Raw genomic sequence first — 57671 nt, forward strand, 5'->3', positions numbered from 1 at the left:
TCTATAGTACCTTGCACCAGGGTTAGCTCCCGTGCTACCAGCTGTGGACTCTGCACAAAACCGATGCGGATACGAGTACGTTCGGGCAAGTGTAGCCCTACAAATGCCTCCACATACCCCCGATCGTGTGCCAAGGAAGCATCTGCTATACTGACCTTAGCTGGGGCAAAAAAATCCTCCTCCTCAGCAACCCCTTCCCACAGCAACTGCTCATGCAAAAGTGCGTACTTTTCCATAGGAAAACGATGGTTCTCAGGCACAGGATGCGTGTATATAGGATCAAATGCTATTTTCAGAATTATAGAATTTAAGGGTTATAGGGTTATAGAATTTTTAGAATTATAAGACACAATAAATAACATCTCTACGCGAGTATTGACTGCTCACCGCTCACTCTTCATTCTTCACTCTTCATTCTTCACTCTTCATTCTTCACTCTTCATTCTTCACTCTTCACTCTTCACTCTCAAAGCTGCCATATAGAATCCATCATACCCTTGGGTAGCGGATATCTTGTGTTGTTCCACCAGTGTAAAGCGCTTACCTGCCTCACTGGCGAGGAAGTGCTGCACTTGTTGTTCGTTCTCAGAGGGGAGTATGGAGCAGGTGGCATAGACCAAGCTACCTCCTTCCTTGACAAGCAGACTGTATTGAGCAAGCAGCTGTGCCTGCGTCTGTCGTATCTCCTCCAAGAACTCAGGGGTGAGCTTCCACTTGGTATCTGGGTTGCGGCGCAGTACACCCAAGCCCGAACAAGGAGCATCGATAAGCACCCTATCGAAGGTGCCTCGCTGGCGCTTAAGGTACTTAGTCTCTATCAGGCGTGTTTCTATATTGTAGGCGCCATTGCGCTTTGCCCTGCGAGAGAGTTCGTCGAGCTTCTGTGGGTATATGTCCATAGCCACGATCTTACCCTTGCCCCCCATCAGCGCCGCCAAGTGAAGGGTTTTTCCCCCTGCCCCTGCACAGCAATCGGCTACTTTCAAGCTGCCTTGTGAGGGATTCCACGCACCTAAGAGCAAAGGAGCCACTCGCTGTGACGAGGCATCTTGTAGCTCAAAAAGCCCCTGCTTGAAAGCCTCCGAGAGGAATACATTGGCACGCTTTTTCAGCTGAAGTGCATCGGGGTAGCCCTCCAAGGGTTCTGTCTCATAGCCTTCTTTAGCCAGCTGTGCACGTAGGGCTTCCCTATCTATCTTGAGGGTATTGACTCTAAGTACCACGGCCGCCTGTTGGTTCAGGGCGTGAAGCTCCTCACCCCATGCCTCCTCTCCAAGCTCTGCCACCCCAAGAGCGTCTAACCAATCAGGAACAGACTCCCGAAGGGCACGCACGCGGGAGAGCTCATCAAAGCGCCCCTTGATACGGCGCTCTGGCGTACCCTCAAAATACCACTCAGGCAAGGTAATGCCACGAAGCACTGCCCATACGGCAAAAACCCGACGGCTGCTCTGCACTGTAAAAGGCGCTTTCTCCTGTGCTATCTCTGTATAAAGTCGCTTATAGCGCACCAGCTCATAGAGCGTCTCGGCGATAAAAGCCCTATCCTTGCTCCCCCAGCGCTTATCACGCTTGAGCAACCGCTCAATGACCTTGTCGGCATACAAGCCGTCATTATTAATTTGCATAAAGCCGTCCACTACGGCATCTACTAAGTTTCGGTGTAGTCGCATGTTTCTTTTTCTTCTGTGGCAAAAGTACGTTTTTTTTTCTATTAACAATTAACAATTAACAATTGACAATTGATAATTAATATCGTATCTTTGCCCCCTATTTCAGTCAGTTGTGACTGAACTGTCACCTAATTTAAATAAAATGTTTCAACAAATCCTTTCTTTTTGCCTTCCTGCGGTAATTGTTGCCGTCTTGGCTTATTTTTTCTTTCAATTGTACTTCAAGAACGAAGACAAAAAGCGCAATTACCAACTCCTCAAGGACTTACAGCGAGAAGCACTTCCATTGCGCTTGCAGGCGTATGAGCGCTTAGTGCTCCTTTTAGACCGCACCAGCCCTCAGAAGCTCGCCCTAAGAGTAGCCCCTGCTACTGCGGACAAGCAAGCGTATGAGTTGCTCCTTATAGAGCATATCAATGCTGAGTTCGAACACAACATTACCCAGCAGATTTTCGTCAGCGAGAACCTCTGGAATGTCATCCTCATTAGCAAAAATGCTACCTTGCAGATTATCCACCGCATCGCCACCGATACCAATATCCCAGATGCACAAAAACTCCGCGAGGCGATCATCACGGAGTTCACTAACAAACCTGCTCCTTCAACCAATGCTATCTCCCACTTAGTCAACGAGATAAACACTTTCATAGGAAAATAACACTATACATTGTCCACCGCTTCTACGGTGAGCTTGTCATCCTTGAGCTGCTCCCTCAGTAGGCCTTCTATCCCCTGCTTGAGGGTAATGCGCGAGGAAGGACAACCATTGCATGCCCCTTGGAGAACGACCTTCACTTTGTGGGTCTCTTTGTCATAGCTAACAAACTCTATATTTCCTCCATCGCTGGAGACAGCAGGACGGATATATTGGTCTAAGAGGGCTACTATTTTCTTACTATAAATATCTCCTAAGCGAGGCAATCCCTTCGGGCGATCTTCCTCACTGACAGCCACTTTCACCACTGTTTTACCTTCCATAAGGTACTGACGGAGGAACTCTCGTGTCTCCATCATCACCTCCTCCCAAGGAGTGCTGCGGGGTAGGCGCGTGATGGATACATAGTTGGCATCAAAGAATACAGATTTGACAAAGTCAAAGCCAAACAAAGCCTGCGCCAAGGGAGAATTCTCCGCCTCTTCTATCGTTTTGAACTCATACGGACGACTTACCAGCTTCTTATTGGCGACAAACTTCATCGCCATAGGGTTCGGCGTACTCTCCACATAGATAGTCACCGGAATACGCTTAGGCGCCGTTTCCTGGGTTTCCTCTCCAGGGAGATACACCAAGGCTTCCCCTTGGCTAAGGGCTGTCTCTATCTGTCCTACAAGCTCTGGAGCGACTTCCTCCCAGCGGATATTACCGGTGGATTGCAGCGCAATAAAGTTGGCCGAAAAGTATACTGTCTTGATAAAGGGCAAGCGCAATAGCTCGCCTGCCAAGGGAGAATCCTGCGTATTATCCCCCTTGCTATATTGGTAGTTCCCTTTGACCAACACCACTGGTGCTTCTAACTGAACAATGGTAGGGTCTGCTGTGTATTTTATTTGTAATTTCATAAGTGTCTGTTGATTGTATATTATACTTCGTTAGGTTCTACTATGACTACGGCTTTTTGCAAAAGGACGTTGTTAGGTAGGGAAATGTGCTCGCCAGAGGCGGTTATCAGCAGTGTATAGAAGGAGTTGATATCCTTGATCTCGGCTTCGATAGGGCATTCCTTGTCCAAGATACGTATTTTGTCACCTATCTTGAAGGGGAAGGAGAAAAAGATGATAATCCCCGCGGTGACATTGCTCAGTATAGACCATTGGGCGAAGAAAGCTACCCCTATCACCGTAAGAATGGAGGAGATAAAGAGGAATATCTGGTCAGGCTTCACCCCCCAGATGGAGACTATCACCACTGAGACTAAGGTCGCTAAAAGGAAATCAATGTACTTCTTCACTAACTGCACACGTGCCTTGGGGAAATGCGCCCTTTGCCCAAAACGATTTACCAAGGAATCAGCAAAGCGCTTAAGGATAAAAAATAGGATCAAAGTAACTACCGTAGCAATGATCTGCGGGTATCTCTCTAATACAAAATCAAATATCATAAGCTATATAAAAGAGTTCAGGCTGCAAAGATACAACTTTTTTAATGATTAATGTTCAATGATTAATTCTCTGTTCACAGCTCACTGATCTATGACCTATGCTCACTGACTATCAATGTATTAAAAAATATTTTCTTTCGATTGAAAAAAATATTTTGATTATTTAAAAAAAAGAAGTAATTTTGTCAGACATACTACGCAAAAAAAGAACTGTTATTTTACAATACTTTTTAGATTATGAAGACCGAATTTATTTCCGCTAAGAGAGTTATTATCCTACTCTTAGCTACACTTTTCTCTGGCTCTATGCTCTTGTGGCTTCCCTATGAAGCTCAGACAAATAGAGGGATAGCTCTCCTGATATTAGTGGCTATTCTTTGGCTTACCGAGGTGATTCCTATCACCATCACGGCGCTGGCAGTGCCTATCCTTTCTATTTTCTTAGGACTGGTAGAAACCAAGCCTGCTTTGCAACACTTTGCCAACCCGACCATCTTTCTCTTCTTTGGAGGATTTGCCTTGGCGACCTCACTGAGTGTCAATGGATTGGATAGGTATATAGCTCACAAAGTGTTATCCTTAGCACGGGGCAACCTTTTAGTAGCCATATTGCTACTTTTCCTTGTTACAGCCTTGCTCTCTATGGGGATTAGCAATACAGCCACTGCCGCGATGATGATTCCCTTGGGTGTGGGCTTGCTTAAGGGATTGCCTTATGAGGAAAACAAAAAAGCGTACTGGTTTGTTATTCTGGGGATTACCTATTCTTCCAGTATAGGGGGGATGGGTACCTTGGTAGGTAGTCCACCGAATGCCATCGTCTCCTCAAACCTTCATATCACTTTCCAAGAGTGGCTATGGTATGGAATGCCTGTTGTAGCGGGACTTCTGCCACTGACTATTATCTTTCTTTACTTCTTCTTCCGCCCCAACCTCAAGGATGCTATCATCTCTCCCAAAGGAGAACAGACACATCAGGTAGCAACAACCTTAGGAAAAAAACAGTGGGCAGCGATTGTTATATTCGTCCTTACAGCACTCTTCTGGGTGTTCTCCACTCAGATCAACCCAGTTCTCTCAGGCTTGTTTGGCTTGGAGAAAATAGCCGACTTCGATAGTGTAATCGCCATGACTGCAGCTATCTTGGTCTGCGTGTTCAACGTGGTAAGCTGGAAACAAATCCAAGAGAATACCGACTGGGGGGTACTGATGCTCTTCGGGGGCGGACTTACCCTAAGCGCGGTGCTCACCTCCTCCGGAGCCAGCAAGGCGATGGTGGATTCCATCGTGGAGGTGATACGTTCGCAAAACTATTTCATAATAGGATTGTTAGTATCAACTTTCATCGTATTTCTCACCGAGTTCACCTCCAACACTGCCTCTGCAGCGCTTCTGGTACCTATCTTTATTTCCATCGCCGAGCAGTTAGGGGTAAATCCTACGGGCTTGGCCATGATCATCGGGATAGGGGCTTCCTGTGCCTTTATGCTCCCTGTGGCTACTCCACCTAATGCCATTGCCTTTGGTACGGGATTGCTCCCACAGCGCGTCATGCTCAAGACTGGTTTCTGGCTTAATATTATTAGCATCCTCTTTATCTCCATAGTAGGATACTATTTTTGGAATAAGTAAGCGGAGATCAGAAGGGGAATATCTGCAGGTAAAACCCTGAAATCCTTAAAGGGCTATACCCTCGTTATATTCTGATAAAAAATTAATCACTAATCATTGAAAATTGACAATTATTTTTGTATCTTTGCGCACGCAAAAAATGAATTAAAAGAAAGCTATGGCTAACCTTAAAGAGATCCGAAACAGAATATCTTCGATCAACTCCACTATGCAGATTACCAGCGCCATGAAGATGGTATCTGCTGCTAAGAGCAAGAAAGCACAAGAGGTCATCACCGCGATGAAGCCCTATGCCAATACTTTGGGCACCTTGCTTCAATCACTCAAAGATGCTTTGGGCAATGAGAATCCATTCCTCGAAAGAGCCGAAGAAAAGCGTATTCTTATAGTGGCTATTACCTCTGACAGAGGTCTCTGTGGAGCGTTCAACTCTGCTGTGGTTAAGCATACTCTTTCTCTCCTACAAAAATACCCAGGAAAAGAAGTAGAAGTGCTCACTATCGGAAAAAAAGGAAACGACATCCTCAAGAAAACAGATAAGGTAAGCCGCTATTGCGAAGGATTCTATGACCACATGGATTTCCAAAAAACAGCCTCTTTGGCTCAGGAACTTATTGATGCCTACCTATCAGGTAAGTATGATCGTATCCTATTGGTATATAATAGCTTCAAGAATGTAGCTACCCAGATCCTTACCGAGGAAGTGTTCCTTCCTTTGCAAATCTCAGAACAAGAAGAGGCGGCTCAAAGTGAATATCTCTATGAGCCTTCTGCCCAAGAGATTGTCCAAGGGCTGATTCCTAAGAGTCTCAAGTTGCAGATTTACAAAGTATTGCGTGATTCCTTAGCCGCTGAGCATGGTGCTCGTATGACGGCTATGCACAAGGCTACGGACAACGCTACCACACTACGCGATGAGCTCACCCTCACTTACAACAAAGCCCGACAAACAGCCATCACCAACGAAATCCTCGAAATCGTTTCTGGTGCCAACGCACTTAACGGGTAAGCAGAGGTCAGTGAACAGTGAACAGAAGTCAGTAACCAGAAGAATAATCTTTAATCATTGATCATTATTCATTAATCATTGAACATTAATCATTATTAAAAATTGTACACTTGTAAAATATACCAAGGAGCCATTATTGTGAATGGTTCCTTTGCTTTTGAGATGTTGGGAGGTGATTTTGCCACCTTTGCCAAGGGCGCCTATAAGCACTTAGGGATTGACTATCCCAAGTTCTTCAAGATGGACGCCCTAAGCAAGCTCGCTTTCTTGGGAATGGAGTACCTCCTCCCTACCCTACCCTCTCAGGATAAAGAGGATATGGCGCTGCTCTTTGCCAACCACTCCGCCAGCTTGGACACCGATCTGAGACACCAAGCCTCTATAGAAGACCCTAAAAACTACTATCCCTCTCCTGCAATATTTGTATATACCCTACCCAATATCTGCTTGGGAGAAGTCGCTATTCGCCACAACCTAAAGACGGAAAACTCTTTCTTCGTATTTGACCAATATCCCGAAGATTTTTTTGATTCCTATAGTCAGTACCTCCTCCAAGAGGGCATCGCAAAAAAAGTCCTCTGCGCATGGGTGGAACTCATGGCAGAGGACTATAAGTTATTAATTAACGTATTAGGATAAAAGTATTCTTTTAGTAGGTATAAGTGGTAACCTCAGAAGTATTTCCTTCCTTTGTTGTTCTCTTAGTAGGATACCCTTTGTCATTTTTCTCGTAGGTATATGTAGCAGATATTCTTTTAGGAAGTTCATGCTGACCATCAGTTCCTGATTTAGTGATTTCAGTAACTACATTTTTGCTTCTTTCTGGAGAATAGCGATCTTCCTCAAGAAAATAATTAAGGTCTACTAATTTGAACTCTAAAGAGGCATCAGGATTTTTTATAGTAGTGTCATATTTGTATTCCTCTATGGCACTACCTACGACATTCCCTTGGTAGAATCTTTCTAGAACCTTTTTAGTAAGATTTCCATTTTCAAAAGTATAGGTCAAGGATTCATTCGTATTTGTACTATTTTTTTCCACTACAGTGTTTGCCGTAGGATATTCGTAAGTAATCGTATAAGGCTGTTCATTTGTAGCAGAGAAAGTCATTTTAGAGAGTCTTCCCTGAGCGTCGTACTCATGTACATATCTTGCTGTTGTATTATTATGAGTAGCTTTGATCTCTTCGATCTGATTTTTCGCATTGTAGATGTACTCTATTGTACGAGTAAGGCCATCTTCCGTTTGTTCCAATTTGGTGGGAAGCCCTTTGTCATTGTAGGTAACATTGGTAGTAATGGTCTTTTTATTTACCTTTTGACCATTTTGGTAATGATCTATAACCACACTCTTTACTTTGTTGTTTTCTAGGGTATAAGTAGTGATGTCGTATTCTTGGTCAGTTCCTTCTTTCTGAGTTGGGAATACTGCAGGTTCTTCTGTAATGAAAGGGTCTCCACTTATGGTGCTGCTGCTTATTGCTTTATTTCCTCCTCCGTTATTTCCTCCTCCATTGTAGACAGCCACGTTGTCATCATTTTTACTACAAGCCACTCCTATAAGAGCTAAACTGGCTAGGACAAACATTTTTTTCATGGTATTTATTTTTATTATTTATGGCGGCAAAGGTAGTTATTTATTTGGTAACTATACTTTCCATGCAAGAGAATTTGCATGAAATGTATAAAATTGTACATGAACGGTAAAAAACACTCCTTTCTTAACAAAAAAGAGGCTACCCTTTTCGGATAGCCTCCATATCAGTAATAAAACCAAATAAATTTCTATATACTAATAGTGAAAATGTTCACTCTCATGCATAAGAGGGTGATTTTTCTCCACTAAAGGAGCCTTGGTAAGGGTGCGGAAGGTAACAAAGGTAAAGAGTCCAAAAAAGAACAATACACTACCTATTTCACCTGCGCCTATGCACCACTGATCCCCTACTGTAGCAGGCATGATCATATTGAAGAAATCCAAATAGTGTCCTACTAGGATAACCACTGCCATGGTACCTACTACCCAAGGTTTGCGCTTGATATCGGAATCCACCAAGATAAGCAGTGGCAAAAGGAAGTTGATAGCAAGCATACTCAGTACGATAGGTTCATAGTGCTCTAAGCGAGTTACAAAGTAGGTTACTTCCTCTGGGATATTGGAGTACCAATACAAGAGGTATTGGGAGAACCAAAGATAAGTCCAGAAGATAGAGAACCCGAAGAGGTATTTGGCCAAATCGTGCAAGTGACTGTCATTGACATGCTCTAAGTAGCCTTGGCTTTTGAGAGTTACAGTAACTAAGATAATAGCTGCAATAGCTGAAGCAATCAAGCTACCAAATACATACCAACCGAATAGGGTACTGAACCAGTGAGGATCCACGCTCATCACCCAGTCCCAAGACATCATGGACTCACTCACGAGGAAGAATACCAAGAAGCCTGCTGACCATTTGAAAGCCTTGACGAATGGACGATTGTCATGTGCCTGATCCTGTGCTTTGGAGAGCTTGCGAGTAATCTGGCGATAAGCAATCCAGCCAAGCATATATACGGCAGCACGCACCAAGAAGAAAGGCACATTCAGGTAGCCTGTCTTTCCCTGAATTACCTTATCATGCGCCACTACCGCAGGATCCATCCAGATAAAAAGGTGATTGAAGTGTAGGCCTGAGAATACCAATAGGAGGAAGAAAATAAGTGCCCCTATAGGCAAATAGCCTGTGATACCCTCCATCACTCTAAAGAGAATTGGAGCCCAACCTGCCTGAGCAGCTCGGTTAATGGCGTAAAATGCCAATACCCCTAAGGAGATAAGCATAAAGAACAGGGCCGCTACATAGAGGGCTGCCCAAGGCTTATTCTGTAATAAGTGTAGCACATGCTCAGCGTGAGCGGGATCATGGCTGGCATGAGCGCCCAAAGCCTCCACTGTACTGGGGGTAGCGATAAAGCTATACCCTATGCCTAAAAGCCCCACTACCATACTGATGATGGCTACTAATTTGATTTTTCCTGAAAACGAATACATAATTCTTCTTATCTTAAGTGGGTTATTTGTTTAAGAGTTTGTTACGGAGTTGCTCCACATAGAGGGCTACCTGCCAGCGCTCTTTCTCAGTAATCTGAGAAGCGTATGAGCCCATGGCATTGCGTCCGTGATAGATAACGTAATAGATACTTCCTTGGGTAATCTCCCTATCCTTATAGTTAGGCACCCCTAAGTATTTGTCACGCTGTACCAAGATTCCCTGTCCGTCCCCTTCAGCACCATGACACACCATACAATAGATGTTGTAAAGAGCAGCCCCTTCCTTGAGGTGATCCTTTAGGGCTAAGCTATCGGCGAGCAAAGGGTTTTTTAGGTTGGCCTTAGCCTGCTCATACCCTTCGTTTGTATTAGGGTATAGGAAAGGCATCCACCCACGCTTAATAGTGTGCTCAGGTGGGAGCTGTGCCTCCATGCCATTCTTGAGGGCTTGATTCCCTTGGGGAGCTTCCTGATAGGTCTCGTAGCCCACAGGGAAATACATGTCCGTATCGGCCATGTACTGATAGTTAGGCTTGTCCTTATGGAAGCAAGAGGTAAGGGCACAACTTGCTATCAATAAAGAGAGTATATATCTTTTTTTCATATCTGAATTGCTTTTTTGTCTGCTAATTTTACCTCTACTGCTCCGGTGGATTCTAAGAATTTCACCACTTCTTCCTCGTTGCCATCACTGGCTACTTCCATAAGAAAATGGTCATCGGTGGTACGAGGATCTGGATTCTCAGCCTTCTTATAGGGATATAGCTTACTACGCATGTAGAAAGAGATTACCATAAGGTGGGCAGCGAAGAATACTGTCATTTCGAACATGATAGGCACGAAAGCAGGTAAGTTCGTGATATACGTAAAGTTAGGTTTTCCCCCAATGTTACGTGGCCAGTCATCGATCATGATATATTTCATCATCAGGGTAGCCACAGTGAGCCCTATACACCCATAGATGAAAGAAGCGATGGCAAGGCGTGTGTGCTTGAGTCCCAAAACCTTGTCAAGCCCATGTACAGGGAAAGGCGTATATACCTCCTCGATCTTGAGGTTGGCTGCGCGCACTTTCTTGACGGCGTCCATCAGCACGTCGTCGTCGTTATAGATTGCATGTACTACTTTCTTACTCATAACTAATGGGAATTATTAGGGTTAGCGTCTCTTAATTTTTTGTATTTCTCTCCGGAGGATTTGAGGATGGATTTCACTTCAGCTTGTGCTATCACAGGGAAAGTACGTGCGTACAAGAGGAAGAGCACAAAGAAGAATCCGATAGTTCCTGTATAGATCCCTATATCGATAAGGGTAGGAGAAAACATCGTCCAAGAGGAAGGTAGGTAATCGCGGTGCAAAGAGGTTACGATGATCACAAAGCGCTCGAACCACATCCCTATATTTACTACAATAGAGATACAGAAGGAGAAGAGGATACTACGGCGTAGCTTCTTAATCCACATGAACTGAGGTGAGAATACGTTGCAGGTCATCATCATCCAGTAAGCCCACCAGTAAGGTCCTGTAGCACGGTTAAGGAAGGCATATTGTTCATACTCTACTCCAGAGTACCAAGCCACGAAGAGCTCAGTGATATAGGCACAACCTACGATGGATCCGGTGATCATTACCACAAGGTTCATCAGCTCGATGTGTTGTAGGGTGATATAGCTCTCAAGATTGCAGACCTTACGCATGATGATAAGCAAGGTATTTACCATGGAGAATCCCGAGAAGATCGCCCCTGCCACGAAGTAAGGTGGGAAGATGGTGGTATGCCAACCAGGGATTACAGAGGTAGCAAAGTCAAAAGATACGATGGTGTGTACAGAAAGTACCAAAGGGGTAGCTAATCCTGCCAATACCAAGGATACTTCCTCAAAGCGTTGCCAGTCCTTAGCACGACCACTCCATCCGAAGCTCACCAAGCTGTATATTTTCTTTTGGAACGGTTTTACGGCTCTATCGCGTAGCATGGCGAAGTCAGGCAAAAGCCCTGTCCACCAGAACACTAAGGATACAGAGAGGTAAGTGGAAATCGCGAACACATCCCATAGTAGAGGGGAGTTAAAGTTCACCCACAAGGAACCAAATTGGTTAGGTATAGGAACTGTCCAATAGGCCAACCAAGGACGCCCCATGTGAATAATAGGAAAGAGACCCGCCTGTACTACCGAGAAGATAGTCATCGCTTCGGCAGAGCGGTTGATGGCCATTCTCCATTTCTGACGGAAGAGTAACAATACGGCGGAAATTAGGGTACCAGCGTGACCGATACCTACCCACCATACAAAGTTGGTGATGTCCCAAGCCCAACCTACGGTCTTATTCAATCCCCATACGCCTATCCCCGTAGATACGGTATAGACGATACAGCCCAATCCCCACAAGAAGGCAGTAAGGGCTATTGAGAATACTATCCACCAAAGGCGATTGGCTTTCCCTTCGACAGGGCGCGCTACATCCACAGTAACATCGTGGTAGGTCTTGTCTCCTACTATTAGTGGATTGCGTATAGGTGCTTCGTAATGCGATGCCATATTTTTTAGTTTTGAGTTTCGGGTTTTGAGTTTTGAGCTACTAACTAAGCACTCAAAACTCAAAATTATTAACTATATTAATCGTTGTTTCTTACTTTTACTTGATAGAATACGTTAGGACGTGTACCGATATGTTCGAGTAGGTGATACATACGCTCGTCCTTGCTTAGGGTTACGATAGGATCCTCTGGGTTGTTCATATCTCCGAAGGTCATCGCTCCAGTACCACAGGCTGATGCACAAGCACAAGCGTCGTTGAACTCTCCTACCTTCACCTGGCGGTTTTCACGCTTAGCACGTAGGATTACCGCTTGGGTCTCTTGGATACAGAAAGAACATTTTTCCATCACCCCACGAGAGCGTACCACTACATCTGGGTTGAGTACCATCTTACCATAATCATCGTTCATATGGTAGTCGAACTCATTGTTATTGCTGTATAAGAACCAGTTGAATCGACGTACCTTGTAAGGACAGTTATTAGCACAATAGCGAGTACCTACGCAACGGTTGTAAGCCATGTGGTTTTGCCCTTGCAATCCGTGAGAGGTAGCTCCTACTGGACAAACAGTCTCACAAGGAGCATTGTTACACTGCTGGCACATTACTGGCTGGAAGACCACTTGTGGATTATCAGAAGGGGTTTCCATTTCTCCGAAGGTAGAGAGTGAAGCACTTAGCCCTTCTATACCTTCTACTTTCTGCATATCACCCTCGAAGGACTCTTCTGAGGAGTAGTAGCGGTCGATACGCAACCAGTGCATATCGCGTGAACGCCTTACCTCACTCTTACCTACTACAGGTACGTTGTTTTCGGCATGACAAGCGATCACACAAGCCCCACAACCGGTACAAGCATTTAGGTCGATAGAAAGGTTGAAGAAATGCCCTGTAGAGTTGTCAAACTCTTTCCATAGGGTCACAGAAGTAGCTTTTACCTCCTTGTGATCAAGGGATACTTCTGGTTTTTTGTTCCACTGGTGGGCATCCTTGGTAAGGAATTCTTCTAAAGTGGTTTCCTTGACGATGTCTCCACGTCCCATAAGAGTATTGTGGAGCTGTACGCAAGCATATTCGTGAGTACCCTCTGTTTTTTTAATAGAGGCTACGGGTTGTACTGGGTTAAGGTTGTTGTAGAGTGCATATGCATTGACCCCTACTTGCATTTCTTTCTTCATGCCGGCCTTTCTTCCGTAACCGAAAGCAAGTCCTACCGAACCTTTTGCCTGTCCTGGTTGGATAAGTACTGGTACTTTGAGCTTCACATCGCCTACTTGGATTTCGGCATAGTCTCCATCGAGACCGCCATTGGCTACGTGCCAGTTCTTGATACCGAGCTCTTTAGCATCGGCTGCGGACATGGTTAGGTAATTATCCCAGCTCACACGGGTGATTGGGTCAGGGAGTTCTTGTAGCCAAGGGTTGTTGGCTTGTTGTCCATCCCCGAGACCGGTTTTGGTATATAGGGTAAGCTCGAATCCTTGGGCTGGAGCAGCTGTAAGTGCAGTGAGCATAGGGGCTACATCTTGCACAAAGGATTTTTCTGCTAATACACGCTCTTTGGGAGAGTAATAGAATCCATCATGTTGTGCTTTTTCCCAAGCATATCCCTCGGCGAGGATATTGGCTTTCCAGAAAGCTTTGATATATTCGTAGTAATTGGCATCCTTACCAGCCCATTTGAGAAGCGCCTCTTGCAATTGGCGGGTATCGAAGAGTGGACGGATCGTAGGTTGCATAAGGGAGTAATAGTCTGCACGCATGCGTACATCTCCCCAAGACTCCAAATAGTGAGGAGCCGCAGCGAGGTAAGTAGTTTTCAGCGCTGTCTCATCTGCACGGAGTGTGAAAGCCACAGAAGTACCTACCTTGGATAGGCCAGACTCGAAAGCCATGGCATCGGCAGCAGGAAGGGTGTAGAGAGGATTCACATTCGAAGTGATCAGTACCCCTACCTTTCCGGCATTCATATCGGTCAAGAGCTGCTTTAGGGCAGTGGTATTTCCTTGGCGGATATATACAGGGTTATCATAGTTAAGCGCTTGGCTATGAAGTACTTCCTCATTGATTTCCAGTGCAAGGCTTTGTGCATTGACATCCTGAATACCTGTAACTACTATCGCTTGTCCGCCTGCTTTCATAGCTTGCTCAGCGGCTTTCTTGAGGGCTGCTTCTGCACGCTCAGGAAGGCTTCCTCCTACGCTTTTACCACAGAGGTATCCGTAGAATTTGGCCAAGGCAATCTTAAGTTCAGAAGGTTTTAGCGCTACACGTACATCGGCATTGGCACCAGAGAGAGACATGTTGCTTTCGAATTGGTAATGCTTGGACATCTTACCAGTTTTGGTAGGGATACGTCCTTTGGCATATTCCTCTTCGTAGCCTCCTTGCCAGTCAGCGATGAAGTCTGCTCCGAAGGAAACAATTACTTTCGCTTTGGAGAAATCATAGTCTGGTAAGGCACGCTCGCCATATTTCTTTTCGAAAGCAAGTACGGCAGCTTCTTCTGAAACAGCATCGTAGATTACGTGCTTAGTATTAGGGTATTTTTCAGTAAATTCTTTGATAAGGTTCTCTGTAGAAGGGCTGGCGAGAGTACCTGTAAGGATAACAATCTGTTTTCCTTGTGCTTGCGCGTCATTGAGCGCCTTCACCATGGCTGTATCGAGTGTATCCCAAGTAATATTTTCAGACCCTTTTTGAGGATTTTTGGCACGTAGGCTATCGTACATAGAGAGTACAGAAGCCTGTACACGGGCATTACCACAGCCACGGTAAGCGGCTTCGCGATTGTTCTCCACACGGATAGGGCGTCCTTCACGAGTTTTGACAAGGACAGAAGCAAAGTCAAACCCATCGGCCATAGTAGTGGCATAGTAGTCAGGGATACCTGGGCGTATCTGCTCGGGGAGTACTACGTAAGGGATCGCCTTGTGTACAGGTCCTTCGCACGCCGCTAAGGCAGCCGCAGCAGTAGTGAAACCTACATACTTAAGGAAGTCACGGCGTGTGGTGGAGCTCTCCTCCATCGCTTCTTGGTTTCCCAAGAATTCATGTTCGCCTGAATATAAGGTAGGGAGCTTATCGACAAACTCATTTTGATGAATCTGCTCTATCACGGGGTTGTTTGTATCCAACTCCTCTACACTTCTCCAATATTTTTTTTCTGATGACATGTTCTTAATTGTTAATTGTTAATTGTTAATTGTCAATGACTTTATGACTCTTTCTTTATCACTGGTTACTTTTCATTAATCATTAATCATTGAACATTAATCATTATTAGTAGTGGCACTTACCACACTCTAAACCACCGAGCTCGGCGATAGTAAGTTTTCCTTTACCTTTTTTCGCAGCCAATTGTTCATGTATTTTTTCATAATACGGATTGGCATCATTCACTTCGGTAGTACGGTGGCAGTTGATACACCATCCCATGGTAAGGGGCGCATGTTGCTCAACCACTTCCATAGTTTGTACGTCGCCATGGCACTGTTGGCAAGCCACTCCTGCTACAGTAACGTGCTGAGAGTGATTGAAGTACACATGGTCAGGAAGGTTGTGGATACGTGTCCATTTCACAGGTTTTTGTACTCCTGTATAGGCCATATTTTCAGGATCCCAGCCTACTGCTTGGTATAGCTTTTGGATTTCCCCATCGTAGAACTCTTTGGTATACTGAGCGGTTACAGGTCCGGTATACTCATCGATAGTCTTATGACAGTTCATACATACGTTCAGGGAAGGAATACCTGCAGTCTTGGAAGTACGCGCTGCTGAGTGACAGAACTTACAGTCTATCTGGTTGTCCCCAGCATGGATTTTGTGAGAGTAGTGAATCTCCTGTATAGGCTGATATCCTTGGTCTACACCCACTTGCATAAGATAGCCATAGGCAAAGTAAGTAGAGGTAAAGAACAAGAGAAGTCCTACCACAACGGTAATAATTTTATTCTTTACAAAGACATTCCACAAAGGATAGTATTTACTTTGTTTGAGGTATTCTTCTTGGTTGTTTTCTTTGGCTAACTTCTTGATTTCGCGATTGGTCTTGAAGACAATAGCCAAGAAGATAAGTAGAAGTGCTGCAGAGGCGATTCCCAATACCAAAGCAAGAGATCCTTTGCCTTTGGGCGCTGTAGGAGCTGCAGCAGGAGTGTCAGCAGATGCAGTAGCTGTATCTGGAGTAGCAGTAGCTGGAGTATCTGTAGCAGCAGGGGTAGCAGCTTCTGCTTTAGAAGGATCAGCGATATAGGCCAATACATTGTCAATATCCCCATCGGAGAGGATACCGTCATAGGCAAGCATAGGTACTTTGTTGTACTCTTCGAAGATAGCTATAGCGTCCTTATCACCTGCATCGATAAGGGCTTTGCTATTTTTGATCCACTTGTGTAGCCACTCTGCGGACTTCTTTTCAGTAATACCTCCCAGTGGAGGCCCTACGAGCTTGCCATCTAACTTATGACAAGCCGCACAGTTGGCTTTGAACAAGTCCTTCCCCTTAGCTGCATCCCCCGAGGCGTCTTGTCCAAATAAGTAAATAGGGAGAAATGCTGCTAAAAGCCAGAGCTTCTGCAACTTACTTCCCTTATGGTTCTTACTCTTTTTCATATAAAAAAGCTATTAAAAAAACAAAAACTATCGATTTTTTATGTATGATAACTAAGGGAAATCCCCCTATATATATCACGGTGCAAAAATATAAATTCTTAATGAAATTTAAAAGAGGGTAATGCCTTTTTCTTGTAATTTGTAAAAAGTCTAAATAAGATGAAAGTGAAGAGGTAAAAAGTGGCTATTCATTTTCACTTTTTCAGTTCTTCTGAGGTGAAGTGGAAGTATTTGTTTTCCTTTTGAGTAGCTTCCTCCTGAGCAGCATTGTCCTTGACTACATAGAAATAAGTGCCTGTCTCCAAATCCTTAACTAAGGCTACATCTCCTGTATATCTTCCTACAGAAAACTTCAAAGAGACTCTATAATGCGGCAACTTGAGTACTTGTGCTACGTAAGTGGCTACTTCTTCTTTAAAAGAAGGATTATAAGAGATATTTTCTCCATTACGCTTGAAAACATACTTTGCAATAGAATTAATATCGTTAATCTGCTCTGCATCCTGAGCTAATTGCTTATCGTAATCGAGATCTCCTGTACTTTTGATTAGGTAAAGTACCCCTTTGGATGGAAAATGAATATAGAACTTACCCAAATCGGCATCTATTTTTTCATCTTCTCCCCCACATCCTATTCCATAAACAGAGAAAAAATCTACATGAAAAGATACATAATGTCTATTTATTTTTTCATAGACCCCATGAGTAGAAGGAGAACAATCGTCCTTAGATGAGGTAAAAGAAGAAGCAATAAAAATCTTATTCTTAATAAAGTTTACTTTGTACCCTCTTTTTTCTTTAGTTTGCCTTTCTAAACGATACATATCCATAGAGGTTTTTTTTCCAAAGAGTTCATAGAGATACCACTCACCTTTTATCTTATTTTGAGTGAATGCTAAAGTATAACTTCCTAAAAGAAGTGTGAGAATAATTAGTCTCATATTGTTTGATTTTATACAGAGTACAAAGTTAGTGAACTTTTTTCTAATAGCCACCAGAACGAAATTCTTTTTTTGGGGTTAGGAGTATTAAGTATGAGTGGTTTGGCATTGTTTTTGTACTTCATCTCCTGAAAAGAAAATCATGAAAAAAATCTTAGTAACATTTGCGTTATTTTATACGATCTTAAGCTCTGGACAAGAACTTATAGGAAAAGTATGGAATAGCAATCATATATTTGGGAAAAATCCGAAAGAAAATAATTTGTATATCTTGACTAAACCCTACGATCCTGAAGGGGATTGGGGGGATCATATAGAACTTTCCCCTGATGGGAGGTTTCATTCATGGTATTCTGCTAAGTGTGGGAATGATTGTTTTAGAGACTCTTATGGTACTTATGAAAAAATCAATGCGTTTTATATTCGCTTTCATCTTAGCAAAATAACCAATAGTTGTGATGTAAGAACTCAAAAAAAGAAGGAAACTAGCCTTTATTATATACATAAAGTATCTGAGAGAAAAATATACCTTATCAAAAGTACAGGCGACCTGATAAAAGACCAACAAAAAGCAATGAACAGTGAGCAGTGAACAGGGCTAAGTCAGCGAATTGTTCTTATACTCCGCTCACAAGAGCGTCTTAGGCACTCTTTTCTATTCCTTTATCTATCATAGTTTAGTTCTATGTACCAATTGTCACCTAATTCTTTAACTAAGTAACAGTTTTTCATTGAATCATAGCGCTTTTCGGACATATCTACCTCTGGCGGACAGATTTCTACATCACTCATTTGGCTGAAATTCTTTTTTGTATAAAGAAAATTTTTATCAACACCCCAACCTATTCCTCCATAGGAATAATAATTGAAACTGATCTCATTATCAGAAAGGACTGTTATTCCACTACATTGTATATTTTGTAGCAAGGAATCCAATTTTCTCTTTTTGCTTATACTCAATTGATTGAAATAAATAGAATCCTTTACATTTTTATATTTTCCTTCCACTAAAATAGGGGGATAATCAAATGCAGAAATTGTATCCTCTGCGATGACTTGCCGAATCATTTCAAAATCAGTTTTATGCTTGTTAAAATGATGCATCATTTCCTCATCAGTAGGGTCTTTCACAGCTGGTTTGCAGCTTTTTATAGCAAAAAGTATTAACAATAGGATTTGTATTCGCATGGTTCTATACTTAAAAGGCTTTTTTATTTCTACATTCCCCTATAATGGTATCAGGTTCATAGAAATTACCATATTTTTCGTAATATCTTATGATACCAACTTGTTCTGAGGTATCTTCCTTACATTTCCCTATATAAAAAACACCTATACCGTTTTGCTCTTGATAATGATGTATATATTCTCTAAGATATCCACCTACTCTTTTGCTTTCTATAAAAACTTTGGTACTTGAGGAATATTCATAGAACTCCATAAAATCTTTTCCTTTTTGATTTTTGATGTATTCTATAATTGCCTTTTTTACCTTATCCGGAGATTGGGACAGATTTTTTACTAAAACTACCCCCTTTATGGCCTTAGATTCTACAAATTGCACTTTTCCTCCCTCACAAGAGAGAAAAACTACCAAAAATAGTAATAATATCCTCATAGCAAACCTTGTTGTGTATTTATTCTGGCTTTATAAGCCAACAAAACGCACTTCTCTCCGTTACGAACTTTTTAATAGTTAATGTAAGTTCAATATAACGAAAACTCCCACAAATTCAGCAAGTAGCCTCAATTGGCATGAGGGGAAACCTAATTGGCATAGTAGAGACGCCATAAATTGCGTCTTACCCTATTAGCCCCTCACTGGCAGGGAATTACCCTACCCTATTCAAGGGCAAATGGCTCGAGCTATTCAAGGGCGAATTGCAATTCGCCCCTACTACGGCTCACTCTTCACTTCATCGTAGATCACCTCTTGGTCTTGGCAAAGAGGTTTGAGTTCTCTTTCTATAAAAGGAATAATGTCCGCCTTGTACGCTTTGGGGTAGAGTAGGTGTATATTAGCCCCAGCATCGAGGGTAAAGCAAAGAGGCTTTTGAGTGCTCGCGCGTAGATACCAAATCTTCTCGATGGCAGCAATGGTATTAGGACGCATAAGCAGGTAGTAAGGGTCTGAGGTCATCATCATAGCGTGTAGGGCGAGGGCTTCGCTCTCTACTAAGTCCATAAAGCCCTCGAGGTCTCCCTTTTTGAGAATACTCTTAAGGGCTGCGATATGTTCACGAGCCTGTAGAAAACGTGCCTCAGCATACGGGTGTCCTATCATGAGCTGATGCCCCTTGGTGCTACTTACAGGCTTTTGCCCCTTGTCAATAAGTAGAATGGTATCCTGATAGGTATTGAAAACTTCATGTACATCCTCCATAGGGATTCCGTAGAGATCGGAGCTACCCATCACAGCCGAATGTTCCCCCCAGAGCACTACCCCTGAGTAGGTACTACGGCAGGCACTACCGGAGCCCAAACGGGCTAAGAAAGAGGCTTTTTCATGAAAAAATTGCTCTGTCATCTCAGGGTCAAAGAGGTTTTCTATTTTCATCAAGCATACCGCCAAAGCAGCCATAGCACTGGCAGAAGAGGCTATACCGGCACTGTGAGGGAAAGAATTGCTCGAACGGATCACAAAATAATAATCCCTGAGAAAAGGTATATAGTTGCGGATACGGGTGAAGAAGGTTTCTATCTTGGGCAAGAAATTATCCTTAGGCTCCTCATCGAAGAAGAAATCAATCTGGAAGCTACTGGTAAAGTCCGTTCTGGGCGCCATCTCTATGACAGTCTCTGTATAAGAATGAGACAGCGTGAAGCTAATAGAGGGGTTCATAGGGATTTGTTCGTCTCTTTTTCCCCAATATTTCACTAAAGCAATATTGCTATAGGCACGATGACGCACCTTCGCGGCCTCTACCCTCTCACTATAGGCCTTAGGGATGAATTTTTCTACAAGCATTTATTTAATATGATTGAATGATCAATAATTATATAGTTATTTGCGTGTGCAAAGATACAAAAAAGAACCATGTCAAGATAAAATGAAAAACGAAGTGTGAAAGAGGTTGTCCGAAAAGTCTTATTCATGAAAGGTGATTTGCAAATCGCCCCTACAAGAGGATTTAAAACAAGTGATTTTCAATAGAATAAAATTCGAAAATATTCGATTAAACTTTGAAAAATAATGTTTTGGACAACCTCGCTCACTGTTCACTGCTCACTGTTTTACCATATTTTGATTCTTTCCTCAGGTTTTCTATAGAGTTTGTCACCTTCTTTTACTTGGAAAGTCTGGTACCAAGCCTCCACGTTGGTCAGTGGGGCGAAGGCACGGAGGTAGTCAGGAGCGTGTGGGTCTGTCTTGATCTGGTTGGCAAGGTTCTGATCAGTAGTCAGGGAGCGCCATACGGTAGCCCACGCGATGAAGAAGCGTTCGTTTTGGGTGAATCCACTTATTTTTCCTACATCACCATGGTCTTTTAGGTACATTTGTAAAGCATCGAAGGCGATATTGGCACCGCCAAGGTCTGCAATATTCTCTCCATTGGTGAAGATTCCATTGACAAAGATTCCCTTGACAGGTTCATATTGGTCATATTGCTTGGCGAGGGCTTGTGTTGCTTTTTCGAAATTTGCCTTATCGGCGGGACTCCACCAGTTTTGTAGATTCCCATCAGCATCGAACTCGGCACCACTATCGTCAAATCCATGGGTTATCTCATGCCCGATGATCCCCCCGATAGCCCCAAAGTTCACGGCAGGATCTGCCTCGAAGTTGAACATAGGCGCTTGTAGGATGGCCGCAGGGAAGACAATCTCGTTGTAGAGCGGATTGTAGTAGGCATTGACTGTTTGTGGGGTCATGCTCCATTTGGACTTATCCACGGGCTTGCCAACCTCGTCAAGGCTCTTTTGGTAATACCACTGGGAGATGTGTTGTAGGTTTTCGGCAAGGGAAGCCTTAGGATCTATGATGAGCTTGGAATAATCCTCCCACTTGTCAGGATATCCCACCTTCACTCCCAGTTTGTCGAGCTTGACAAGGGCTTTTTTCTTAGTTTCCTCACTCATCCAAGAGAGGTTTTTGATATGCTCCACAAAGCTCTTTCTTAGGTAGCTAATCAGGGTAAGCATCTGTTCTTTGGATTCTTTAGGGAAATATTTCTCTACATAGAGTTTGCCAAAAGCTTCTCCCAAAGATCCATCGATGACACCAAAGGCGCGCTTGGTGATGGAGCGTTGCTCTTGTTGGCCACGGAGGTACTTGTTATAAAACTCAAAGGAGAGGTTGTCGAGCTGTTCATTGAGGTTGGTGATATTGCTCAGTACCAACATATACTTGAGATAGTCCTTAAGCAAGGGCAAGTTGGCAGCATTGATGAGCTTGTCATAGTCTTTGTACAAGCGCATTTGGGAAAGGATCACCTTGTCCTCTGTCATTCCTACGTTTTTGAGCAAAGCAGGCAGGTCGAGGTTCTTGACCAAGGCTTTGAGCTCGGTCATGGTCTGAGGGTTATAGCTTAGGTTAGGATCACGGCTTTCCTCATTGGTGAGCATGAGCTTGGCGATACTTTTCTCAAAGGCCACCTGTTTGCTTGCTTTTTCCTTAGGGTTCTTTTCACCAATGGCTTCGAATACCTGAGCTACAAAGCCTTCATACTTTTGCAAAGCCTCGGTATTGCTGGGGCTTTCCTTTTGGTAGTAGTCGCTGCCCATCCCTATGGAGAACTCACTCAGATAGGCAACATTGGTATTGGAGTCCTTCATATCGGCATAAGCACCCCAGCTACAGATAGGGTTATTGCCTGTGAGCGTTGCCTCCTCTAAGTATTTCTGTAGATCGGCGAGGGAGGTGATAGCGTCAATCTTCTTGAGCTGTCCCTCGATAGGGGCAAGACCTTGTGCATTGCGCGTAGACCAATCGGTGTATTGGCGGAAGAGGGTTTGTATCTTTTGACCTTCAGAGCCTTCAGGATATTCTTTTTTGTTCAGGTCATCAAGAATCGAAAGACAGTTGTTTTCAGTGATTTCATCCAGCATGTAGTAGGTACCCCATGAGGTCTTATCGGCTGGAATTTTTGCTGTTTTCATCCACCCTCCATTTACATAGTTATAGAAGTCGTCTTGTGGGCGGACAAGGGTATCCATCGCCGATAGGTCAAGTCCTTTTTCTTCGACCTTGTTCTGTGCTTCCTTAGCTGGGTTGCCACAGGCAGCCACTAAGGAAAGAGAGAGAAGTAAAGAAATTTTATTCATTGTGTTTCTAATTTAGATTATAGACTTTGTTAGATAATTAGGTAATTGGGCTTCCATTTTCAATCTTCCTTAAGTTCTCCACGCTACCGCAAGCATTTCGCTCATGCCTATCACAAGGGAGCTATTAGCCCCCTTAAGAGAGTTCACTCTGGGTGCTGGCATTCACCGCTCACTGCTCACTCTAATTAGAGTATCCAAATCGGCGGAGCTGTCCTAAGTCGGAGCGCCAGTTTTTATTGACCTTCACATAGAGTTCCAGGTGGATCTGCTTGCCAAAGAATTTCTCCAAGTCATAGCGGGCTTGCGTGCCTACTCTCTTGAGGGCTTCACCGCGATGACCTATGATAATACCCTTCTGACTGTCGCGCTCTACCATGATGATACTACGGATACGAATAATCTCGTCCGTCTCGCTAAAAGTCTCTGTCTCCACCTCCACTGCATAGGGGACTTCCTTCTTGTAGTTCAGAAGGATCTTCTCACGTATAGTCTCATTGACAAAAAAGCGTTCGGGCTTATCGGTAAGCTGGTCTTTGGGATAGAAGGCAGGGGATACAGGCAGTAGCTCCAAGATACGATGAAAGAGTGGCGCTACGTTGAAGTTCTCCAAAGCTGAGATGGCATAGATCTCCCCCTTAGGAACTTGCTGTTGCCAATAGGCAACGGCTTGCTTGACAGTCTCCTCATCGGAGCGGTCTATCTTATTGATTAGCACCAAGACAGGCACTTTTGCTTGGTTGATCTTACGGAAGAAGTCGGCATCCTTGAGTTCCTTCTCCCCTATCTCGACCATGTAGATCAGGATATCGGCATCCTCGAAGGCATCCTTGACAAAGTCCATCATAGAGTTTTGCAACTGGTATGCTGGCTTGATGATCCCAGGAGTATCGGAGAAGACCACTTGAAAGTCGTCCCCACTGACAATCCCAAAGATACGGTGCCGCGTGGTCTGTGCCTTGGAGGTGATGATCGAAAGTCGCTCGCCTACAAGAGCATTGAGCAAGGTAGATTTCCCCACATTGGGATTCCCTATAATATTGACAAATCCTGCTTTATGTTCCATTTTCTTTTAGGAGTTAGGAGGGTTAGAATAGGTAATAGTATCATTTATCATTAATCATTGAACATTGTTCATTGATTATCGTTTTCTATTGACAATCTTAACAACGGCCATGATGAGGGCACCCATCGCGACAAAGCTCAGGAGGGTAGCCCACCAGTAACTAAGGAATAAGCCCCTGAGTACCACAGCAAAGACAATAGCAAAGAGCAGCAAGGTAGCCACCTCATTGGCCATGCGTAGCTTCACTGAGCTATAGCGGGTGTGCCCCTGTTGTAGTTCCCTGAGGGTACGCCAACTCCAATAGTGGTATACTAACAAGAACACCACTCCTAAGAGCTTGATATGCATCCACCCCTGAAGGAGATATGCCCACTGTGTCGCCCACAGCATATAAGCTCCAGTGAGCACCACAATCACCAATGCTGGCACCGTGATGATATTCCACAAGCGCTCTTCCATAAAGCTATACTGCCTATGGAGGATACCTCGTTCTGGCTCACTCTTGCCCTGTAGCGCTTCTGTATGATAAATCAACAAGCGCACTATATAGAATATCCCTGCAAAATAACTAACAACAAAGATAATATGTAATGACTTGATTATTAAATACACTTTTTAAAATGTTCGATGATTTCTTACTTTCACTTTGCAAAGTTACGAAATTATTTTAGAATATAAGCCATTAATCATCATTGATTGTTCACTAATCGTGATTCTCAGTTCTCCTCTCACTTCTCTACGTTTCTTTGCTTGACTTCACCCTGTGTGATATCGTACTTTTGCAACATAAGCAGTGTTAGCCAAATTATTATTTATCATGTTTGATTCTCAATTTTCTTCTCTTCCTCCTTTGCAGGCGATACAGTTTCTTCAATCAGGGAGAGACACCACAGCACCAGATCCCGCTGCGGCACGTCAGGCTCTTGATCCACGACAACACCCTGTGAATAATCCCCTCTTGCGTCGTGATAAGCGTGTCTCTACCTCCGAGGGGCTCTATACGGAGCCTGTTGCCCGTATTGCCCTGCCTTTGCAACAACTCATCATCAAGCGCTCAGTGGCTTTCCTCTTTGGCAAGCCAGTACGTTATGAGTACACCAAGGATACCCAGGAGCACGAGCAGGCTTTTGCTATACTGGAGAATATACTCGCCCAAGCCAAGGAGAACAGTCTGAACCGCCGCTTGGCACGTGCCGTGTTTTCCTATGGAGAATGTGCAGAGCTATGGCATGCCCTACCACTGGCTACCCCCTCTCTCGCCTATGGTATCCCCTGTGCTTTCAAGCTCCGCTGTTCGCTCCTCTCCCCTGCCTTTGGCGATAGTCTATACCCCTTCTTCGATGCCGTGGGAGATATGGTCGCCTTCTCCCGCGCCTATACGGCCGACGATCCCTCTTCTTCCCTACATGGCAAGGCCGCTTACTTCGAGACCTACACTGCCGATTTTCACTATCTGTGGAAGAATACCTTAGGCGACTGGACTCTCGAAGAGGGATACCCCGTGGCCAATCCTATCGGGAAAATCCCCGTGGTATATGCCCACCAGCCTCAGCGCGAGACACAGATAGTGGATCCTCTTATCGAACGATTGGAACACCTCTTGTCCAACTTCGCCGAAACCAACGACTACCATGCCTCGCCCAAGATTTTCGTCACCGGACACATTCAGGGATGGAGCAAAAAGGGCGAAGCAGGTTCCATCATAGAAGGCGACAAGGATGCTTCTATGCAGTACATCTCGTGGAACAGCGCTCCCGAGTCTGTCAAGCTCGAGATGGATACCCTGCTAAGAATGATCTACACCCTCACCCAGACCCCAGACATCTCTTTCCAAAACCTCCACTCCATGGGTACCCCTTCAGGTGCTGCCCTTAAGCTCCTTTTCTTGGACGCCTCGCTCAAGGTTCAGGACAAGCGCGAAATCTTTGATGCCTATCTGGCACGCCGCCTGAGTATCCTCAAGGAATACCTCGCCCTGCTCCACATCCCACTGAGAGAGGCCGCCGCCTCCTTACAAGTAAAAGCAATGATACAACCCTTAATTAATGATTAATGATCAATGAATAATTAATCATTGAACATTAACCATTGAACATTAATCATTGAACATTAATCATTGAACATTAATCATTAAAAATGAAACGTATCGCTATTTTTCTTACTCCTTTAGTACTTTTGTATGCCTATGATAAGCAGATAGCCCTACGGGATAGGCTGTACTATCTATGGCATACCCTTTCGACTTGCGCCCCCATAGTGGTGCTCACTAACTATTTTTATGCATGGCAACAGACCCATCAGGCTTTTATCATCGCCTTAGTGGTAGCCCTCTCGGTCAATCTCGTCATTGGGGCACTCTACCATATACGTAACCACTCTTTCTCTTGGAGAGCACTCTTGATCAAAAACGCTCAGATGCTTGGAGTTGTCGCCGCTGTATATCTCCTCTTAGACCTCTTGAAAGTCCCCTTGAGAGAAACCTCCACCGGCGAAGTCTTCGAAAGCACCCTACAGATGATGACCTTGCTATACCCAGTGAGCAAGGCCATCAAGAACATCTTTGTACTCACTCATGGCAAGTATCCTCCCTCTTGGGTGATCAAAGCATTGTATAACTACGAAAAAGAAGGAAAACTCAAGGAGTTCTTTGTCAATGAATAGTGTCAATGATTTATATCCTCTACAGAAAAAAATAGGAATAAAAACTCAAAAAAATTTTCTTATCTTAGAAAAAAAGTTATACCTTTGTGAGGAAAAACAACTCTTAAAATAAAATGCTATGATAAAAAAGCTACTACTCCTTAGTCTCTTTTGCCCTACCCTGATGTGGGGACAGGAATATCTGCGTAAGAACCTCAACGAGGAAGGCTCCACCTATATCAAGGCCAGTCTCTCGGCCACCTTCTGGGCAAGATACTACGAAGCAAACCCTCACACACAGATCAATGGTACTGAGGTGAGCCGTGTCACTGACTTCTCGGTACGCCGCTTACGTATCAATGTACAAGGACAACTCACCCCTAAGCTCTATGTATATGGGCTCTTCGGGGGGAACAACTACAACTTCACCAGCAAGAATGAGGATCGTATAGGTATCCTTGACCTCTATGCGGACTATCAGCTGCTCCCTGAGCTAACTCTTGGATTGGGAAAATTCGGATGGAATGGTAGCCGCAACGCTATGAAAGCCAGTGGTAGTATGATGGGATTGGATGCTCCTAGCTTCCCGCTCTTCACCGTGAACAAAAACGATGATGCCGTCCGTAGCCTCGGTGCTTTCGCTAAGGGACAGATACAACAACTCAGCTATGTCTTTACCATCAAAAGCCCATACACCGTAACTACTGAACCTAAGGAAGGGGTAGTGGATTATGCCAAAAATGCTCCTCATAAACAATATTCTGCCCACCTAAAGTATGATTTTTGGGAATTGGAAAGCAACAAAACTCCTTATACAGCAGGTACTTATGTAGGAAAGAAAAAGGTACTAAACCTCGCCCTAGGGGGTGTATACCAAAAGGATATGATGAGTGAACTCCAAAATAGTGTAGTTAAGTACTACGATTATAAGAATTTCTCCGCCGAACTCTTCCTCGATACCCCTCTTTCCGAATGCAACGATGCTATTACCATCAATGCAGGCTACTATTATACTGATTTCGGCCGTGACCATATCCGATACATAGGCAATAACAACGGAAGCCCCTCGATCATGAAAGTCTCTTCCAACGAATACCTCAATGGTGCAGGAGCCGCCTATCCTATGATGGGATCAGGTAGCACCTATACCCTCTTAGCAGGCTACCTTTTTGGCAAAAGTGAAAAATTCGATGCCCGTATACAGCCCAATATCAGTGTACAATACTCCAAATTCCATGGGCTTAACGACGCTATGGTAGCCTATGACCTCGGTGCCAATATCTTCTTCAAAGGTCATAGCAACAAGCTCAGCTTCTGCTACCAAAACCGCCCTATCTATAACCAACAGAAAGAAGTGGCCATGCGCAAGGGAGCCTTTATTGTTCAATATCATATTGTCTTGAACTAATACAGCTAAAAGACAACTAAAGTAGAGAAAATAGGCTATCCGAAACGGATAGCCTATTTGTTATTAAGGATGCATTTTTAAGAAAGACTTTTTTACAAATCAATTATAAAATACCTACTGCCAAGTACAAAAGTAGCTTTGCCATCATTCACCATAAGTTCTTGTACTTCATACACCTCTCCACATTCGTTTTCTTGAGAAGCGCCTTTTATTAGTATTGTATAGGTTTTTGTCCTATTTTTCAACAGAAGGGTTTCACCGCTATTATCTTTAAAAAAATCCCTTGGAAGAGTACCACCATCCAACATAATGTCGTTTGCATTATAACCTTCTATCCAAGACAACCCTTTTTTTATGGAAGATATATGCTGCTCTCTTTTGTCCCTTATCTTTAGGAAAATAGCATTGTCATCTATCTCCCCTTGTTTGAAAAAAGAGGAATATTCTGGAGAATTCTCCTTGACCCTGATATATAGTTTATAAGGCCCCATGTCACATGGATCTGAATCCTTTTTGTAACTACAATTACAAAAGGAAATCACTAAAAGAAATAATATAAAAAACTTTTTCATAACTAATAGATATTATTGATTATTCTAAGTATATAGGTATTTTCTCTCTTTGTATGTCCTTACTGAAAAGTACATTCTTCCCATAGATATAGAATTAGGGAAGAACCCTAATTAGAAAAGTATATACTCCTTTTTGTAGTTCTGTAGCTGTTAGTAGAGTTTCCTTTTTCTTAAAGAAAATCAATCTTCACTATTTGGCTACAAAGGTAGTCCTTTTTTAGAAATATTCAAAATAATTTATGTTAAAAATATTATCTTCCTGAGCGAAAAAATGATTCTTTTCTTTTTGGTAGAAAAAAAGGAATTTTGTACCTTTGCCTTTAATTATGCCCTAAATAACATAGGGGCGAAAAATTCTCTGAGAGTTCGCTCTTTTGGACTTTGCCCCCAAAAAAAGATTGTATGAAAGCCGTATTTTTAGACAGAAACACCCTATCCTCCCATATGGAACTCTCCGTACCTCAGGGAGTTACCCAGTGGTTAGTGTATGAGAGTACCTCCCCAGAACAGCTGCTCACCCACTTAGCAGGAGCGGATATCGCCATTACTAACAAGGTGAAGATCCGAAGAGAGCACCTCGAGCAGCTCCCCCAGCTCAAGTTCATACAACTCACTGCCACGGGAATGGACAATATAGATACTGAGGCCGCCAAGGAATTGGGCGTAACAGTCAGGAATGTTGTAGGCTACTCCACTGAGAGTGTCGCCGAACATTTCTTTATGCTCATGCTCGCTTCGCTCCGAGGGCTCAAGCCCTACCATACCGCTGTGGAGACAGGAGTATGGCAAGCCGATGGGCGTTTCTGCCTTACCGAGCCTACCCTCTTGGACTTGCATACCCGCACCCTGGGCATCATAGGAGTGGGAAATATAGGCAAGGCTATCACCGAGCGCGCCAAAGCCTTTGGCATGCGCGTACTTTGGGCAGAACGCGAAGGAAAAGCCCCTCGTAATAGCGACTATACCCTCTTCGACGAGGTACTTGCCCAGAGCGATATCCTCTCCCTGAACTGCCCCCTCACCCCCGAAACCCACCACCTGATCTGTGAGCGCACCTTAGCGAAGATGCAGCAAAAACCCTTACTTATCAATGTGGCTCGTGGTGCTGTAGTAGATCCACAAGCAGTATACGATGCCCTACAACAAGACAAGATCTTAGGCTTTGCCACCGATGTATTCGAACAAGAACCCCCACGAAAGGATGACCCGCTCATGCAACTGGCTCAGCACCCCAGAGTACTGCTCACACCTCACGTAGCTTGGGCTAGCCAGTATGCTCTTGACAAACTCTGGAAAAAAGTAAAAGAACAGATAGAACAGTTTATCCAATGAAAAACAAAGAACAAAATTTAACTTTTCGCTCTTCTCTCTTTTTTCTGTGTTTACTCCTCTGTGCATGCAAGCAGTCTAAAGAAAATACCCCTGAGGATAGTACTCCTGCCCCTACTCCTACTGAGGAGGGAAAGATCACCTTCCTTAGTGAAAACCCATCGCCTGTAGTGGCGTATGACTCTATCCCCAAGCCCATCTATACGGATGATATTGACTTGTATGAGCCTAATCGGAGCTTTGACTTCAAGAGTATATACTTCTCCCTCTCCACTATATATAACAACGATTCCTTAGATATTCCTCCCCAATATATCAAGGAGCAGAAGAAGATGAGCCGAGAGGCATTGAGCTACTTTCCCTTGGAGGGCAAGTACCGCCAGAATATTTTCGAGCGAATGAAACTGACGCCTAAGGATACTATTTTTCTCTACAGTTATCAGGAAAATCAACTTAGAAAATACCCTCTAGCGGATACTCGCTCAGTAGCGGCGGTGAATGTATATGCCGATATAGAGAATATCAGCGCTTGGGATTATGAGGTAGGCTTTGAACTAAAGCGCGCCAAGGATTCTATTGTGTCCCCCTTGTCGGATGTATTTTTCAATTCCTTTGTCTATATAGGAAAGGAAAGCCCTTTTTCGTTGGAATCAGGAATAAGACAGATGCAATGGAAAAAAGTCAGTCCTAAGGAGTTTCCAGCTTCTTATAAGCTCTTGGATGACAATTACTTAGTAGGTAATACCTACAAGTATGTATCGGCTGAGGTGATTTGTTATGTACAAGATTTTGATTTTGATAGTAGTAAGAGTGAGGACACCTACTATGGTAGCAAGCGCTATTTTGTGGCGGTAGATGCCAAAAGTAAGAAGATACTCAAGCGGGCTTTCTTTGAAGAAGGCGAATCCACCTCTTTTGCTCCCTTAGACAACGGTCAGATGTCCCCCTTTATCGGACGATTTCTCAAGGGTAAACCCTTAGCTATCTACGGATTGGTGTATGAGAGCTTTGGTTGTAATCCGATTATCTTCTTGGACGATGCCTATGAGAATATCTACCCAAGATGTGATAACAGACACTGATATAATGATAATGTCCATCTTTTTTCGTACCTTTGCCGCTAATCCCCTAACACCTAAAACCTAACACCTGAGAATGAAGAATCGAGTAGTGATCACCGGAATGGGTATCTATTCCTGTATAGGCACCTCCTTGCAGGAGGTACAAGCGTCCTTGTACGAGGGGCGTTCAGGCATCATCTATGATGCCGAACGTAAGAAATATGGCTATCGCTCCGCCCTTACAGGGGCTGTGCCTGCTCCACAGCTCAAGGAGCTCTTGGGGCGTAGGGAGCGTATCTCCATGGGGGAAGAAAGCGAATACGCCTATATGGCTACTCTTGAGGCAATGGCTACCGCTCGGATAGATGCCGACTACCTCAAAACACACGAAGTGGGAATCCTCTATGGCAACGACAGTGTCGCCGAATCGGTGATTCTGACCAACGACCGCATCCGTGAGAAACAAGATACAACCCTAGTAGGTTCAGGCGCGGTATTCCGTACGATGAATTCGACCGTAACGATGAATCTCTCCACACTCTTTGCCCTCCGAGGGGTCAATATGACCATCAGTGCCGCCTGCGCCAGTGGCTCCCATGCCGTGGGCTTGGGTTACCTACTCTTACAAAGCGGCATGCAGGAGATGATACTCTGCGGTGGAGCTCAAGAGACAAACAAATACAGCATGGGTAGCTTCGATGGCTTAGGTGTATTCTCCATGCGCGAGGATACCCCTGAGCAGGCCTCTCGCCCCTTCGATGCTTCTCGCGATGGCTTGGTGCCCAGTGGGGGAGCGGCAACACTGGTACTGGAAACCTACGAGAGCGCGCAGCGCCGTGGAGCACCCATCCTTGCCGAAGTGGTAGGTTATGGCTTCTCCTCCAATGGCGGACACATATCCACCCCCAATGTGGAAGGCCCTGCTCAAGCGATGGCACGCGCACTGGCCAATGCCTCCATGCAAGCCTCCCAGATAGACTATATCAATGCACATGCCACCTCCACCCCCATAGGGGATGCCAATGAGGCTAAAGCCATTCATCAGATATTTGGCAGCCAAACTCCTGTAAGCTCCACTAAGTCCATGACCGGACATGAGTGCTGGATGGCGGGCGCTAGTGAGATTATCTACTCCATACTGATGATGCAACACGACTTTATCGCCCCTAATATCAATATAGAACGCTTGGACGAGGATTCCCAAAAACTCAATATCATCACCCATACCCAAGAGCGCCCTATCAAGGCCTTTCTCTCCAATTCATTTGGATTTGGAGGCACCAACTCGGCTTTGGTAGTGAAGAGTGAAAAATGAAGAGTGTTTTGTTAGAAAAATGAAAAGTGAAGAATGTAGCCAGCGAGAACCCACAGCTGAGTATGTGGTGAAGAGTGAGTAACTGATCACTGATCACTGACTACTGACTACTGATCACTGACCACTAACGACTAAAAGAATGAGTATCCGACAATTATTCAAACATACCGCCATTTATGGCTTGGCTACGGTAATGCCTCGTTTGCTGAACTTGGTACTGACCCCCTTGCACACCAGTGCTCGTACGCTTTCGCAGGCGCAATATGGGCTCTATCAGGGACTTTTTGCCTATATGATATTGGGCAATGTACTGCTAACCTATGGTATGGAAACTGCCTTCTTCCGCTTTATGAACCGTGAGGAAGACCCCAAGCGTGTCGCAGCTACCTGCCTGACGTCCTTAGTCGTTACCACCCTTGTCTTTTTAGGGGTAGGCTTACTCCTATCTCAGTCTATAGCTGTATGGTTAAGCTACCCTGCTATCTATATCCGTTATGCTATATGGATACTCGCTTTGGATACCTTGGTAGCGATTCCCTTTGCTTGGTACCGGTATTCAGGACAATCACTACATTATGCTTTTATCAAAATCGGCAATGTAACGGTGAACTTAGGGCTGAACCTTCTTTTCCTCCTCTATTTTCCTTTTCTGGAGAGCAAAGGCTACCGACTCCCCTTGATGGAGCTTGTCAGTGACAAAACTCAATACATTTTCTTGGCAAATCTCATTGCCAGCCTACTAACCTTTATCTACATGTTACCCCTATATAAGCGTATCGGATTCTTGTGGGATGTAGCTCTATGGAAGCGACTTTTCCAATATGCTTTCCCTGTACTGATAGCAGGAATAGCCTTTTCTATCAATGAGGCTTTTGACCGTGTCTTTATACGTATGCTCTACCCTGCCTCCCAAGCCGATGCCGTGGTGGGGCTCTATGCAGGTTGTTACAAGATGGGCGTATTTATGACCCTTTTCATCACTGCGTATAAGCTAGGAGTGGAACCCTTCTTCTTCTCCAATGCTGCTGATAAGAATGCTCCGCAGACCTATGCCAAGGTAACCGAATACTTTAGTATCTTTGCCGGTGGAATACTCCTCTTTGTCTGCGTATATATAGACCTCTTCAAGTGGTTGCTCATCCCTAACCGTGCCTATTGGGAAGGACTGAAGATTGTTCCCTTTGTCCTTATGGCCAATCTGTGCTTAGGACTCTATCATAGCCTATCGGTATGGTACAAAGTCACCGACCGTACCCATTGGGGAGCGATTATCTCCCTTATCGGAGGGGGGATTACCATCGTGGCCAACCTTAGCCTAATCCCGCTATGGGGCTATATGGGAGCTGCAGTAGCTACTTTCTTAGCTTATGGTGGGATGATGCTCTTATCCCTATGGATAGGGCAAAGAAAATACCCTATCCCCTACCCTTGGCAGCGTATAGGAGGCTTTCTCCTACTCTCAGCAGGACTCTCCTTAGCCTATTTCTACATAGGAGAGCGCAATCTTTTTGTAGGAAGTACCGCCGTAATAGGGTATGCTTTCTTAGCCTACAAAAGCGTAAAGAGAGTGAAAAGTGAAAAATGAAGAATGTAACCAGGCTCATGAACTTAGGTGCGACCATCTATAGAACCCTATATAATCCTAAAACCCTATAACCCTTAATTTCTATAACCCTAAAAATCATGGAAGTAAAAATCATCAATCATTCTGGGCATGACCTCCCTGCCTACCAAACCGCCCAATCTGCAGGTGTGGACTTACGTGCTTGCCTAAAGGAGTCCGTGGTACTCCACCCTATGGAGCGCAGACTTATCCCCACAGGACTCTTTATAGAACTGCCCGACGGGTACGAGGCACAGGTAAGACCTCGTAGTGGCTTAGCTCTCAAGCATGGAATTACGGTACTCAACAGCCCTGGCACTATCGATGCAGACTACCGTGGAGAAATCTCTGTACTGCTGATCAACCTCTCCCAAGAGAATTTCGAAATTGCCAATGGAGAACGCATTGCCCAGATGGTCTTTGCCCCATATACTGCCGCAACCTTTGTCCCTACGGAGAAACTCTCCCAAACAGAAAGAGGCACAGGAGGGTATGGAAGCACAGGAAAGCAGTAAGCAGTAAAAAATTTCCTCCCTAAGGGGTAAAAAGAAAAAAGACTTGCTGGTGGGCAGGTCTTTTTTCTTCTTTCTGTATGAAAAAATGCACTTATTTTAGGAATCAGTTTTTGAAAAATAGTAGGAAAATTGCCTTTTATCCTTCCTTATAAAGAATCAGAGTGATATAAATAATAATTGTTTAGTTTAGTTAGAATCTTTATCTCTTTCTTGTTAGTTGCTTGTTTCACGAAAGCCTTTGCTAGGCGGACAACACACTATTCTTTGTAAGGTGACAAAAGGCAATACATATACCTACCTTTTCATTCTACTACTTATAATTGGTTATATAAAAGGAATTGCCAAGCAATATCCGATATTCTTTTTGAAGAAATTTGTGACATTAGAGCCGAGAAAGACAAGCCTCCTTTTGGGTGAGGGAGACTTATCTCCTTTACTCTAATCTAAAATAAAAACACAAAAAATCTAATTACTATATAAAGAGATGAAAACTTTTTTTCTTAGTCTATCTTTTTTTAATACAGCAAAGAACCAAGCACCCGTAATATTTTGGTGATTTAGTTTTTTATAATTTCAGGTGCTTTATCCCTTACTGTCTAAAATAAAAAACGCAAAAAAATCTAATCAACTTTAGCGAGAAAAATAGCAAATTTTCTTATAAAGAAATTAACACTGTAGCAATAGTGTCTATAACTATCTTTCTTTTTTCTACTGCAAAGGTAATAGTTTTTTTATAGATGTCAATAGGTAAGGGTAAAATTTGTCATGAACTGTATGTATTCGTGCACGAACGGTAAAAAAAATGTTTATTTTAAGATTTCCCATCCTTATTTTCAGCCTCCAAGGCTGCCCATTGCTCTCGAGACACTTGTACACGCAAGCCTCCTTCAAGCCATAAAAAAGGTTTATTGGTACGGATAATATAGTCTCGATTGACAATCGCCTTACGCGCATTGGCCAAGAAGATAGGTAGCTGATATTCAGCACAGAAGCGATGGATCTCTTCCCAAGTAAGTTTGAGATGAATTGCTTGTCCGGAGAGCGTATGGAGCACCTTCAGGCGAGGATTCTGTTCGTCCTGCAAAAAACAAAGGATTTGCTTGGGGAATACCCTGACACTCTGTTTGAGATAATTCTCTATAAAGACAGGTGTTTCCTTTTCTCCCTCGGCGAGCGCCTCCGCCTCGGAGACATACTGAGAGAGGTTTTCTGTCAGTTGTAGAAAAATAGGTTTAACCAAATACTTTTTTACCAACGGAAACTCATTGAAGACCACCTGAGGAATTTCCGGATTCTCCCCTTGGTAGCCTGTAAAGAAGATAATATAAGGGGTATATCCTACCATATTGCGGTGGATATGAGAGAGAATGGGGTAGGAGTTGCCCCCTCGGATACTCCAATCGGTAAAGATAAGTTCCGGACGGTGTGTTTGGATCAGTTGTATAGCCTCTTCCAGATTGTCCGTAGGCGATACAGGGTGCCACTGAAGATAACGCTCCATACGAGCGGTAATATTTTTCCAGATGTTTTTATCATCCTCTATAATAATGTACTTAAAGACTGATTTTTTCATAATTGATAGATTTTTTGAGGTGTATAATAGTCGTAGTTCCAGGATACTTTAGGTCATCTTTGTCCCTTTCGGTCATGGTGATCGTAATAGCATCATCGAAATGCTTGTCAAGAATCTTGAGGATACGTTCTATATTCTTCAGTCCTGTTCCATGGCGCTGCACGCCCGCCATTTTCTTGGAAGCCGCCACGCCAATCCCATTGTCCGAGATACTGATCCCATACATATTGGGGCGCTCCCAGAAGGCGATACGCAGCTGGTAAGGCGGTTCGGTACGATGTCGCAAGCCATGGAGAAGTGAGTTCTCCACAATCACCTGAACAATCCCCATCGGAAGGCGATAATCGGGAGGGATCGCCCCAAAATTCTCTACCTGTACCTCAAGGTCTGGAAGGAAGATCTCCTTCTGAATGGCGATGGTATTCTCGGTGAGTTTCCACTCCTGTTCGAAGGGGATAAAAGGGGTCTTATCCTGCGAATAGCGGTGCATAATCGAAATATTCTCCCCTATATGCGAGAGGATTCGCTCAGCATGTGGGTTGTCATAGAGCTCCGCCCCAAGGCTATTGAGAGCATTGAGCATAAAATGAGGACGGAACTGCTTGCCCAAATTCCCTATAGTGAGCAAGGCTATCTCCTTGTCCTGCCTATCCATACGCCTCATGTTATGAAGCAAATAACCTCCTGTAAGAATAGGAATCAAGATAATCAAAATCCAAAAGAAGGTATCTTGCCAAAAATATTTTTTAATAATAATAGGGTATTCATAGCGTGTGAAACTCCCATCTGTCTGGCATACTACCAGGGAAAAGACATAGTTTCCAGTGGAGAGATTCTGGTATCGGTATTCGGTATCGATAGAGATAGCCCCTTGGTCGATGACATCATCACTATTCTCCTTGCGCAGAGAAGCATTCACATAGCGGGGGAGGTTATCCTTGCTTTGGTAATGCAATTGTATATCAAAAGAACTCTCGTTAGCCCCTAAAATAATAGGGGCATCGGCACGGGAGTCATAAGTATTTTTCCCTGTATTGATCGTCAGGGTAGGCTCCACGGGATAATCAGGTAGGGAGAGCCACTGGGCGATATTCCACTGAAAGAGCATATTGGAGGAAGCAAACCAGATATGATCATCAGAATCTCGGCTGGCCACACAGGTATGTTCTATAGGTGATTGCAAGTTCATGGCATAGGGATTCAGGTAGCGCACCCTAATCTTCCCCTTGTAGAAATCCGAGAGCGAGAGCACAAGGATACGGTTGGAGACCCCCACGATGAGGAAATCCCGCCACTGATGAAGAAAGACAATGGGGCGGATATTCCCTGTCAGCAGTGGATGATTGACTATTTGGAAATTAGTCGGATCCAGCTGTTTAGTCCCCTTGGGCACCCACCGATAGAGCTCTCCCTTTTCGGTACCGAACCAAAGCGTACCAAAAGAATCCTTCAGAATCGCATAGCCTCGAATAGGCGTTTGTTTTTTATCAAAAAAGAGTGTTTGTGCCTTATCTTTTTTGGGGATATAGCGAGCGATACCCTGCATGGAGATCACCCAAATATTCCCCTGGAAATCCTCCGCAATGCCCTGACAGTGATTCAGAGCAAGCCCCTCCTTGCCGGTGACACGTCGCCAAGGAGTGCGTATCTCCAGATGTTCCAGTGCCTTGTAAGCCAAGCCATTGCCCTGTACCGCTGTATAGAGCACACGACCCGAGGTCAGGAAGTTGCAAGTAGAAACAATAGTATCACTGACCTTTTGGTAAGCCGTAGGAGAACGAAAGAGATACATTCCCTTTTGTTGGGTATTGAATAAGACTTTTTCCCCAATAGCCAAGGCGCCATTGGCACACTGTAAGTTGCGCAAAGGGCTCTCCTCTATCTTGAGCGAATCTATCACGGAAAAACCACCGTTATAACTTCCTGCCCAGAGCTTCCCCGAAGGGGTGAGCGCAATGGCGAGCAGCCCGTCGGTATTGGTATGATTATAGAGCCTTGGATAGCTCTTCAGGTAGGTAAAAATACGATAGAACTGGTTCCCCCCAGCGATATAGAGACTATGTGAATCCTCAGAATAGGCCTTGTAGGCGGCCGATTTCATAGCGGTAGTGATGACCACTGGCGAGAGCTGTTTCTCCAAATCATAGAGTGTCAGTCCATTGCTATCATTGTAGAGATAATAGCGCCCACCATTCTTATTCTCGCTCTTATTGGCAGGGAGTACTTGAGTTATGACCGTATGATTATACTGGAAAAGCCCTTCTTTATCCGATCGGATAAAGTAGAAATCGCTCAAGGAGCGCATATATATAGGCAAAAAAGGTTCTGGGAAGGTCGTTTCTGGTTCTTTGCTCGTAAGGGATCTTAGTGAGGTTGTCGCCTCCGAGAGGATACAGCGATAAGGGACACTATTGACCGATATAGCGAAGATAGGATCTGGGTTTCGCTCCACCTCCTGAAAGAACTTGCCATCATAGCTCATGAGCTTGTAGAGACTCTCTGTGGCGGAGTAGATGGTGAAATAGATTATTTTATCGATAAGAACAAAGTGGCTATACTCCCCATCAGGAAAGCCTATTTCTTGTTGTTCAAGGTTTTTATAAGAAATTCCCGTATAGATAGCCTTGGAAAAACCATAGAAATAGTTGTCCAAGAGCTTGTATTTTTTATGGAATACACCTATATTTTCTCCTTTGAAGAGCAGTTCTACCTCTGTATTGTGCAAGGCATATAGCTCATTTTCTTCTGAAGAGAAGAGCAGCTCTCCCTCTGAGCCTACCTGTAGGGGCTGGTTCATACTGAAGAAGTCCTTATTGATATTATAGCGTGTGTACTGCAACGCCCTATGTTCCCACTGCGGAAGTGACTGAGAGAGGGACACATGAACAGAGAGCAATAAGCAGAGAGTAGTAAGCAGTGAAACATTCCTTCTCAGGGGGAGAGTAAAAAATGCTTTGAGTGAAGTGTGATTAGGGCATAGTAGGGCGACCTTTGGGACACAAAGGCTTAGCAAGCCATTTTTGAAGGCTTGGAGGAAGGTATGAGCTAATCTCTTCATCTTTTAGGAGTTAGGGGCTATAAACTGTAGACAAGGGCTACTCTGGCGCAAAGATAATTTTTTTTGAAAAAAAATCCAAGTAAATCTATAAAATTTATATTTTATTCCTAATAAAAGTTAATTATAAATCAAAGTGCGTTAATAATAGTTAGAAATTAGTTGTCGTAAATTTGTTTTTAGGGTGGCAAAGGTACAACATAATTAATGATTAATGAACAATGATTAATTGATTATTTGAAAAATAATTCTTATCTTTGCACTCAACAATTTAATATTAAAATTTATGGGTATTATTGCAACACTTATTATTGGTGCCATCGCTGGATGGTTAGGTGGAACTATCTACAAAGGTAGTGGATTAGGCCTTATTGGGAATATCATTGTGGGTATTCTTGGAAGTGGCGTTGGGTATTGGCTTTTAGGAAGTGTGCTTCATATCTCTCTTGGAGAAGGATGGATTGGTGCCATCTTGACAGGAGCTATCGGAGCTATTGTTATATTATTCTTGATAAATCTGATATCTAAAAAGAAGTAATAAAACAAAGAAAGAGCTAGTATTTAAAAATGGAAAAATGCAGTCATTGGAACTTAGTTACAAAAATCCATTTTACAAAAGAAAATCCCCGAAAATTATTTCGGGGATTTTTCTTAGATGTTTCTTTTAGAACTATCTTTTTGCATTAGCTGTCCAGGTCTTTCCATCTGTAGTATAGAGCATGGTCAATGAAGAGGCATCAATTTTAATGTATTTTACACCATCTTCGAAATCGATGTTCACCAACCTGTTATCTCCTTCTTTTTTGAAACTAACACCTTTTAGGTCTTCAATACCATCTGAAAAACGGAAATAATAATCATTCCCTGTTTTTACAACTGTTACTGAACCATTGTCAAAAGATTTTTTCTCTTCTCCTTTTAAGAAAGAAATTTTACCTTTGTAGGTTCCTACAAAAAGATCATTGTCTGCTGGGTCATCATTCTTGCTACAAGAAATAGACGAAAATGCTACTAGTGATATACAAATCAAAGTAACTAAAGTGAATAACTTTTTCATGTCTGATAAAATTTAAAAATGTTTGTATTAATGTTTACTCAATTATTTTTTAGCCTCTTTTTTCATAGAAGCTATTTTTTTCTCTAATAGACTAATGATATCTTCCGATTTATCCTTCGATTCGGCTAAAAGATTATCTACCTTTTCTTCTAAAGATTCTTTTAGATCGGATGTTTTCTTACGCAAATTTTTAGTAAGACTTTCTACTTGTTCTTTCAATTCATCCACTTTATCAGTTATAGAATCTTTAATTTTTTTACGTGTGTTTTTTCCTTTGTCTGGGGCAAAAAGAATGCCCAAACCTACTCCTACAGCTGTTCCAGCTGCTAAGCCTAATAATGTGTTTGCTATTTTTGACATAACTTAAAAATTTAAAAAAATTAATTTTATATTTGCTCTGAACGAGCATTTAAACTCTCATTTTTTGCAAAGGTACAAATTAAAAATGATAAAAACAATTTTTCGCATGATTTTTTTTAAAAAAAAGAAGAAAAAGAAAAAAATATATTATATAAATTGCTGTTTTTCCGATAAATAGTCGTTGAAAAGCATTTACACCTAAAATATTATACAAAAAATAATTGAATCCTATTCAAAATATATAAAAATACTTTTACATAACCCAATTTTTAGTCTATAAAATAGTGTTTCAGAGCTATAAAGTACGAGCAAAACGCTCCCAATAGAAGAGACTCAAGCTACAAGCTCACTTCTATGGAGTTTTATTCACTGCTCTCTGTTCTCTGTTCACTGCTCACTGCTCACTGTCCACTTTTTTTTGTACCTTTGTGCGCTGATAACGATAAAAAAATATATTATGGCAGAAATCTACACCTATGAAAGCTATAAAGAGCTGATGGACAATCTATTAAAAGAAGGAAAAACCTCAGGAGAAGATCAATCCGAGTTCATGGTATCCCTCACTAAGCTTAACCGTCAGCGTATCAAGCGCTTGGACAACACCTTGGAGCTCACGGCTGAGCAGACCGCTTTTTTTGCCAACCTTATAGGAGAGCAGTCTTGGGTGGTTATCTCCGAATGTTGGTGTGCGGATGCAGCACAGATCCTACCCGTAATTGCCAAGGTAGCCGAGGCAAATCCGCATATTCACCTTTCGATAGTGCTCCGCGATGAGAATCCCGAGCTGATGAACCAATACCTTACCAATGGAGGCAAGGCTATTCCTATCCTTATCATCTCGGACAAGGCTACCGGAAAAGTATTACATGTATGGGGACCTCGCCCCAAAACCGCTACCGCCATGGTAGAAGCCTACAAAAAAGAGCATGGCAAGCTCTCCCCTGAGTTCAAGGAAGACCTCCAGAAGTGGTACAACCAAGACAAGGGACAAAGTATTATCCAAGACCTTATCACTCTTTTTTCCTAATGAAGATTCTACTATCCCCTGCCAAACGAATGGCTGCCTCTTCCACCTCTTACCCCATGGTAGGCGTTCCCACACAAGCGCTTTTCCAGAAGGAGATAGCGCAGGTTCTGGCACCCCTAAGAGCCCTATCGCCACGAGAGCTGGCTCCCCTGATGGACATTTCCCCTCGTATAGCCGAGCAGAGCTGGCAACACCACCAAGAGATCTCCCTACCCCTGAATGAAAAGAACGCCAAAGAGGCTCTCTTTGCCTATAGGGGCGATGTATATGACGGATTGGATGCTGATACTCTCTCGAGCGAAGAGGTACTGTGGCTACAAGATCGATTGCGCATTCTCTCTGGACTCTATGGGATCGTAAGACCCTTAGACCTGATTGCGCCATACCGCCTCGAGATGGGCACCAAGCTCTCAGTAGCAGGAAAGGCTACCCTGTACGAGTTCTGGGAAGAGAAGCTCACCCAAGCCCTCAAGAACGAACTTGAAAAGGACGAACCTGTGGTGAACCTCGCCAGCGACCAGTACACCAAGGTGATCAACCGCAAGAAACTACCTGTGCCTGTGGTAGATATTGTCTTTAAGAACTGGAAGGGCGATACACTCAAAACTATTGTCCTATACACCAAGCGCGCCCGTGGGCTGATGGTACGCTATATAGCCCAAGAGCGAGTGACTACTCTCGAGCAGCTCAAGGGCTTCCAAAAAGGAGGCTATCACTTCTCAGAGGAACTTTCTCATGAGAACGAATTGGTGTTCGTAGGAGGATAAAGGGCAAATAAAACATAGATCTCACCTTGATTTATAGAAAAAATGTTGTTATACGAAAAATTTCAAGAAAGTAAGGGCGTCACTACCGATACCCGCAAGGAACTGAAGGACACTCTTTTTTTCTGCCTTCAGGGGGAAAACTTTGACGGCAATACCTTTGTTCCCTTAGCCCTCGAGAAAGGCGCTAAGTGGGTTGTTACCAGCGATCCCCAATGGAACTCAGAGCCTAAGGCTATCGTGGTGAAGGATACCCTATGGGCGCTCCAAGAGTTGGCGACCTATCACCGCCAAAAATTGGGCACTCCCATCATTGCCCTGACAGGAAGCAATGGAAAAACTACTACCAAAGAGCTCATCTACAGTGTGCTCAACCAATCTTTTAACGCTCTCAAGACAGAAGGGAACCTGAACAACCACTTAGGTGTACCCCTTACCCTACTGCGCCTAACATTCGAAACAGACATTGCCATCGTGGAGATGGGCGCCAATCACCCTGGGGAAATAGCCCGACTCTGCCAGATAGCCGATCCAGATTTTGGTTATATCACCAACTTCGGTCGTGCTCACTTGGAGGGATTCGGTTCCTTCGAGGGGGTGATTCGTGCCAAAAGTGAGCTATACCAATACCTGAAGAAAGACAATAAGTGTATTTTCTTTTCCGAGGACAACTCTTTGCAGCGAGAACTACTGGAGGGCTACGAGCCCACCTATTCGTTTTCACTCGAGGGCAGAGAGGGTGCCAACCTCCAGCTAAGCCTCCTAAAGAGTATCCCCACCGTCACCCTTGAGTGGGCAGGGCAGGAGTTCTCCAGCGCTCTGATAGGCAATTACAATGCCACCAATATAGCCGCGGCTATGTGTATAGGGCGCTACTTCAAGCTCAGTGCTGAGGCGATTCGCCGAGGCGTGGAGGGGTATATACCCACCAACAACCGCTCCCAGTTTGTCGAAAAGACTCGGGGCAATAGGGTACTGATGGATGCCTACAACGCCAACCCCAGCAGCATGCACGCTGCTATAGAGGCTTTCCAAGCCCTCCCCTCTGCACATAAAGTGCTCATTCTGGGGGATATGAAGGAATTGGGGGCTTATAGTGAGAGAGAGCACCAACAGTTAGTTACCGATATAGCCACCTACCCATGGACGGCCGTACTACTCATAGGAGAGAATTTCGGGCGGACACAGACCGACTTCCTTAAGTTTGCCTCCCCAGCAGAGGCCAATAGCTACTTAGCGGCACATCCTTTTTCCGACACCCTTTTCCTTGTCAAAGGCTCTCGCTCTATGACACTGGAGAAGATAGAAATATAACCCCATGAAGATACTACTCTTGTCCGATACTCATAGCTATATGGATCAGGCCATCCTCCAGCATGCCCTATGGGCAGATGAGGTATGGCATGCCGGAGATTTTGGATCTCTTGCGGTAGCCGAGCAGCTACAGGCGGTAAAACCCCTCAGGGGTGTCTATGGCAATATAGATGGAACCGAGATACGCGCTCTTTTTCCTGAGCGACAGCTTTTCGAATGTGAGGGGGTACGGGTGGCCATGACTCATATAGGGGGCTACCCCACCCACTATGCCAAGGGCATTCCTCAATGGCTCGTGCAGGAAAAACCAAAGATATTTATCGCAGGCCATTCGCATATCCTAAAGGTCATCTATGACAAGAAATACGAGCTGCTACACCTGAACCCTGGAGCTATTGGCAAATATGGCGCCCAAAAGAGCCGTACTATGCTGCGCTTTGAGATTACCGAGGGGAATATCTCCCATATGGAAGTAGTCGAATATGACAAGTGATCAGCCTCTATTCTGGCACTGGCAAGTCCTTTTGGAAAGGAGAGGAAAAAGTAAAATTTTTTATAGCTAAAATTTCCATAGTCTTAAAAAAAGATGTACCTTTGCACTTTGAAGCGTGAAGAATAGCTACTCATTTGCTTTTTAACTATTGATTTGCATCATTAATCATTAATAATTATTACCTTTGCCAAAAATAAAAATTATGAGTGCCATCAGATTACAAGCAATAGTTCAAGAGGCTGATATTCCTTACATAGAGAGATTCTTAAAAGGAATAGCAACTGATATTAATTTTGAGGAAGAGGAAGATTATTTCAGCATCCTTACCCCCGAAGATATTGAAAATATAGCTATATCAAAGGAGCAAGGAAAGTTGGGTATGGTAACAAAGAATGAAGATGTTTTCAATCAAATTAGAGAACTAAGGGAAAGAAAATGGAAATAGTTTGGACAGACAAAGCTCTGGAAAATTTGAAAGAAAATCTTGAATTTTGGGACACCCATAATGAAACTCCCTCCTATTCTGAAAAAATATTATTTGAGATTGAAAAACTGACCTATGAGCTTTCCAACAATCCTTTGTACTTAGGTAGATACAATGAAAAACTTAATCTCTATGTAAGACCCATTCTCAAAGGAAGATTTCTGATATTTTTTGAAGTTAGAAACAAAAATGGGGAAGATTTTATAGAAATTCAGTATTTCAGAAGCTCAAAACAGCAACCACTAAATTAAAAGCTATATCTAAAGAATAGCTACTTATTTGTTTTGTTTAATTATTCTTGCATTATTACCTAAATTGAAAGTTATGAGTTTAGAATCAAAGATAATGGAAGCCCTTAAGGAGGCGATGAAGGCAAAGGATACTATTGCTTTGGAATCCTTACGTGCTGTAAAATCAGCTATCCTTTTAGCCAAAACAGAGGCTTCTGCAGGAGATACTCTCTCAGCAGAAGAGGAAATAAAACTCTTACAACGCTTGGTAAAGCAGCGCAAGGAGAGTGCTGAGCTCTACCAAAAACAAGGCAGAGAGGACTTGGCTACTCCAGAGCTGGCACAAGCGGAAATCATCGCTAAGTTTCTTCCTGAGCAGCTCTCCGAAGAAGCTGTGGAGACCGCCATACGTGCCATTGTAGCTCGCTTGGGAGCTTCGTCCATGAAAGACATGGGCAAGGTCATGGGTGAGGCGAACAAGGAACTCGCCGGCAAGGCCGATGGCAAGCTCATCGCTACTGTAGTGAAGCGTGTACTATCATAAAATATAAATATTTCACTAAAAAGGCCGCATAGTTCAACTGGATAGAATATCAGATTTCGGCTCTGAGGGTTAGGGGTTCGAATCCTCTTGCGGTCACTATAAGGTAATACACTTCCACTCAACATATTACCTTTGTTTTTAAGGTAAAAATCTCGTTTGTAATTCTACTAAATCGGCAAGATAAACGACAAGGTAAAAATTACAAACAAAATGATAACAAATACTATTCAAGGGTGTAGCTATACCGAACTTTGGGTATCCTCCTGCCAACTGGCAAAAAGCTACTAAAAAAGATTTGGACAAAGATTGGTATATACAATGCATATTCTTTGACCCTCGCTATGAAAAGAAATATCCTAAAGGTTTCCCCTATCGCAAAAAGGCTAATAAGCCGCAAACAATAGAGGAACGAAAGGCTTTAATATCTTTTCTTCTTAAAAATATCCCTCAACAATTCAATAATGGATACAATCCTATTACTAAGAAATACATGAACCTAAGAGATGAGGGGGCTGTATCCTGACCTGCTTTTTATTGAAGCATTCAAGCGCGCATTGGAAATGAAGAGAAATGCAAATAATAAAAGACATCTGTACGATATACAATGCGCTATTAATAGACTTGAAAAAGCCAGTGAAGCCCTTAGTATGCAGTATATCAAGGTAAAAAATTTGCGCCGTGTAGACCTTAAGATCATGCTTGATTACCTACAACTCCCCGATAAGTATTATAACAAGTTTGTCATTTACTTCTCAAGTCTATATCGAGTATTGATAGAATATGAGTGCTGCGAGAGTAATATTACAAGGGATATATACCCTAAAAAGACTTTCAAAGAACCTCGCCTTGTGCTTGAGAAAAATGAATTGGAAAAAGTTAAGGAGCATCTAAAGGATACATACCCTGACTTCTATAGATATATGATGATCTTCCTCTACTCAGGAGCACGTAATACCGAGCTTTTCAGACTGCAACGCAAAGATGTAGATTTGGATAAGCAGGAGTTCGTTATACTTCTTGAAAAAGGCGGACAGTATAAACGATGTATTAAGGTGATACTTTCCCCTGCATTGGAATATTGGCGTGAAGTATGTGAGGAGTGTCAAAGCCCTGACGATTATCTCTTCGCCTTGAACTTTGTACCCAGTAAAAAAATGGGAAACAAGGAAATTGTTACTCGATTTTGGAAACGAAATGTAAAAGACAAACTCGGTATTGAAGCTGATTTTTATTCCCTCAAACATTATATGCTTGATAACTTGGATAGTGATACCGCTATGCTTTTGGCTTCCCATACTAATAAAAACACTACAGCTATCTATCAGGTCAATAAAGCCAAAAAAGATAGGGAAATGCTTAAACAGCTGAAAATAGAGATATAGAAAAAGCCCCAATCAAGGGGCTTTCTTTATTCTGTAACTACTTTAAGTTTAGGTTTTATAACCGCAAAAGGTTGTTGCAAAAGATACTTTTGTATAATATCAAGAGGAAGCGAGAATGCTCCCGCAAGCTCATTCTCAGTATAACCAAGCTCCTTTAGGTGCAACCCTACAGATGTGCTAAATACTTGAGGATAATCAATGGAAACACTGTCTTTTTCTTTTTTCTTCTCTCCACTCCTGCTCAACTCAACATTAAGAAATTGGTATCTATCTTTATTTATTGCTCCTAATGAGTATGCTCGTCTGACAATAGCAGCCTTTGAGGTCAGCCAATAGTTTTTCAAAGCACTAAGAGCGGACACCTTGAGGTTTCCCAAAGACTTTATTATAGCACTTTTTGGCATTAGAAATTCCGAAGCAAAATCATTAGCTTCTTGCTCCTTGTTTCTGCCAATAGGTATAGGAAAATCAGGGGAGCAGTGCATAACCAAGTGACCTAACTCGTGAGCTAATGTAAATCGTTTCCTATCATTAGTAAAACGTTTATTTATAACTATAACCGCAAACCCTTTAGGAGTAAAAAACGAGATTCCATCAAACTTTTCATCGGTATTGAGTTCATATATAATAATTCCCTTGTTCTCTATCACTTTGAAAATATCGTGTATAGGCTCATCGGGTGCTATTCTAAAGTTTTTCCTTGTAAATATAGCTGCTTTTTCAGGGGTATATCCCTCTTCTAAGTCTAATGTTACCAAAGAAAAATCGGGATATTCCACAGAGTCCGCCATTTCATCTATTAGACAGCCTATAAACTTGCACGAAGTCTCAAAGTCCTGTAAAAGTGTTTTTGATATAGACGATTTTTTGCGATAATTCGCTATCTCTAAGTCAATATTTATCTTTTTGGCAAAGAACTCTTTAGGAAAATTGAGAGTATCAAATATTTTTCCTAAAAGTTCATCAGAAAGTCCTCCAAGTCCTTTTTCAAACTTGGATAAGTTAGATTGTGAAAGCCCTTGCACTGCTTTTGACAATTCCGTTTGTGTGAGCCCCCTATACTCTCTGGCAAGGGTAAGCTGGGAGTGATTAACTTTCATTTTCGTTAGGTTTTTGATGAGGTGTAAAGGTGTAAAATGATAAGGAAGGTTGCGCTATTGAATTACTAATTTACCCTTTTCTTCTTAGATTGCTCTTTTACCTTTGGTAGCAATCTATCGTTAGAATTAGGTACTGAAATAGTAGGAATAGTAACAGAGGTAAGTTCTTCTTCGTAAAAACGCCACTGTATTTTTTCCTCGTCTATATAAACAAAGTGTGGAGCCATTAGCTCGCCAAACTTACTCTTTTGCCACCCAAAGAAAATAATAGGATTTTCGTACGCAGTGGGGTCAAAAATAAGTGTTTGCACTTGGTTTAAGATAGATTTGTTTGCCTGAGTCCGGATATTCATTGGCATTTCTTTCTTGTCCAATTTCTTGATAAGAAAAGAATACCCTTTCATACTTAAAGCAAACCGCTTGTATTTCCAAAATTTCCAATCACTCGGAAAGGCTTTTTGGAGTTCTCCAATAATGCAAGTCTGAAAAGTACTTGCTTCAAAACCTCTGCTTCTCGAATCGGGCGGGTACTTACTCATTGCTTTCTTGAATAAACCCTTAGCCTTGTGAAAAGCAGTAAAGAATTGGCTTATAACCAATTCAGAGCAATCAGCCAAAAAAGTTTCCTTTTTTGCTATTTTTCGTTTGCAAAATTGTACGGAAGTTCGTACATTTGCAGGGTCTTTATCATTTTGCTTCATTTTAAATTTTTATTTAATTTAAAGCAACCTTCCTCATCAATATCTCTGCTGCAACAGAGATATTTTTTTACGGTGCAAATATATAATTTTTATTTGAAATTGTATATAATTTTCTTGATAAGTTATCAACATATATTTGTTAATTACTTAACTTGTTGATTCATATAGTATAAACTAAATATGTTAAATTCTTTTCGTATTCCTTTGTAATTTCTTAATTTTGAACTCTATTAATAAGGTACTCCTTGACAGCTTGGACGATATTTACACCCATAAGGAACGCCTATTACATACTATTGAGATTTACTAACTTAATTACATAACACATGAGAAAAATTCTATTGCTCATTATGAGTTGTGTCCCTTTTTTAGGGTATAGCCAATTTATATTAACAAAAGATGGAATGGTTGATGAGAAAGACCCAAGCAAAAACTATCTTGTATATAATTTTGAAGGAAAAACAGCTAATGAATTATATATTAGTGTTCTTACTGCTCTTACAAATTATTATGTGTCTGCCAAAGACGTATTAAGTAAGGTTGAGGGAAAAATAATTTCTATTAATGGAATTGAACAAAATGGCATTTGTTATGGTAATTTTATGGGAGGTTGTAATCATAAATTTGATTTAGAGTACACTATGTCCATAGATTTTAAAGATAATAAAATTAGAATAAATACACCTATTATAGCAAAAACAAAAGGGGATAATTTTAATAAAAACCACACCTATTCTTTAGTTGGAGGTGGAGGAATGTTTGGAACTTATAGCACTTTTAATAAAGAAGGTAAATTAAAAGATGAAAATTCAAAGAAAAGTATTGAAACATTCTTTAATGTATTAGTGCAAAATATAGTAAAGAGTGTAAAAAGCCAAGATAAAGACGATTGGTAAGAATAAGAAAAGCCCCTTAATTGGGGCTTTTTTTATGACCTTATCTTAATTCCTTTAGTGGTTATCTCATTAATACCAGCTTTCATGTTAGCTATATTTTTTTTCATATCATGAAGCTGAAAAGTATTAGTCTCAATTCCTGTAAGGTGTCTTAGTTGCTGTGTCGCGTTATTTTGCATAGATTTGTTTGCACTAATTTCCCCTCAATCATTTCCCTCTTTTTATTATATAAATCACTGACTGACAAGTATATAAATCAAAAATCCCCTTACACTAAGTTTGTCTAAAAAATACTTTGGGAATATGATAATTAATTAGTACTTTTGCACTTTGTGTTGGAGTTTTTTTAATTTTCTAATTATCAATAGATTACAATTTCTAATAACCTAAGATAGAACGATATCTTCACAAGCCCAAAGACATGTTACGTAACTGTTCGCCTTATACCTTTATCATACTCTCCTTCCTCGCCCTAATCATGGTGGGCACCCTGCTGTTGTCCTTACCATTTGCTCATGTGAGTGGAGGTGGTTTTACCTACTTCGAGGCTCTCTTTACAGCGACTTCAGCGGTGACCGTCACAGGGCTTACTGTCTGTGATGTACACAGCACTTTTTCTATATACGGGGAAGTAATAGTACTCTTGCTCATACAGTTAGGCGGATTAGGAATCCTCACCCTATCCTCGGTGATTATACTGCTCATCACCAAGAAAATCAGCTTTTATACCAAGCGCTTGGTCTCGGAGGGGCTCAACCACGAGGCCAAGATAGACCTATATTCGCATATCAAGAAGGTTGTCTTCGTTGTGCTACTTATCGAGGCCATTGGAGCGGCACTGCTCTTTTTTGTCTTTGTAGGAAAATATCCGTGGTACAAAGCTCTTTATTATGGCATATTTCACTCAGTATCTGCATTTTGCAATGCTGGTATCTCTCTGTTTCGTTATAGCCTAGAGGGGTATACTACGCATTGGTACATGAATATCATCATCTCCCTATTGGTTATCTTCGGGGGCTTAGGTTTTACAGCCATTATTGAGCTCTACGAATACCTCATAGGCAAGAGACGGAAGATCAGTGTTAATTCCAAGTTTTCCACCCTAATCACCTTACTTCTCTTGGGAGTGGGTACTTTCTTATTTTTCATTTTAGAATACCGCTATACAGGGGAGCTAACAGATGGGAGTGTTCAGCAGCGTCTTTTGGTAAGTTTCTTCCATTCGGCGTCCCTACGCACGGCAGGGTTCAGCACGGTATCTATAGCAGGTATCTCAGGGACTACAGCATTGTTGTGCATGTTACTGATGTTCATAGGTGCTTCGCCCAACTCCACCGGGAGTGGTATCAAGACAACAACCTTTGGGATTCTCTATCTGGGGGTACGCACCTCCCTACTGAACAAGCGGTATATAGAATACTCTAAAAGGCGTATCTCCTGGCAGTTGTTCAATAAGGCATCAACCTTGGTATTTATCGCCTCCTCCTATATTATGATAATGGCAATCCTGATGATGTATTTTGATAGGGATAAGGAACCTATCAAGGTACTCTTCGAGCTGATGTCGGCCTTCTCAACCTGTGGCCTTTCGATGGGGATTACCTCGTGGCTGAGTACTCCCTCACAGGTGATACTGCTCATTACCATGTTCTTAGGCAGGGTGGGGCCTCTGACCATTGTCTTGGCTTTCTCCCGAGAGCGCAATGTAGGCAAATACAAATATCCTAAGGAAAACATATTAATCGGATAAACGTATGAAGAAGAATTTTTTAGTGATTGGATTGGGAGAGTTTGGCAAGTCCGTTGCCAAAACCCTATATAAGAACAAGGCTACCGTGATGGCGATAGACTCGAACGAGGAACTTATCAAGCAGGCGCTTAACGAAGGTATCCTGGACGAAGCGGTGATTCTGGACGCTACGGACGAGATTGCTCTGAAGAATGTAGTCAAGGACGATTTCGACATGGCTTTTGTCAGTGTTGGGGACAATATACAAGCAAGTATTCTTATCACCCTACACCTGAAGGAGTTAGGAATCGATCATATTATCTGCAAGGCGGTAAACCACACCCAGGGGAAGGTCTTGGAGAAGATAGGGGCGACACAGGTGGTCTTCCCCGAGGAACTGATGGGTGAGAAAATCGCTTATTCGATGCTGCACCCTTCGATTATAGAGTACTTTAAGTTCTCGGAGGATTATTTTATCTCGGAGGTAAAGATCCCCAAGAGCTATGTAGGCAAGTCACTGATGGAGCTGAACCTGCGACACAAGTATGAGATCAACATCCTTGCGGTAAAGCATTCGGATGGCAAGATGAACGTCACCCCCGACCCTAATGTACGCCTAAGTCAGGACGACCTGCTGATCGTCTTAGCCCGAGAGAATACTATTGGGAAAATCATGTAAGAGCGTAGGAGGCACGATTTATTGTGTCTTAACGAAATAGATTCTACAAAAAAATCAACTCTTGATTTGTTTTATTACCTGTCTCCTCTTCCCTATTTTTAAGGATCTACATTGTAGGAAAGCATTACAGGGCGGAAAAGTGCGGTGGAGTAGAAACTCTGTTCCAAGCGAAGGATATAGTCCTTAACCACGGATAAAGGTACTTTAGGGGCTATCTTGAGCAAGATATGCTTGATATACTCATTGCGAATACGCGAGATAGGGGGAAACTCTGCCCCAAGTACTTCCACGGGATAGCCAGTGAGCCCTGTACGCAAGCCATCGGCAAACCACTGTCCAGCCTGATTGATACGCTCAAGTTCCCTATGACGGAAAATGATGCGCACCAAGCGATAGTAGGGAGGATAGTGAAAATCGGAGCGTTCTGTGAGCTGTGCTGTCATCATAGCCGTATACTCCCCTTGCTGAATCCTTTGTAGGGTCTCTTGGAAAGGGTTATAGGTCTGTATGAGCACGCGTCCTTGCTCTTTGCGCCCGGCACGGCCTGCTATATGGCTTAGCAGCTGGAAGGCACGTTCGCTGGCGCGAAAGTCCGGCTGATGGAGGAACAAATCGGCATTCATCACCCCAACCAATCCTACCTTGGGAAAGTCCAGTCCCTTACTTACCATTTGTGTACCGACAAGGATATCCGTTTCTCCCCGCTCGAAGTGGTGGATAATCTTCTCGAACCCATATTTCCCCTTGGTGGTATCCATATCCATACGCTCTATACGTGCCTTAGGGAAAAACTGTAACAACTCTTCCTCTACCTTCTCAGTACCGAGTCCTTTTGTCTTGAGGGAACTATGCTCGCCACAAGCAGGGCAGCTCATAGGAGTAGGAATGGTATACCCACAGTAGTGGCAGCGCAATTGGTTCTGCAATTGGTGATAGGTGAGGGAGACATCACAGTTGGGACACTGGGGAATCGTATCACATTTGTCGCATTGTAGATAGGGCGCATAGCCACGGCGATTTTGTAGGAGAATCACTTGTCTATGCTGGGCGAGTGTCTGCTCGATAGCCGCCAGAAGGGTATCGGAGAAGTGTCCTTGGGTTTCCTTTTTCTTGGTTTTCTCCTTGAGGTCTACCAACTCGATCGTGGGGGCTTGTATCCCTGTATAGCGCTCAAGGAGCTGTACAAAACCGTACTTTCCCACTTGAGCATTGTAGTAACTCTCTGCAGAAGGTGTAGCCGAGCCTAAGAGTGTCTTTGCCCCGTGTAAGTGTGCCAACATCAGTGCGGTATCCCTTACCTGAAATCGTGGGGGGGTCTGTTCCTGCTTATAGGAAAGATCGTGTTCCTCATCGACAATGACCAGTCCCAAGTCGTGGAAAGGTAAGCAGACAGCGGCTCTTACCCCGAGCACAAACTGTGCCTTGGGCTTATTGGCCAAGACATTGTTCCACACCTCGACCCGCTCATGGGAAGAGTATTTGCCATGATAGACACTCATTTTGTCCCCGAAGAAATGTTCCAAACGGTTCATCAGCTGTACGCTGAGGCCTACTTCAGGAACTAAGTAGAGAACGCTTTTCCCCTGAGCGAGTGTTTGCTCTATGAGCTGACTATAAAGGAGCGTTTTCCCCGAAGCAGCCACCCCTTGTAGTAGAACTGTATTCTTCTGAGAGAATTGCTCCTGTACCTCTTCTAACGCCTTTTCCTGAGCAGGAGTGAGCTCCCATGTATCGCTATCGGAGGCAAAAGAGACCCTATCCACCGCCTCGGTATACACCTCCAAGATTCCTTTTTCCACTATTTTTTTCAGTACAGAAGCACTTACCTCAGCCTTTTCCAAGAGCTGCTGCGGGGTGATGCTGGTCTGTTTCTGAGAGCGCAGCGCCACAAAAGCCCAGAGGAGCTTTTCCTGCGCCTTGGAGGTGAGGGTATCGCCCTCCAAAAGGGTATTGAGCGCATTCCTATCCTCATAGGTAGAGGATAAGCGTAGGTATTTCTCTACCTTGGGTTGGTATTTCTCAAAAATCTTTTCACTTAGGCGAATGGCATCTTTCTCAAGTAATGATTTAAGCACCCCAATGGGATTTTTCCTCTGGAGCACCTTCCCTACTTCCTTGGTTGTCAGCGAAGAAGCCTGCCCCAGCGCCTCGTAGACCAAGAACTCCTCATCGGAGAGAGTAGCGACAGTGATTGGCGTAGAGGTCTTCTCCACTATGGTTTCGCTCTCTAAGAGCAAGGAAGAAGGCATGCCCATCTTGAGCACTTCGCCAAAGGTGGAGAGGTAGTAGGCACTTATCCATGAGAAGAGTTGTAGCTGTCTGGAAGAGAGCATGGGCTGCTCATCGAGAATAAATTCAATGGGCTTGGTAGGATAGGATGGTTTGTGCTGATGTACACGGATGACCACCCCTGTATATATTTTGGCTTTGCCAAAAGGCACCACCACACGCATTCCTGCCCTGAGGAAATCCGCTTGTTCGGGATTGACCTCATAGGTAAAGGCTTGGCGTAGGGGTAGCGGAAGGGCTACATCGGTATAGTACATAGGCGGCAAGGGTTAGGCTTTTTGCTCGTTCCAGTAATAACTATCCGGATAGATACGCTGACCAAAAATTGCGGTTCCCACCCTTACGATGGTAGCTCCTTCGGCAATGGCAACTTCCAAGTCGCCGCTCATACCCATGGAGAGTTCGTGGGGTTGTACATCGGGAAGGTTCAGGGCAAAGATCTGTTGTTGGATGCTCTTGAGCAGCTGGAAGCACTTGCGCACCTTGTCCTCTTCCGCACTGAAAAGACCAATAGTCATCAGCCCACGGATATGGAGAGTAGGCAGCTGTGCCACCTGCTGAGTAAGTGCTAAGGCCTCCTCAGGAGCCACGCCGAACTTGCTCTCTTCGCCAGAGGTATTCACCTGAATAAAGACATCCATCTCTCTTCCTGCCTGAGAGAGCTTTTGGTGGAGCTTCTCGGCTAAGTCGTAGCGGTCCAGAGACTCGACACAGCTAACGTCATACTTGAGGATATCCTTGATCTTATTGGTCTGTAGGTGTCCTATGAAGTGGTTGGTATGTGGGGTTGCCTTGAGCGCCTCATATTTTTCTTTGAGTTCCTGCACCTTATTTTCCGCAATAAGAGTATAGCCGGCAGCAAGCGCCTGCTGGATGCGCTCAGGAGTAACGGTCTTGGTAGCCAGTAGGAGCTTGACCTCCTTAGGGTCGCGGCCAACAGCCTGACAGGCCTTATCGATACGTGCTTGTACGTGCTGAAGGTTGTGTATGATAGTGTCCATTTTTTAAGGGGTTTTAGGGATTTTTAGGGATGCAGGAGGTAAGGGGTTTAGTCCATAAGTTCTGAAAGCTAATAAGTAACTATAGGCTATGGAGAGCCCTCTATCCAGAAACCCAAAAAGCAAGGGCAAATATACAATTTTTAATTGTTAATTGTCAATGGCTAATTGTTAATTATTAAGGAGTATTAATCACTGAACATTAAAAAATATTTTCGTATATTTGCGGTCTAAAATAATGTCATTATGGAGACAAATTACAATTCTGGCTACAACAAAGGTAGCTACAATTCTCATTATCAAAAGGATAATGAATTAGTCGTTTACTCTACAGAAAGCGAAAGAGCGGTGTTCTACCGCAAGACCTATACCCATGTAGCTTTGGCTATTTTGGCGTTTATCCTCGTGGAAACGGCTTTGTTGCACTTGGTTCCTGTGGAGCTTATCGAGGCAATGTTTGGCCGAAGATCTATTTGGCTTTTGATCATAGGTGGGTTCTGGTTAGGGTCTGTCATGGCTGCCAAATGGTCTCATTCGCTCAATAAGAATACCCAGTACTTAGGCTTGGGATTCTATGTGCTTTTGGAGTCGATCATCTTCCTTCCACTGATCTATATGGCGTTGGCTTACGTAGGTACAGAGGTGCTTTGGCAAGCAGCAATTATCACCCTATCGCTTTTTGCGGGGCTTACTGCGGTAGTTTTCATGACACGTTTGGACTTTTCTTTCCTTAGAAGTGTGCTTATCATAGGCGGTTTTCTTTCCTTGGGACTTATCGTAGCCGGCGCCCTCTTTGGGTTTGAGTTAGGCCTTTGGTTTTCTATAGGAATGGTGGTATTGGCTGCCGGAGGTATTCTCTATGAGACTTATGGTATCAAAAATGAATACACTACCGACCAATATGTAGGTGCCGCCCTACAACTATTCGCCTCTGTCATGCTTCTATTCTGGTATGTATTGAGGATTCTCCTTTCAAGAAAGAACTAAAAATCAGTTGTCAGTTGTCAGTGAGCAGTGAGCAGTGAGCATTAATCATTGATCGTTAATCATTGATCATTGACGACTGCCAATACTCTTTGGTATCTATATCCATAAGGGTCACACGCCCCGTGAAGCCTGCCCCTGTATCAAGGTTCCAGATATGATGGCGGCACATAGGTTGGTCTGTACCATAGTTGAGCGTAGGGGTATGCCCTATATAGATTTCCTTATACAAGGTCAGGCGCTTGGGATAATAGGGATCGGCAGGAGGCAGGTCTTCAGGGGTAGCAAGGGCTAACTCCCAAAGTGTTCTGTCCCAATAGAAATTTTCTGTAAAAAACTCATGTGCCACGCCCCCTCGGTCGGTAAAGCCTGCATGTAGGAAAAGACGATTTTGCCCATCCAAAAGGTAGTTCCTCAGTGACTGAAGGAAGTCGATATGTGGCTGCTTGTCGTCCTTGGTATAGTCCTTATATGCCTCTTCTGTAGCCTTACCCCCATGGGAGCGCCAGAGCTCAGACATGGGTTTGCCCAAGAGGAAATCACAGCACAGGGCATCGTGGTTTCCTCTAAGGCAAATCACCTGATGAGTTTGCTGTAGGGCAATGAGATAGTCAAGCACTTGGGGGGTATGCTTGCCCCTATCGGCATAGTCCCCTAAGAAAATCAGTAGGTCATCGGGAGTAACTCGTGCCCGCTCCAAGACCTCAAGCAGTGCTGCATGAGCGCCATGTATGTCACCTATAACGAGTGTTCTCATAAGGTTAGTGATTAGTGGTTAGTGGTTAGTAAATTAATTAACTCATCAGCTCATCGGCTCATCAGCAAATGATATTCCTTTGCTCTTACATAAGTTTCTTACCTCCTCGGACATAAAAATAGCGGCACCATCAATGACCTTTAGGTTAGGAAACTGAAGGATATCCTCCTCGGTAAGGGATTCAATATCAAACACATCATCCTCTCCATCCCAGAAGGGGATCAGCTGGGCATAAATCTCATTGCCTCCATCAAAGTACAATTCTGTCACCAAAGGAGCCAAAGAAGCAGGAATCGGTAAGTCTTGGAACCATTTCTTTACCTCCGGAATGATTTCAAAGTAATACTCCTCGGGGTCTATGTCTCGCTTGGTATAGTTTTCACAGAAATCATATACATCAAACTTAGGTTTTAGCACCTCTTGAACATACATCAGCTCCTGTACAACGGCCAATTTGAAATTAAAGCTCTTAAACTGTAAGCATTTTTCCTCTGGCTGCGGAACCTTCCATTTGTTGGGATCTTTTTTCTTATCCCCGTTCCCTTTCTTAGGGGTGTAGCTCAGCTCATAATCACGGAAAGGCATTGCTTCCTGTGCTACCCGCCCCGCTATCGCTTTCTTAGAAAGGTCTTCAAGCGCCTCACTTAGCTTTTCGGTATAGACACAGCTCACATTCCAACTATCTAAGGCTACATCAAGTCCAAAAGGATCTGCACATCGCTCCTTGGAGATATAGGACAAAGGAGATTTCCCTGCTATGGTAAAGTCCCCCGTAAAAAGTCCCTTAGGGCGCAAAGCGAAGTAATCAAAGGTGACCCTACGTTGCCAATCCTTATCTTCCGCTACCCTACAGGCAAGCGTGGCTAAGGTTCCGTCCTTTTTCTCAAAGGCATAGATACCTAAGCTGTCCCATAAGTACATAGCGCTGTAAGGAGAATCCTCATC

56 protein-coding genes and 1 tRNA gene (2 of these 57 cut by a window edge) are annotated in these 57671 nt (G+C 43.3%); 28 read left to right on the top strand and 29 right to left on the bottom strand.

The window, feature by feature from the left end:
- Both CAPGI0001_RS04955 and CAPGI0001_RS04960 read right to left on the bottom strand, forming a co-directional pair.
- On the bottom strand, positions 1-236 hold the 5' end (the start) of the coding sequence (locus CAPGI0001_RS04955; RefSeq protein ID WP_211205491.1) for a histone deacetylase family protein. It extends 604 nt beyond the left edge of the window; only the first 236 of its 840 coding nucleotides appear in the window; it begins with the start codon at positions 234-236; its stop codon lies off the left edge, out of view.
- 210 nt (positions 237-446) lie between these two features.
- Positions 447-1673 carry an RsmB/NOP family class I SAM-dependent RNA methyltransferase gene (locus tag CAPGI0001_RS04960; RefSeq protein ID WP_002667456.1) on the bottom strand — a complete coding sequence of 409 codons (1227 nt, stop codon included), beginning with the start codon at positions 1671-1673 and terminating at the stop codon, positions 447-449.
- A 142-nt stretch (positions 1674-1815) separates the two neighbouring features.
- On the opposite strand from CAPGI0001_RS04960, the gene CAPGI0001_RS04965 reads away from it, so the two are divergent.
- Positions 1816-2331 carry a DUF7935 family protein gene (locus CAPGI0001_RS04965; protein ID WP_002667580.1) on the top strand — a complete coding sequence of 172 codons (516 nt, stop codon included), beginning with the start codon at positions 1816-1818 and terminating at the stop codon, positions 2329-2331.
- 2 nt (positions 2332-2333) lie between these two features.
- Here CAPGI0001_RS04965 and CAPGI0001_RS04970 read toward each other — a convergent pair whose 3' ends face one another.
- Positions 2334-3233 (bottom strand): NifU N-terminal domain-containing protein, encoded by a 900-nt coding sequence (locus CAPGI0001_RS04970; protein WP_002667497.1) that lies wholly within the window; start codon positions 3231-3233, stop codon positions 2334-2336.
- Positions 3234-3253: 20 nt separating this feature from the next.
- Complete coding sequence (locus tag CAPGI0001_RS04975; RefSeq protein ID WP_002667591.1) at positions 3254-3772, bottom strand: mechanosensitive ion channel family protein; 519 nt, start codon at positions 3770-3772, stop codon at positions 3254-3256.
- 237 nt (positions 3773-4009) lie between these two features.
- Here CAPGI0001_RS04975 and CAPGI0001_RS04980 point away from each other — a divergent pair, with 237 nt between their 5' ends.
- The 3 genes from CAPGI0001_RS04980 to CAPGI0001_RS04990 all read left to right on the top strand — a co-directional run bounded on the left by CAPGI0001_RS04980 (position 4010) and on the right by CAPGI0001_RS04990 (position 7052).
- Entirely contained in the window at positions 4010-5404 is a 1395-nt protein-coding gene (locus tag CAPGI0001_RS04980; RefSeq protein WP_002667382.1) for an SLC13 family permease, read from the top strand.
- A 157-nt stretch (positions 5405-5561) separates the two neighbouring features.
- On the top strand, positions 5562-6413 hold the full coding sequence (gene atpG / locus CAPGI0001_RS04985) for an ATP synthase F1 subunit gamma (protein WP_002667572.1): 852 nt from the start codon (positions 5562-5564) through the stop codon (positions 6411-6413).
- 102 nt (positions 6414-6515) lie between these two features.
- Positions 6516-7052 (top strand): hypothetical protein, encoded by a 537-nt coding sequence (locus CAPGI0001_RS04990; RefSeq protein WP_002667424.1) that lies wholly within the window; start codon positions 6516-6518, stop codon positions 7050-7052.
- A gap of 10 nt (positions 7053-7062) precedes the next feature.
- Here CAPGI0001_RS04990 and CAPGI0001_RS12595 read toward each other — a convergent pair whose 3' ends face one another.
- From CAPGI0001_RS12595 to CAPGI0001_RS05030, 8 genes are all read right to left on the bottom strand, one after another.
- Entirely contained in the window at positions 7063-8010 is a 948-nt protein-coding gene (locus CAPGI0001_RS12595) for a hypothetical protein (protein ID WP_002667604.1), read from the bottom strand.
- A 195-nt stretch (positions 8011-8205) separates the two neighbouring features.
- Entirely contained in the window at positions 8206-9444 is a 1239-nt protein-coding gene (locus tag CAPGI0001_RS05000; protein WP_002667445.1) for a hypothetical protein, read from the bottom strand.
- Between the two features lie 22 nt (positions 9445-9466).
- A complete protein-coding gene (locus tag CAPGI0001_RS05005) occupies positions 9467-10048 on the bottom strand; it encodes a c-type cytochrome (RefSeq protein WP_002667576.1) in 582 nt (193 codons plus the stop codon).
- The gene (locus CAPGI0001_RS05010) at positions 10045-10581 is read right to left on the bottom strand and encodes a DUF3341 domain-containing protein (RefSeq protein ID WP_002667433.1); all 537 of its coding nucleotides are present in this window, start codon (positions 10579-10581) and stop codon (positions 10045-10047) included. The genes CAPGI0001_RS05005 and CAPGI0001_RS05010 overlap by 4 nt, the downstream gene beginning before the upstream one ends.
- Before the next feature lie 2 nt (positions 10582-10583).
- Positions 10584-11984, bottom strand: coding sequence for an NrfD/PsrC family molybdoenzyme membrane anchor subunit (nrfD, locus tag CAPGI0001_RS05015; protein WP_002667263.1), 1401 nt, complete (start codon positions 11982-11984; stop codon positions 10584-10586).
- A gap of 77 nt (positions 11985-12061) precedes the next feature.
- Complete coding sequence (locus tag CAPGI0001_RS05020) at positions 12062-15160, bottom strand: TAT-variant-translocated molybdopterin oxidoreductase (RefSeq protein WP_002667529.1); 3099 nt, start codon at positions 15158-15160, stop codon at positions 12062-12064.
- Between the two features lie 106 nt (positions 15161-15266).
- A complete protein-coding gene (locus CAPGI0001_RS05025) occupies positions 15267-16598 on the bottom strand; it encodes a c-type cytochrome (RefSeq protein WP_002667289.1) in 1332 nt (443 codons plus the stop codon).
- A gap of 194 nt (positions 16599-16792) precedes the next feature.
- Positions 16793-17539, bottom strand: a complete 747-nt coding sequence (locus CAPGI0001_RS05030; RefSeq protein WP_002667507.1) for a hypothetical protein — start codon at positions 17537-17539, stop codon at positions 16793-16795.
- Positions 17540-17681: 142 nt separating this feature from the next.
- Between CAPGI0001_RS05030 and CAPGI0001_RS12600 the strand changes: the two genes are divergently transcribed.
- Positions 17682-18131 carry a hypothetical protein gene (locus CAPGI0001_RS12600; RefSeq protein ID WP_002667589.1) on the top strand — a complete coding sequence of 150 codons (450 nt, stop codon included), beginning with the start codon at positions 17682-17684 and terminating at the stop codon, positions 18129-18131.
- A 71-nt stretch (positions 18132-18202) separates the two neighbouring features.
- Here CAPGI0001_RS12600 and CAPGI0001_RS05040 read toward each other — a convergent pair whose 3' ends face one another.
- The 6 genes from CAPGI0001_RS05040 to CAPGI0001_RS05065 all read right to left on the bottom strand — a co-directional run bounded on the left by CAPGI0001_RS05040 (position 18203) and on the right by CAPGI0001_RS05065 (position 24479).
- Complete coding sequence (locus CAPGI0001_RS05040) at positions 18203-18727, bottom strand: DUF4948 family protein (protein WP_050769231.1); 525 nt, start codon at positions 18725-18727, stop codon at positions 18203-18205.
- Positions 18728-18737: 10 nt separating this feature from the next.
- Complete coding sequence (locus tag CAPGI0001_RS05045; RefSeq protein ID WP_002667302.1) at positions 18738-19157, bottom strand: hypothetical protein; 420 nt, start codon at positions 19155-19157, stop codon at positions 18738-18740.
- Between the two features lie 279 nt (positions 19158-19436).
- Positions 19437-20507, bottom strand: a complete 1071-nt coding sequence (locus tag CAPGI0001_RS05050) for a diphosphomevalonate decarboxylase (RefSeq protein WP_002667440.1) — start codon at positions 20505-20507, stop codon at positions 19437-19439.
- Positions 20508-20773: 266 nt separating this feature from the next.
- Positions 20774-22804: a M13 family metallopeptidase gene (locus tag CAPGI0001_RS05055; protein WP_002667566.1), complete on the bottom strand. Its 2031-nt coding sequence runs from the start codon at positions 22802-22804 to the stop codon at positions 20774-20776.
- A 181-nt stretch (positions 22805-22985) separates the two neighbouring features.
- A complete protein-coding gene (gene era, locus CAPGI0001_RS05060; protein ID WP_002667400.1) occupies positions 22986-23867 on the bottom strand; it encodes a GTPase Era in 882 nt (293 codons plus the stop codon).
- A gap of 75 nt (positions 23868-23942) precedes the next feature.
- Complete coding sequence (locus CAPGI0001_RS05065; RefSeq protein WP_002667608.1) at positions 23943-24479, bottom strand: CopD family protein; 537 nt, start codon at positions 24477-24479, stop codon at positions 23943-23945.
- Positions 24480-24684: 205 nt separating this feature from the next.
- On the opposite strand from CAPGI0001_RS05065, the gene CAPGI0001_RS05070 reads away from it, so the two are divergent.
- From CAPGI0001_RS05070 to CAPGI0001_RS05080, 3 genes are all read left to right on the top strand, one after another.
- Positions 24685-25920 (top strand): phage portal protein, encoded by a 1236-nt coding sequence (locus CAPGI0001_RS05070; protein ID WP_002667368.1) that lies wholly within the window; start codon positions 24685-24687, stop codon positions 25918-25920.
- Between the two features lie 83 nt (positions 25921-26003).
- Complete coding sequence (locus CAPGI0001_RS05075) at positions 26004-26528, top strand: hypothetical protein (RefSeq protein ID WP_002667262.1); 525 nt, start codon at positions 26004-26006, stop codon at positions 26526-26528.
- A 118-nt stretch (positions 26529-26646) separates the two neighbouring features.
- The gene (locus tag CAPGI0001_RS05080; protein ID WP_002667394.1) at positions 26647-27915 is read left to right on the top strand and encodes a hypothetical protein; all 1269 of its coding nucleotides are present in this window, start codon (positions 26647-26649) and stop codon (positions 27913-27915) included.
- Positions 27916-28007: 92 nt separating this feature from the next.
- On the opposite strand, the gene CAPGI0001_RS05085 is transcribed toward CAPGI0001_RS05080, so the two are convergent.
- On the bottom strand, positions 28008-28406 hold the full coding sequence (locus CAPGI0001_RS05085; RefSeq protein ID WP_040359708.1) for a hypothetical protein: 399 nt from the start codon (positions 28404-28406) through the stop codon (positions 28008-28010).
- A 483-nt stretch (positions 28407-28889) separates the two neighbouring features.
- Between CAPGI0001_RS05085 and CAPGI0001_RS05090 the strand changes: the two genes are divergently transcribed.
- From CAPGI0001_RS05090 to dut, 5 genes are all read left to right on the top strand, one after another.
- Positions 28890-29819, top strand: a complete 930-nt coding sequence (locus CAPGI0001_RS05090; RefSeq protein WP_002667573.1) for a D-2-hydroxyacid dehydrogenase — start codon at positions 28890-28892, stop codon at positions 29817-29819.
- A complete protein-coding gene (locus CAPGI0001_RS05095; protein WP_002667438.1) occupies positions 29816-30898 on the top strand; it encodes a hypothetical protein in 1083 nt (360 codons plus the stop codon). The genes CAPGI0001_RS05090 and CAPGI0001_RS05095 overlap by 4 nt, the downstream gene beginning before the upstream one ends.
- Before the next feature lie 73 nt (positions 30899-30971).
- Entirely contained in the window at positions 30972-32192 is a 1221-nt protein-coding gene (locus CAPGI0001_RS05100) for a beta-ketoacyl-[acyl-carrier-protein] synthase family protein (RefSeq protein ID WP_002667638.1), read from the top strand.
- A 139-nt stretch (positions 32193-32331) separates the two neighbouring features.
- Positions 32332-33777, top strand: coding sequence for a lipopolysaccharide biosynthesis protein (locus CAPGI0001_RS05105; protein WP_002667443.1), 1446 nt, complete (start codon positions 32332-32334; stop codon positions 33775-33777).
- Positions 33778-33875: 98 nt separating this feature from the next.
- Complete coding sequence (gene dut, locus CAPGI0001_RS05110) at positions 33876-34310, top strand: dUTP diphosphatase (RefSeq protein WP_002667532.1); 435 nt, start codon at positions 33876-33878, stop codon at positions 34308-34310.
- Between the two features lie 811 nt (positions 34311-35121).
- On the opposite strand, the gene CAPGI0001_RS05115 is transcribed toward dut, so the two are convergent.
- Together CAPGI0001_RS05115 and CAPGI0001_RS05120 are read right to left on the bottom strand one after the other, a co-directional pair.
- Complete coding sequence (locus tag CAPGI0001_RS05115; RefSeq protein ID WP_002667344.1) at positions 35122-35883, bottom strand: response regulator; 762 nt, start codon at positions 35881-35883, stop codon at positions 35122-35124.
- Entirely contained in the window at positions 35864-38941 is a 3078-nt protein-coding gene (locus CAPGI0001_RS05120) for a histidine kinase (RefSeq protein WP_081451919.1), read from the bottom strand. Before CAPGI0001_RS05120 ends, CAPGI0001_RS05115 begins: the two co-directional genes overlap by 20 nt.
- A gap of 283 nt (positions 38942-39224) precedes the next feature.
- Here CAPGI0001_RS05120 and CAPGI0001_RS05125 point away from each other — a divergent pair, with 283 nt between their 5' ends.
- Entirely contained in the window at positions 39225-39476 is a 252-nt protein-coding gene (locus CAPGI0001_RS05125) for a GlsB/YeaQ/YmgE family stress response membrane protein (protein ID WP_002667467.1), read from the top strand.
- A gap of 132 nt (positions 39477-39608) precedes the next feature.
- On the opposite strand, the gene CAPGI0001_RS05130 is transcribed toward CAPGI0001_RS05125, so the two are convergent.
- On the bottom strand, positions 39609-39995 hold the full coding sequence (locus CAPGI0001_RS05130) for a hypothetical protein (RefSeq protein ID WP_002667273.1): 387 nt from the start codon (positions 39993-39995) through the stop codon (positions 39609-39611).
- A 42-nt stretch (positions 39996-40037) separates the two neighbouring features.
- Positions 40038-40355: a YtxH domain-containing protein gene (locus CAPGI0001_RS05135; protein ID WP_002667550.1), complete on the bottom strand. Its 318-nt coding sequence runs from the start codon at positions 40353-40355 to the stop codon at positions 40038-40040.
- Between the two features lie 457 nt (positions 40356-40812).
- On the opposite strand from CAPGI0001_RS05135, the gene CAPGI0001_RS05140 reads away from it, so the two are divergent.
- The 10 genes from CAPGI0001_RS05140 to CAPGI0001_RS05180 all read left to right on the top strand — a co-directional run bounded on the left by CAPGI0001_RS05140 (position 40813) and on the right by CAPGI0001_RS05180 (position 46593).
- A complete protein-coding gene (locus CAPGI0001_RS05140; RefSeq protein WP_002667308.1) occupies positions 40813-41382 on the top strand; it encodes a thioredoxin family protein in 570 nt (189 codons plus the stop codon).
- On the top strand, positions 41382-42149 hold the full coding sequence (yaaA, locus tag CAPGI0001_RS05145) for a peroxide stress protein YaaA (protein ID WP_002667541.1): 768 nt from the start codon (positions 41382-41384) through the stop codon (positions 42147-42149). The genes CAPGI0001_RS05140 and yaaA overlap by 1 nt, the downstream gene beginning before the upstream one ends.
- A 42-nt stretch (positions 42150-42191) precedes the next feature.
- The gene (locus CAPGI0001_RS05150) at positions 42192-43460 is read left to right on the top strand and encodes a UDP-N-acetylmuramoyl-tripeptide--D-alanyl-D-alanine ligase (RefSeq protein ID WP_040359711.1); all 1269 of its coding nucleotides are present in this window, start codon (positions 42192-42194) and stop codon (positions 43458-43460) included.
- Between the two features lie 4 nt (positions 43461-43464).
- On the top strand, positions 43465-43953 hold the full coding sequence (locus CAPGI0001_RS05155) for a metallophosphoesterase family protein (protein WP_002667419.1): 489 nt from the start codon (positions 43465-43467) through the stop codon (positions 43951-43953).
- A gap of 184 nt (positions 43954-44137) precedes the next feature.
- Complete coding sequence (locus CAPGI0001_RS05160) at positions 44138-44398, top strand: hypothetical protein (protein ID WP_248601301.1); 261 nt, start codon at positions 44138-44140, stop codon at positions 44396-44398.
- Positions 44389-44688: a type II toxin-antitoxin system RelE/ParE family toxin gene (locus CAPGI0001_RS05165; protein WP_002667570.1), complete on the top strand. Its 300-nt coding sequence runs from the start codon at positions 44389-44391 to the stop codon at positions 44686-44688. Before CAPGI0001_RS05160 ends, CAPGI0001_RS05165 begins: the two co-directional genes overlap by 10 nt.
- Before the next feature lie 73 nt (positions 44689-44761).
- Positions 44762-45211: a GatB/YqeY domain-containing protein gene (locus tag CAPGI0001_RS05170; RefSeq protein WP_040359714.1), complete on the top strand. Its 450-nt coding sequence runs from the start codon at positions 44762-44764 to the stop codon at positions 45209-45211.
- A gap of 22 nt (positions 45212-45233) precedes the next feature.
- Positions 45234-45307: transfer RNA gene (locus tag CAPGI0001_RS05175), tRNA-Arg, on the top strand.
- Positions 45308-45506: 199 nt separating this feature from the next.
- Positions 45507-45734: a hypothetical protein gene (locus CAPGI0001_RS13325; RefSeq protein ID WP_002667256.1), complete on the top strand. Its 228-nt coding sequence runs from the start codon at positions 45507-45509 to the stop codon at positions 45732-45734.
- Positions 45735-45771: 37 nt separating this feature from the next.
- On the top strand, positions 45772-46593 hold the full coding sequence (locus tag CAPGI0001_RS05180; protein ID WP_248601302.1) for a tyrosine-type recombinase/integrase: 822 nt from the start codon (positions 45772-45774) through the stop codon (positions 46591-46593).
- Positions 46594-46619: 26 nt separating this feature from the next.
- On the opposite strand, the gene CAPGI0001_RS05185 is transcribed toward CAPGI0001_RS05180, so the two are convergent.
- Together CAPGI0001_RS05185 and CAPGI0001_RS05190 are read right to left on the bottom strand one after the other, a co-directional pair.
- Positions 46620-47693 (bottom strand): helix-turn-helix domain-containing protein, encoded by a 1074-nt coding sequence (locus CAPGI0001_RS05185; protein ID WP_002667563.1) that lies wholly within the window; start codon positions 47691-47693, stop codon positions 46620-46622.
- Between the two features lie 65 nt (positions 47694-47758).
- Entirely contained in the window at positions 47759-48394 is a 636-nt protein-coding gene (locus tag CAPGI0001_RS05190; protein WP_002667537.1) for a hypothetical protein, read from the bottom strand.
- 326 nt (positions 48395-48720) lie between these two features.
- On the opposite strand from CAPGI0001_RS05190, the gene CAPGI0001_RS05195 reads away from it, so the two are divergent.
- From CAPGI0001_RS05195 to CAPGI0001_RS05205, 3 genes are all read left to right on the top strand, one after another.
- Positions 48721-49290: a DUF4468 domain-containing protein gene (locus CAPGI0001_RS05195; RefSeq protein ID WP_040359717.1), complete on the top strand. Its 570-nt coding sequence runs from the start codon at positions 48721-48723 to the stop codon at positions 49288-49290.
- Between the two features lie 421 nt (positions 49291-49711).
- Positions 49712-51040, top strand: a complete 1329-nt coding sequence (locus CAPGI0001_RS05200) for a TrkH family potassium uptake protein (protein WP_002667381.1) — start codon at positions 49712-49714, stop codon at positions 51038-51040.
- Positions 51041-51044: 4 nt separating this feature from the next.
- Positions 51045-51698 (top strand): potassium channel family protein, encoded by a 654-nt coding sequence (locus tag CAPGI0001_RS05205; RefSeq protein WP_002667402.1) that lies wholly within the window; start codon positions 51045-51047, stop codon positions 51696-51698.
- Between the two features lie 98 nt (positions 51699-51796).
- Here the strand turns inward: CAPGI0001_RS05205 and priA are convergent, their stop codons facing one another.
- Both priA and CAPGI0001_RS05215 read right to left on the bottom strand, forming a co-directional pair.
- Entirely contained in the window at positions 51797-54244 is a 2448-nt protein-coding gene (gene priA, locus CAPGI0001_RS05210) for a replication restart helicase PriA (protein WP_040359720.1), read from the bottom strand.
- 12 nt (positions 54245-54256) lie between these two features.
- The gene (locus CAPGI0001_RS05215; protein ID WP_002667534.1) at positions 54257-54988 is read right to left on the bottom strand and encodes a YggS family pyridoxal phosphate-dependent enzyme; all 732 of its coding nucleotides are present in this window, start codon (positions 54986-54988) and stop codon (positions 54257-54259) included.
- Positions 54989-55231: 243 nt separating this feature from the next.
- Between CAPGI0001_RS05215 and CAPGI0001_RS05220 the strand changes: the two genes are divergently transcribed.
- Positions 55232-55972 (top strand): Bax inhibitor-1/YccA family protein, encoded by a 741-nt coding sequence (locus CAPGI0001_RS05220; protein WP_002667406.1) that lies wholly within the window; start codon positions 55232-55234, stop codon positions 55970-55972.
- A gap of 55 nt (positions 55973-56027) precedes the next feature.
- On the opposite strand, the gene CAPGI0001_RS05225 is transcribed toward CAPGI0001_RS05220, so the two are convergent.
- Together CAPGI0001_RS05225 and CAPGI0001_RS05230 are read right to left on the bottom strand one after the other, a co-directional pair.
- Positions 56028-56726, bottom strand: a complete 699-nt coding sequence (locus tag CAPGI0001_RS05225; protein ID WP_002667617.1) for a metallophosphoesterase family protein — start codon at positions 56724-56726, stop codon at positions 56028-56030.
- Positions 56727-56771: 45 nt separating this feature from the next.
- Positions 56772-57671: the 3' portion of a DUF6892 domain-containing protein gene (locus CAPGI0001_RS05230; protein WP_002667372.1), read on the bottom strand. 156 nt of this gene lie beyond the right edge of the window; the window shows 900 of its 1056 coding nt (coding positions 157-1056); its start codon lies off the right edge, out of view — the gene reads right to left on this strand; the stop codon is at positions 56772-56774.

The organism is Capnocytophaga gingivalis ATCC 33624, from assembly GCF_000174755.1.
Classification (GTDB): Bacteria; Bacteroidota; Bacteroidia; order Flavobacteriales; family Flavobacteriaceae; genus Capnocytophaga; species Capnocytophaga gingivalis.

Coding starts and splice junctions, on each gene's coding strand:
- CAPGI0001_RS05045 (WP_002667302.1), bottom strand. CDS start 19,157: ATGAGGATATTATTACTATTTTTGGTAGTTTTTCTCTCTTGTGAGGGA.
- CAPGI0001_RS05040 (WP_050769231.1), bottom strand. CDS start 18,727: ATGCGAATACAAATCCTATTGTTAATACTTTTTGCTATAAAAAGCTGC.
- CAPGI0001_RS05215 (WP_002667534.1), bottom strand. CDS start 54,988: ATGGACACTATCATACACAACCTTCAGCACGTACAAGCACGTATCGAT.
- CAPGI0001_RS05140 (WP_002667308.1), top strand. CDS start 40,813: ATGGCAGAAATCTACACCTATGAAAGCTATAAAGAGCTGATGGACAAT.
- CAPGI0001_RS05125 (WP_002667467.1), top strand. CDS start 39,225: ATGGGTATTATTGCAACACTTATTATTGGTGCCATCGCTGGATGGTTA.
- CAPGI0001_RS05095 (WP_002667438.1), top strand. CDS start 29,816: ATGAAAAACAAAGAACAAAATTTAACTTTTCGCTCTTCTCTCTTTTTT.
- CAPGI0001_RS05050 (WP_002667440.1), bottom strand. CDS start 20,507: ATGCTTGTAGAAAAATTCATCCCTAAGGCCTATAGTGAGAGGGTAGAG.
- CAPGI0001_RS05085 (WP_040359708.1), bottom strand. CDS start 28,406: ATGGGGCCTTATAAACTATATATCAGGGTCAAGGAGAATTCTCCAGAA.
- CAPGI0001_RS05115 (WP_002667344.1), bottom strand. CDS start 35,883: ATGAAAAAATCAGTCTTTAAGTACATTATTATAGAGGATGATAAAAAC.
- CAPGI0001_RS05080 (WP_002667394.1), top strand. CDS start 26,647: ATGATAAAAAAGCTACTACTCCTTAGTCTCTTTTGCCCTACCCTGATG.
- CAPGI0001_RS05075 (WP_002667262.1), top strand. CDS start 26,004: ATGAAACGTATCGCTATTTTTCTTACTCCTTTAGTACTTTTGTATGCC.
- CAPGI0001_RS12595 (WP_002667604.1), bottom strand. CDS start 8,010: ATGAAAAAAATGTTTGTCCTAGCCAGTTTAGCTCTTATAGGAGTGGCT.
- CAPGI0001_RS05200 (WP_002667381.1), top strand. CDS start 49,712: ATGTTACGTAACTGTTCGCCTTATACCTTTATCATACTCTCCTTCCTC.
- atpG (WP_002667572.1), top strand. CDS start 5,562: ATGGCTAACCTTAAAGAGATCCGAAACAGAATATCTTCGATCAACTCC.
- CAPGI0001_RS04980 (WP_002667382.1), top strand. CDS start 4,010: ATGAAGACCGAATTTATTTCCGCTAAGAGAGTTATTATCCTACTCTTA.
- CAPGI0001_RS05135 (WP_002667550.1), bottom strand. CDS start 40,355: ATGTCAAAAATAGCAAACACATTATTAGGCTTAGCAGCTGGAACAGCT.
- CAPGI0001_RS05120 (WP_081451919.1), bottom strand. CDS start 38,941: ATGAAGAGATTAGCTCATACCTTCCTCCAAGCCTTCAAAAATGGCTTG.
- CAPGI0001_RS05155 (WP_002667419.1), top strand. CDS start 43,465: ATGAAGATACTACTCTTGTCCGATACTCATAGCTATATGGATCAGGCC.
- CAPGI0001_RS05070 (WP_002667368.1), top strand. CDS start 24,685: ATGTTTGATTCTCAATTTTCTTCTCTTCCTCCTTTGCAGGCGATACAG.
- CAPGI0001_RS05000 (WP_002667445.1), bottom strand. CDS start 9,444: ATGTATTCGTTTTCAGGAAAAATCAAATTAGTAGCCATCATCAGTATG.
- dut (WP_002667532.1), top strand. CDS start 33,876: ATGGAAGTAAAAATCATCAATCATTCTGGGCATGACCTCCCTGCCTAC.
- CAPGI0001_RS05225 (WP_002667617.1), bottom strand. CDS start 56,726: ATGAGAACACTCGTTATAGGTGACATACATGGCGCTCATGCAGCACTG.
- CAPGI0001_RS05150 (WP_040359711.1), top strand. CDS start 42,192: ATGTTGTTATACGAAAAATTTCAAGAAAGTAAGGGCGTCACTACCGAT.
- CAPGI0001_RS05180 (WP_248601302.1), top strand. CDS start 45,772: ATGAAGAGAAATGCAAATAATAAAAGACATCTGTACGATATACAATGC.
- CAPGI0001_RS05220 (WP_002667406.1), top strand. CDS start 55,232: ATGGAGACAAATTACAATTCTGGCTACAACAAAGGTAGCTACAATTCT.
- CAPGI0001_RS05190 (WP_002667537.1), bottom strand. CDS start 48,394: ATGAAGCAAAATGATAAAGACCCTGCAAATGTACGAACTTCCGTACAA.
- CAPGI0001_RS05185 (WP_002667563.1), bottom strand. CDS start 47,693: ATGAAAGTTAATCACTCCCAGCTTACCCTTGCCAGAGAGTATAGGGGG.
- CAPGI0001_RS05090 (WP_002667573.1), top strand. CDS start 28,890: ATGAAAGCCGTATTTTTAGACAGAAACACCCTATCCTCCCATATGGAA.
- CAPGI0001_RS04965 (WP_002667580.1), top strand. CDS start 1,816: ATGTTTCAACAAATCCTTTCTTTTTGCCTTCCTGCGGTAATTGTTGCC.
- CAPGI0001_RS05020 (WP_002667529.1), bottom strand. CDS start 15,160: ATGTCATCAGAAAAAAAATATTGGAGAAGTGTAGAGGAGTTGGATACA.
- CAPGI0001_RS04970 (WP_002667497.1), bottom strand. CDS start 3,233: ATGAAATTACAAATAAAATACACAGCAGACCCTACCATTGTTCAGTTA.
- CAPGI0001_RS05030 (WP_002667507.1), bottom strand. CDS start 17,539: ATGAGACTAATTATTCTCACACTTCTTTTAGGAAGTTATACTTTAGCA.
- nrfD (WP_002667263.1), bottom strand. CDS start 11,984: ATGGCATCGCATTACGAAGCACCTATACGCAATCCACTAATAGTAGGA.
- CAPGI0001_RS05025 (WP_002667289.1), bottom strand. CDS start 16,598: ATGAAAAAGAGTAAGAACCATAAGGGAAGTAAGTTGCAGAAGCTCTGG.
- CAPGI0001_RS05130 (WP_002667273.1), bottom strand. CDS start 39,995: ATGAAAAAGTTATTCACTTTAGTTACTTTGATTTGTATATCACTAGTA.
- priA (WP_040359720.1), bottom strand. CDS start 54,244: ATGTACTATACCGATGTAGCCCTTCCGCTACCCCTACGCCAAGCCTTT.
- CAPGI0001_RS05170 (WP_040359714.1), top strand. CDS start 44,762: ATGAGTTTAGAATCAAAGATAATGGAAGCCCTTAAGGAGGCGATGAAG.
- CAPGI0001_RS05005 (WP_002667576.1), bottom strand. CDS start 10,048: ATGAAAAAAAGATATATACTCTCTTTATTGATAGCAAGTTGTGCCCTT.
- CAPGI0001_RS12600 (WP_002667589.1), top strand. CDS start 17,682: ATGAAAAAAATCTTAGTAACATTTGCGTTATTTTATACGATCTTAAGC.
- CAPGI0001_RS05205 (WP_002667402.1), top strand. CDS start 51,045: ATGAAGAAGAATTTTTTAGTGATTGGATTGGGAGAGTTTGGCAAGTCC.
- CAPGI0001_RS05100 (WP_002667638.1), top strand. CDS start 30,972: ATGAAGAATCGAGTAGTGATCACCGGAATGGGTATCTATTCCTGTATA.
- CAPGI0001_RS05010 (WP_002667433.1), bottom strand. CDS start 10,581: ATGAGTAAGAAAGTAGTACATGCAATCTATAACGACGACGACGTGCTG.
- CAPGI0001_RS04960 (WP_002667456.1), bottom strand. CDS start 1,673: ATGCGACTACACCGAAACTTAGTAGATGCCGTAGTGGACGGCTTTATG.
- CAPGI0001_RS05105 (WP_002667443.1), top strand. CDS start 32,332: ATGAGTATCCGACAATTATTCAAACATACCGCCATTTATGGCTTGGCT.
- yaaA (WP_002667541.1), top strand. CDS start 41,382: ATGAAGATTCTACTATCCCCTGCCAAACGAATGGCTGCCTCTTCCACC.
- CAPGI0001_RS05195 (WP_040359717.1), top strand. CDS start 48,721: ATGAGAAAAATTCTATTGCTCATTATGAGTTGTGTCCCTTTTTTAGGG.
- CAPGI0001_RS05055 (WP_002667566.1), bottom strand. CDS start 22,804: ATGAATAAAATTTCTTTACTTCTCTCTCTTTCCTTAGTGGCTGCCTGT.
- era (WP_002667400.1), bottom strand. CDS start 23,867: ATGGAACATAAAGCAGGATTTGTCAATATTATAGGGAATCCCAATGTG.
- CAPGI0001_RS05165 (WP_002667570.1), top strand. CDS start 44,389: ATGGAAATAGTTTGGACAGACAAAGCTCTGGAAAATTTGAAAGAAAAT.
- CAPGI0001_RS04975 (WP_002667591.1), bottom strand. CDS start 3,772: ATGATATTTGATTTTGTATTAGAGAGATACCCGCAGATCATTGCTACG.